Genomic DNA, 56,136 nt, shown 5'->3' with positions numbered 1-56,136 from the left:
CGTGGAAGAAAACAGTATCGAATCTCTGCTTCACGCTCCGCATCACTTTTACACAAAAAAACTGTTTAACGCCATTCCTTCTTTACAGAAAACGCCTGATCGATTGTTAGATACGCAGAAAAAAGTGTTGATATAGGAGTAAAATATGAAAGAAAAAAGTATATTACGCGTCACGCAGCTTGTGAAACAGTATAAAGACGTCACAGCACTGAATAATGTTTCTCTGCATATCGATAAAGGGGAATGTGTAGGGATTGTCGGAGAAAGTGGAAGCGGAAAAAGTACGCTTGTAAAAAGCGTGCTAAGGTTAGCAGAAATTCAGCAGGGAGAAGTATGGTTTGCAGAGAAACCTCTTCACCGGTTAAAAGGGAAAAAACTGCAGCAAGCTCGTCTAGGCATGCAAGTGGTATTTCAAAACCCCGCGGCTTCTTTTAATCCGAAAGTGAAAATCATCGATTCTTTGCTCGAGCCTTTGCGGCAGCAGCGAACCGTTCCTTCATTTTTATCTCATGTGAGCAGAAATGAAAAAGAAATCGCTTTTTATTTGTTAGAAAAAGTCGGGATTAGCGCAGAATATGCGTTGAACTATCCTCATGAACTCAGCGGAGGACAGCTTCAGCGTGTAGCGATTGCGCGTGCCATTAGCGTAGGTCCGTCTCTGGTACTGTTAGACGAACCAACAGCGAGCCTTGATGTTACGGTACAGGCAAAGATTTTAAATTTATTAAGAGATTTGCAGGAGACGTTTCAGCTGTCTTATCTTTTTATTTCACATGATTTAGCAGCAGTAAAATTTATGAGCAGTCGCATGATGGTTATGCAGCAAGGCGAGGTTATCGATCAATTTGACCGTGCACAGCTATTTGATAAAAACAGGCATCCCTATACAAAAAAGCTTGTGCGTTTATTTGAATAGAAAATAAACGCACAAGCTTTCTTATAAATGAGAATGAGACAAAGTCACGGACGCGGCGGTGGAGTATGCATATGGATAAAGTGATAGCCTGCTTGGCAAAGCATGATAAAACTAATGGTGAGTACAACGAGAGGAATTAGCTTGTTTCTTCCTCGTTCTTCATATAGTCCGGCTGCGCTTAACAGGAAGCCAATAGTAGCTAAAGGAGGAGAGGCGCGAAAGAATAGATCTGCAGCGGTAAACCCTTGGTTTGTATATTTATAATAAAAAAATAGACCCGTAATCAATAACAATAGTCCAATCCAAAACAGCGTAAGTTTTCCAAAAAGGGTTTTAGGCACTGTGTTTTCACTCCTTCTGTCAGTCAAGTACCATAAAATACTAGCATAAAACGTTCTGGTTTGCATTAGAGAAAAAGAACTTGAATGATACAATATATGTAAAAAAATAGGCTTGAAGTAGGGGGCATGAAGTATGCAAAACGCTCCATGTAAAAAAATACATAGCGTTGGATCTGTTGAAAGTGGAAAAACAGTTCTTGCCCGGTTATTGTCCCATAAATTAAAAGTTCCTCACTACGAACTTGATAATATTATGTGGGAACGAACACATGAAGGAGATAAAAGAAGAAGTGAAGAAGATAGAAAGAAGTGTTTATATCACATTGCATCTTCAAAGGAATGGATCATAGAAGGTGTATACTATACATGGGTAAATGAAAGTTTTAATGGAGCGGACCTTATTATTTTTCTTGATACCCATTATCTGAAAAGAATATGGTTTATTATCAAAAGGTATGTTCTGCAAAAAGCTAAAATAGAAAAAGCAAATTACGCACCGACGTTTTCTATTTTCATTAAAATGTTTCAGTGGAATGCGAATTTTGAAAAGCAAAGTAAACCTGAAATTTTGCATATCCTTCGTACTTCATATAACGATAAACTCATAATAGTGAAAAAGAGAGAAGAGATAGAGCACTTTATATGCTAAGAAAACGCCGCTCAGTTGATGAGCGGCGTTTGTTGTTTTTATTCTATCAGCATAGACGCGCATTTCTTTTCACAAGCTTTTGCAAGGTTTTTGAGAAGCAGATTAAGAAACTCTTTGTCCATTTTAAGCCACTCTTCTTTTTGCAGCCCTTCTACAATATAGGAAGAAAAAACCCACACGTCGTTTTTGATGGCAGAGCGATTTGTTTCAGCGATTACGGTTAATGCCTTAATGACAGCAGACATCACGGAAACATCTTCTTTTCCATAATGACGAATTTGATAGAACGCTTTGTACAAATAATCCATAAAAGAAGGTTTTTCTAGCAGCACTCGAATGCGTCCTTCTTCATCGCAATAATAAGGAGAAGAAGAATAGCTTTGTCCGAGTTTGATAAACACTTGCGTGAGCTGTTCAATGCAGTTAATAGCTGTTTCAGGATCATTAATAGCTGGTGAAATAGCTCTTAATGCAATTTCACTTATTTTCTGAATACCTAATTTTACGTCTTGAATCGATTCTTGATCATTTGTAATAAACAAGCAATGAAGAAATTTTTCACGTTCTAACGTTTGGTTATGATTGATCACCGTTAACAGCGGCATGTCTGCTTCTACATACTCACCGGGTGCTTTTTCGAGTTTAACAATGACATTTAGTTTAGATGCTAGTGCTGTTAAGTGATTGAGTTCGATATATTGAATATATCCTTGTCTGTTACTTTTAATTTGCAGTGTGTTTTCACTATCAAAATCAAGCTGTTTGTCATTCTTTGAATGGGGGTGGCTTTGTTGTTCTAGCCGTCTCTCTTCAATGGTAAGCATCGTTTTTTTGGCAATGTTTGAAATTAAATTCCCGACTTTAATCCAGTTGATGACGTGGTGAATCAAAAACACAAACATCCCTAAGCAAATGAATGCTACCATGATGGCTAAGGAAGGAACAATAAAGGTATTGCTGACTTGGTTGCTGCGAACTTGAATGAGCAGTACAAGCACGTATACGTATCCACCGATAAAAGTTCCAAGCACGCGCTGAGTTTTTGCATCTGTATTAAAATTCTGAATCGTTCTAGGAGAAAACTGACCTACAAACGTAGTCAGTACCACTAAAACAGAAGAAAAGGTAATCGTCGTCATCGTTAATAAGGAATTTGATACTGAACTCAAAATAGTATGAGCAAGCTCTTTATCCGTTAGAAACACAGAAGGAACTAACTTTAACCACTGTTTGTGAGCTGTTAAATATCGATCTGAAAATGTACTAATAGTGGCTAAAACAAAAGCAACAATTCCGTATATAGAAGGAGTAATCCAAAAATTGGCTTTTATTCGATTTTGCTGTAGCTTTATTGACATAACGAAATCTCCCGTATCATGATTTAATAAGTTCGGACTTCTTTTAGCATGGAGAAAAAAGTTAGTCATACTTATCCACCTATTATTACCCGCATCTGCATGTGAAAAACTTCTTTAAGAAAAGTTTTATCATTCATTTGTAAAGGGTAGAGATCAAAAAGGAGGGGAGAGCCGTGGCATTTGATTACTCACTTGACTTTGAACATATCGATTTTAGAAAATATCCTGAAAAGTATAGAGTAGGAAAAGGAGAACAAGGAGTTCTCCTTGTTGAGCCATATAAAAGTGAAATTCTTCCTCATTGGCGTTTTCGAACACCTGACATTGCTGAGGAATCCGCGGAGGCCATCTATCAGCTTTTTTTAACCTACAAAGAAAAAAGCGATTTTGTTGGAATGGATATGGCCCGGAAATTTCTCCAAATGGGATACACGCGATCCAGGCGCTACGCGAACTACAAAGGCGGAAAGAAATACAGCAAAGACGGAGAGCGTAACGAACGGCAAATTGATGAACAAAAAGCAGAATCGGCGGCTATTTTTATGGAAAAATGGAAGGAGGTACGAGAGAATAAAGAGTACTTGCAATTGAAAAAAGAGCATCAAAAAAAGTACGGATAATCAGCTGGAATCCGTACTTTTTTCCTTTGTTATTTCGATTCGTTTAATATGGTGATGTTCAATATCAATGACTTTAAATGAAAAACTTTCGTTTGTGATGCTATCACCTTTAGCGAGATCAAACTTTTCGGTCAGCATCCAGCCGCCAATGGTATCAACATCTTCTTGTTCAATATTTGTTCCGAGTAAATCATTTACTTCTTCAATCAACACCTTCGCATCTAGTACGTAGTGATTTTCATCAATTTTGTGTACGTCGGGTATTTCATCATCATCAAATTCATCACGAATTTCACCAACAATTTCTTCTAAAATGTCTTCTACTGTTACAAGCCCTGTTGTTCCTCCGTACTCATCTATTAAGATGGCCATGTGAATTCTGTCCCTTTGAATCTTAAGCAATAAGTCGTAAATGGCGATGGAATCAATGACTTGAATGATGGGTTTCATATACGTTTGTACGGTGCGTGATTTAATATCATCTTCTTTTATGTAATCCGCTAATATTTCTTTAATATTAACTAATCCCACCACTTGATCTTTGTTTCCATCTACAACTACCGGATAGCGAGTATATTGCTCTACTCTAGCCATTTTTAAGAATTCTTCTATCGTTTCATCTGCTGATACGCTCACAACTTCTGTACGAGGCACCATGATTTCTTTAGCCGTACGATTATCAAATTCAAAAATATTATTCATGAACTTAAATTCCGATTGATTAATTTCACCGCTCTCATAGCTTTCAGATAAAATAATTCTAAGTTCTTCTTCACTATGAGCTACTTCATTTTCAGAAGCTGGCTTCAGGCCGAATAATCCGACAACGCCTCTTGCTGAGTGGTTTAAAAGCCAAATAAATGGATAAAGTAACTTAGAAAAAAGAATAAGAGGACGGGAAAATAACAGCGTCACTTGTTCGGCTTTTTGAATCGCCACTGTTTTGGGCGCAAGTTCTCCAGCTACCACATTTAAAAATGTGACAATCGAAAAAGCAAGAACAAAAGATATGACATGCGAAAGTGATGTAGCAAAAGGAAGCATGTCAATAAGAGGCTCTAATAAATGACCTACCGTAGGTTCACCTATCCAGCCTAGACCGAGTGCAGTAACCGTAATTCCCAGCTGTGTGGCTGAAAGATAACCATCTAAATTTGATACTACTTTTTTTGCTGCTAAAGCGTTCCGGTTTCCTTCTTCAATTAACTGGTCGATTCTAGTCGACCGTACCCTAATGACGGCAAATTCCGTTGCAACAAAAAAGGCTGTTAATATGATTAATACGATGAATAAAATGACATTTACTGTTTCCAAATTTATCTCCTTACCCCGTTGAAACGGATAAGGGAACACCTCCCTTTTAAAAGTTTGATGAGCTGATTTATATGGTAAATAAAGAATATCATGTATACTGTTCCCTTAATATCAGCAGAAATAAACTTACTGAAAAGAAAGAACACTTTTTAATAACCCACAACATTTTTTGGCAGAAAAAGCGTAAACTAAACACTATAAAATGAATGAAAAGAGATAGCGTGATACCTTTAAAACGATGTAAATAGAAGTAGGAGTCGATTGTTTTTATGGAATTTTTTCTGACGATATTAGTCTTATTGGCTTTGATTGGTCTATCTAATATCATTAATCATTTTGTACCATTTATTCCTGTTCCCTTAGTTCAAATAGCTTTGGGAGCAGGGCTTGCTATCTTGCCATTTGGTGGAGATGTACATTTGGAGCCTGAGTTATTTTTTATTTTATTTATTGCCCCGCTATTATTTAATGATGGGAAAAACGTGTCAAGAGCTGCTCTTTGGAAGCTTCGTACACCTATTTTATTGCTAGCGCTGGGACTGGTTTTTGTAACGGTGGCAGTAGGAGGGTATCTAATCAATTGGCTCATCCCTTCCATTCCATTACCGGCGGCATTTGCACTAGCCGCTATTTTGTCCCCAACAGATGTAGTGGCTGTTGGAGCTATGGCGAGCCGAGTAAAGCTGCCTAAGCGAATTATGCATTTGCTTGAAGGCGAAGGGCTGATGAATGATGCTTCTGGTCTTGTAGCGTTTCAAGTAGCAGTAGCTGCTACCGTAACGGGCGTCTTTTCGATAGTAGATGCTACATTTCAGTTCCTTTGGGTAGCACTGGGCGGTTTGTTTGTAGGAGCATTTATCGCTTTTCTGATTATTAGACTGCGTGTACTTGTTCGACGTTTAGGAATGGAAGATATTACGATTCATATGTTAATACAAATTTTAACTCCATTTGTTGTCTTCTACATTGCTGAACACTTTCATTTATCAGGAATCTTGGCAGTTGTAGCAGGCGGCATTGTGCATGCGATTGAGCGCGATCGAGAGGAATCACCTAACCAGCAGCTTAAAGTAGTATCAAAAAGTACTTGGACGGTTATTTTATATTTGTTAAATGGCTTGGTGTTTGTACTGCTTGGTCTGCAAATACCAAAAGTAGCGAAAGCAATTATTCAAGATCCAAACTTTAATAATGGACAAGTGCTTCTTTATATTTTGATTATTACTGTCTTTTTGCTTGTACTACGATTTATTTGGGTGATGGTGTCATGGTCAGTAGGCTGGTATTACAAAAATAACAAGCACCTCAAACCTGAGCCCCGGTCTATTGGAATTATTACGGTTTCAGGTGTACGAGGAGCTGTTACGTTAGCCGGAGCGTTTTCGATTCCTTATACGCTTGATAACGGCAGTGATTTTCCAGAACGCTCTTTGATTATTTTTCTAGCAGCAGGTGTTATATTGTTAACCTTAGTTGCGGCAAGTATTCTTTTACCCGTCATTGCGAAAACAGAAAAGGCGCAGAAGAAGCCTGAGCGCAATACAAAAGAGGTCAAAGCCCGCATTAAAGTGCACAAAGCTGCTATTCAGCGGTTAAAAAGAGAAATGACCGAGGAAAATCGTGGAGCAGCTCTTTCATTAATTTCAACGTATAATACAACAATCAATAACATCATTGTTAAAACTCATCCTTTAGAAGCCTCTGAAAACAAACAGTATGAAGAAGAAATTCGATTGCTGGCTCTTCAGGCCAAGGGAAAATTGGTGGAAAAGCTATTAAAAGAGGAAAAAATAGACCGTGAGACAGCGTATATTTGTTTGGAACATACGCACAAGCTTGAAATGGCTGTAACCAATCGTGTAAGGTACAAATTATTGGTAAGCTGGATGAGGTTTAAAAAAGTTTTATTATTACTAGTCCGAATTTTTTCACCGAATAAGCAGGCGTTAAGAAAACAAAGCCTGCGCAGAAGAAGCAAAGTGAACAAAGTACGTATTCAAATGATTGAAGAAGCGATAAAGGTCATTAAAGAAAATATGAACGAAGAAAATCGAATGATTTCACTTGCTATTATTAGTGAATACCATAGATCTATGGCGAGACTTAGAAAAGAGAGTACCGAGTATAATTCACGCAAACGTAAAAAAACAACGAGAGATTTATGTTATAAAGCGTTTCATACCGAGCGGGAAACGGTGCAAGAGCTTTATGAAAAAGGAGAAATCACACGTGAAATCGCTCATAATATTCGAAAAGATATCGCTTTGCGTGAAGCATTAACAATTGAAGAAAATGGTTATTAAAAAGTCGCTGAGACTGATCTCTGCGACTTTTTAATGTGCTTATAAATATGATCTTTTATCTTAATTAAAGCTTGTACAAAAAATGTGTGCTTGTCCGCTGTCATCAGTCTATACGAATTGTTTTAAATTACATATATTGTTAACAGGTGAGCAACTTCACCTCACAATCTTTCTAACAGGAGTGGATATTTATATGAGCAATTTACGCAAAGTAATCGCTTCAGCTTTTAACAGTGATCAGACAAGCCGTGTTGCTGATGCTTTAATCTCTGATGTACTAAAAAAGTATGGTGTTTCAGAAGATTCTCTAAGAAATTTATCCCCTGAGCAAAAACAAAAAATTAAGCAAATTGTTGCTGAGCTTCAGTCGAAAGTCAATAATACACTCAAGTAAAAACGTTAGTGATCAGAAGGGTATAAAGTGGTTTTTATTAAGAAAATCATGTGGATTTGCAAAAAACAAAAACTTTTAGAAGGGTGATTGATATGAGTAAATACTACAGTTATTACAATCCTGAAGATGATGCGTATTATATGAAAAAAGACGATGCAGGAGCAGAAGGTTATTTTAAAGGTAAAAAGAAAAGAAAAGAAACAAAATGCGGAGGATCTGGATGGAGTGCATTGGAAGGCTCTAGCCATCCGGCGTTCAACGCTGTTAGAGAAAATCAAGTAGCGAAACAAAAAGAAGAAACTGTTCAATATTCTGAAGAAACTATTTTTGTCTGTGATTCTGCAGATGTTGAAGTAAATACAACAAGTATCAAAGCAGCTTTATCTGTCCAAGCGGCACTGCAAGCAGCAATTGTTCTTGTTTTAACAATTGCGATTGGAAGCAGCGCAGAAGCAGAGTCAATTGCACAAGAGTTATTCCAAAAATCTTCTATCAAACAAATTAATAGACAGCGCACAGTCATTAAAAATTCACGAAATGTAAAGGTAACTGTATCAGACACTGAAATTGCAATCAACATTCAAGTATTAATTGAGCTATTACTTGCTCTGTTAGTAGAGTTAGAAATCCAGCTATAAGCATAAGCCTTTTATCTTTTGTGTAGAGAAGCGTAGACAAGCCTATGGGCTGTCTACGCTTTTTTCTTTTTTTAAAATTGGCTGTTAAATGAAACGGTTCGAAATGATGAAAAATTTTATTTCTTCTCAAATAAATAAAGCTTTCCGTTAACAGCAATATCAAACCGAGGTCCTTTAAAGCCGCGTTTTATAAGTTCTTTACGCATAAACTTCATAATGCCTCCGTGGCTGACAATCAGCAAATCATCTTCTGACTCGGAAATAGCGCGATCTAGCACTGCTGCTACTTTTCTCTTAGTCTCAGTCATATCTTTACGAACTTGCTTGTTGATGAGTCCGGACATGCGAAACAGTAATGCCCAGAGGATAAAAGGAAGTTTGAATTTTAATGGAATAATAGGCATAGGTATTTCTCTAAGTTCCGGAAGAAGAGTGATCTCCTGTTTATAAATATGCTTTGCCGTTTTGTGTGCTCGCGGCATATCGCTTGAAAAACAGCGTTTCCATTCGATATTATTCAAATCAGTCTCTCCATACGTAATATCTGATTCATCATATTCCTGAAACCAAGCCACTAGTTCATCCGTAGATAAGCGGTGGTTTTCTGGAAGCCCTTTGTTTACTTTGTAATGACGTACTAATGCTACTTTCATTGTGAAATCTCCTTAAAATTTAAGCGCCAAAAACACTTACTCGGCGCAGCTTGATTTTCTTATTTAACGTTATTTTCATCATGCTGCACCTCCTTTCAAATATTTGTAAAATAAGTATAAAATGGATTGAGAAAATTGTAAATACGGTATAGAGGAAGATTTTGAGATAGAATAATTGGAAAATGAAACCTTTTTATAAAATAAAACGTATTACTTATAGATAATTCAAACAAATTGAAATACATATAAAAGGGTGGATTAAAATGATGGATACAGAGAGAAAAGTGAATATCAGAGAAGAGTTTGGAACTTTATTTTCAGAAGGGGATTTTCAGAAGCTTTATGATTGTGTAAGCGAAGAATTTAAACGTCAAGTTTCGCTTCAGCAATTTTTGGAGCAGAGCAAATTGGTTAATCAAGGAGAACAGTTCTACAGACTAGAAACAAATCTTTATTTAACCCCTCAAATTGAGCAGTTTATTTGGATAAATTCTACGCAGACAAAAGCCATCAGCGTTATGTTTGATGAACATACCATTATACAAGCACTTGTGATTGCTCCTATAGAATCATTTCCAAAGAGAGAGCGATGGAGTACAAACAAATATACGATGCCGATTCAAAGTGAATGGTTTGTCTATTGGGGAGGAAAGCATGAGGTGCTGAACTATCACCATCCAGTCGAAAACCAAAGGTATGCGTATGATTTAGTCGTGCGAAAAGGAAAGCAAAGCTATAAAAATGATGGAATGAAAAACGAAGATTACTATGCATATGGAAAAAAGGTTGTAGCTCCGCTTGAAGGAGTCGTTATCGCAGCAGCTGATGGGCAAGAAGATAATGAAATTGGACACACGAATAGAAAAAATCCTTTAGGGAATCACGTTATCATTGAGCATGAAGGAAAAGAATACAGTGTGCTTGCACATTTGAAGAAAGGGTCGGTTTCTGTAAAAAAAGGAGACGTGGTTCGTAAAGGAACGCTGCTCGGAAGGTGTGGAAATTCTGGGAATTCATCCGAACCTCACATTCATTTTCACGTTATGGATGCCGCTGACATCGAAACGTCAAAAAGTTTGCGAATTCAGTTTCATGCGGCTATTGAACCGATTCGCGGAGATACAGTTATTCCATTTTTCTATTGATTAAAAGCCATAGCGTTTGCTGTGGCTTTTTATGCAGGGCTTTCCTCAAATATAAAGTCAAGCAGCCGTTGAAACAAGTAAAGGATAATAGCTACCGTAGTCATGACAAGGAAAAGCCCAAAATGACTGATATCATACAAATTATAAAGCCCGATTTTAGCGAGAAAAGGAACAATAACATAACCATGAATCAAATCCAAAATAATGTTAACAAGTATGTACAAGATAAACCCGGGATACGTAAGGTAAAAGACAAAGATCGTAATCACAATATGAAGGCAATAAATCGTTGCTCCCATGCTAGTAAGAAAAAATACGTTTTCTTGAACCGTCCACCAGTGCATTTTTTCCGCTACTTGATAGGCGATTGTCATCATTAATGCAGCAAATAATCCTACAGTAAAAAATCGTTTAACACGCTGTTTATCGAGCAGCAGCAGTAAAAACCATGGAATAACAAGAATCCCCCATAATATCATTTGATTCATTCATCTTCCCACCTTTTATTTATCAGTATTTCTTAGTGTAAGAAAGAATTGTAAAAATATACATTTTAAAAAGAAAACGTTTACAATTAGGTTTCTTATCTATATACTAAATCTTGAATACTTGTATACAAGTTGGCTAAGGAAGTGATGACACATTAAAAAGGTAACCTACCCGGAAAGATGGCTTCGCGGAGCGTCGCTGGGAGAACAAGTTGTAAGCCAATTAAGAATTCAAATTATGAGCGGCGAGCTGAAGAAAGGAACCATCCTATCGGAAAATCAGCTCTCGGCAGAGTTTGGAATGAGTCGATCTCCTATAAGAGAAGCACTGCGGGTCCTTTCAAACGAAGGGCTCATTGAATTGCAGCGAATGGGAGCAGTTGTTATTGGTTTAACAACTAGGGATTTAAACGAACTGTACGATGTTCGTCTGCTTTTAGAACATTTTGTTTTAGAACGTTTATCTGAAGTTGACCATGATTCGCTTATTAAAAAGCTTGAGCAAAGCATTGATCAAATGAACATGGCAGCTAAATACGATGACTATGTAGAATTTGCTTATCAAGATTTGCGGTTTCATGAGCTCGTGATTATTGAAGCAGACCACAAGCGGATATTAAAATTGTGGGAAAGCATCCGTGAAATTATTTTAGCTGCTCTTTTAATTACTACTGAAAAAAGATTTCGAGATGATAAAGCAGCTGTGCTCCCACTGATAAAGCAGCATCATGAAATGATTAAAGCATTAAAGTCTCAAAATACAGAACGTATTCAAGATGAAGTGAAGCGTCACTTTGAAGACACGCGAAATACGATAACAGCTTCACTTTTGAATGAAGCATAAAAAAGGGATAAAGGATTCAAAATGTTTTTGGACCTTTTTATTTTTATCTTGTCGACAAGTATACAAAGGGGATGGAGAAATGAAAGCAGGTGTCTATGTTTCAGAAACAAAAGCCGTTATGCAGGAAAAAGCGAAACCGGTTATAAAAGAAGGAGAAGCGCTGGTAAAAGTATCTCATGCTGGAATTTGCGGAACGGATATGATGATTTATTTTGGAAAACACCCTAGAGCACAAGCACCACTCACTATGGGACATGAATTCAGCGGAGTTATAGAAGAGATTCAAGGGGAAACGAAATTTTCTTTAGGTGACCGCGTAGCAGTTGAACCTACGCTTAGCTGCAGAATTTGCGAAGCCTGTGTAAGAGGACAGTTTCATGTTTGTAAGAAGTTAAAATTAATTGGCATTGATCAAGATGGAGGGTTCGCGCAGCACGTGGCTGTTCCAATTCATCGCCTTCACCTCTTACCAGAGAAACTGTCTAGCGCGCATGCTGCTCTTGCAGAACCTGTAGCGGTTGCCGTACATACAGTGCGACGCTCGCGGTTGAAAGTAGGAGACCAAGCTGTCATTTTAGGGGCAGGACCTATTGGACTGCTGATCGGAATGATTGCGAAACGAGCAGGAGCAAAAAAAGTAATGATTTCAGATATTAGTTCTTATCGCTTAACTAAGGCGAAAGAACTTGGCTTTATACCAATTGATGCAGCGAAAAGAGACGTCGTAAAAGAAGTGCGTTTGCTTACGAATAGCGTCGGTGCAGACGTTGTATTTGAAGTAGCCGGAAATCAAATTACAGCAAAACAAATGGTTGAAACAAGCCGTATTCAAGGAGAGATTGTGGTGGTGAGCGTATACAAAAGCGCTCCAGAAGTAGATTTAGCAGCGATGCACTTTAAGGAAATTTCATTAACTACAACGAGATGTTATACAAAGGAAGATTTTCAGACGGCTATTGATTTACTGGCAAACGGTGAAATAGCAGCAGATTCTTTAATTTCTCATAAACTGCAGCTTGAAGATATTCAAGCGGGGTTTGAGCTTATGCAGCGGCCTGATGAATCACTTAAGGTTTTATTTGCACCAAACGGAGAGGAGAATGAACAATGACAGTAGATTTGTTTTCTTTAGATGGTAAAGTAGCAGCAATTACAGGAGCAACAAGAGGAATTGGAAGATCAATGGCGATTGCTTTGGCAGAAGCAGGTTCGGACATTGCTCTGCTGCAGCGATCAAAGGAATTTCTTGGAGTAAAAGAAGAAATTGAACGTCTCGGAAGAAAATGTTTTATTATTAATTGTGATCTAGAAAATGCTTCTGAAGTAAGCGAAGCGATCTCATCGGTTGTTGCTTATTTTGGCAAGCTCGATATTTTAGTGAACAACGCGGGCATTCAAAGACGTTCGCCCGCTGTAGACTTTGCAGAAGAAGATTGGGACGCTGTTATGAACGTTAATTTAAAAACCGTATGGTTGTTATGTCAGCAGGCGGGCCGCCAAATGCTTAAACAAGGAAGCGGAAAAATCATTAATATGGCATCTTTGCTTTCTTACCAAGGAGGCATTACCGTTCCAGCTTATGCCGCAGCAAAAGGCGGCGTTGCTCAGCTTACAAAGGCTTTGTCTAATGAATGGGCAGCAAAAGGCGTAAACGTTAATGGAATTGTACCAGGGTACATTGCCACTGATATGAATGAAGCACTTATTAACGATGAAACGCGCAGCAGACAAATCATTGAACGTATTCCTGCAGGCAGATGGGGACAGGCAGATGATTTTAAAGGAGCGGTTGTCTTTTTAGCATCTGATGCGTCTGCTTATATTCATGGACACTTGCTTGCCGTAGACGGAGGATGGTTAGGAAGATAACGCATGAACCAATAAATCTTTTCATATCATGAACAAACTCGATTAAAAGGAGCGTTCATGATATGAAAGTGTGGATATTGAATGTTGGGATTGCGGTCACAGTGCTGACAACTGCTTGGGCGGTGTATACAAAGCCTGAAGAGGAAGAGATTTCGCTATTTTCTTACGATCAGCCTTCTATAGTTGTTCAAAAAGAAAGCACAGGCTTTGAAAAAGCGTTAAAAGCTTTTTTGACGCAGCATGGTTTTCAAGAAGTTAGAGTGCTGAATGACTATGCGGAAGCTCAAGTTCTGGTTCTTCTGCCCGCCGAACAACTTTCTTCCTATAAGAAGAAGGAGATTCAGAAAGTCGTAAATCAACTTGCCAAGCAGTATCACGTTAATCCTAATGTAGTTAATGTTCAGTTATATGAAAAAAAGTAAAAGCCTTTTAGAAAGGGGAATCCCCCTCTATAAAAGGCTTTTTTTACTCTTTTTTCTTCTCTTGTTCAGCGAGCTCTTCTTGTCTTTTAAAATGTGATTTTCCTAACGCATACACAAAACTAAAAAACAAAGGGAGTAAAATAGTCAACAGCACAAGGCGAGTAAGCATATCGCCCAAGTCATTTCTCGTTAAGTAAATATTAATAGCTGCAATGACAATATAAATAAAAATCCCGAGGTTTCGTAAAAATCTCTTTAGCATAGATGCATTCATTTTTTTCACCTTACTTTTATATACTCACATTTAAGGTAAAGGAAACGATTAATAAAAGCAACCTATTTACTATAAAGCAAGAAGGAATACAGAAATTTATGATGAATGTTTATATGTTATCTGAAAACTACGGAAATAAAGATGCTAACATGAAGCTGCTTTATACAGCAGTCCGTTTTGATTACACCGAGTCAGCTACAAACAGTTGCCTTCTCTTCAATTAGCTTTAGTTTTTAAAAAGGTAAGGTGATGAGATGAAAAGAGTGCTGGTAATGGGCGTTTCTCCAGGAGTAGGAAAGTCCACATTTGCCAAAAAATTAGGGGAAAAGCTTGATTTAGAAGTACATCATTTAGACAGCCTGTATTGGCAGCCGGGCTGGAAGGAAAGAGACAATGATAGTTTTAGAGAATTGCAGGAGCACATTGTAAAAAAAGACAGCTGGATTATCGACGGGAACTACAGCAATTCGTATGACCTGCGAGTGAAGCGTGCAGATACCATCATTTATTTAGAGCTGCCGCTAATCGTTTGTGTGTACCGAGTAATAAAGCGGAGGATTGTATATGCAAGAAAAACGCGTGAAGATATGGCAAAAGGATGCCCTGAAAAAGTAGATTGGTCATTTTTTACGTTTATTCTTACTACGTACCGAGAACGGCAAAAAAAGATGAGAAACCGGTTTAAAAAACTTAAAAAAGATGAGGAATGCAAGGTTTTTATGCTGATGAACAGAAAGGACATCGAGAGCTATATACAAAACCTATAGGTGGAGTACGAGCTGAATTTTGAACAAAAACAGCCACGTAACAAGTTCGCTTGTTACGTGGCTTTATTGAAAAAACAATCATTCTTGCGTAATATTCAACATTCCTTCTTCGTCGAGCGCAAGCGTTAGAGAATGATTAACCTTCACCGTTAATGGATGAACTTCAGAGTCTCGGTCCGAAAAAAACCACCGTCTTTTAGGCGCCCCTACAAGAAAAAATGCACTGCCGCTTCCTAAAAAGTTAAAGGTTTCGTTTAACGGTCTGCTGTTGCGCACGGTGATACGGGAGTTAATAAGCTGTGTCCCTACAGAGCGGACATGAGGCGTTGTCAAGTTGATTTCTCCTATGCTTAAAAGCGACTTAGAAGAAAAGGGGTCGTTGGATGGCGGGCAGTCTGAATGTCTTGAAATGTATTCAACAATATTATGAGCAGGATCTTCAAAATAAAACGAATGAGCATCAAATGCTTCAAAATAAATCTCATCTTTCTTCTCTTCTGTATTGAGGAAGACTCTTTGAGTAGCCCATTGTTTCGCTTCCATAAAGCGGTTTGCTGGAACATTAAAAGCAAAATGGTAAAAGGGCTTTGTATGTAGAGCACTTTCTTTAAAAGTGAGCTCACTTTCACCAACTTTAATGGAAAAAGAACGCGGTGAAGCGGTGGTTAATGGGAAATCGAGAAAATCTACATAAAAATCCTTCATTTCGTCCAGTAGGTGAGTGTACAGGACAGCCTGATTAATAATCATAAACCATTCCTCCTCGTTTAAACGTTGTCTAAAACGGTATTACACAAATCTTTCGCTCTCTTTTTGATTACTGCTTTTCCAGTAAAGCTGAAAAGAGCCTTTATGCTCAGAGCCTACAAAATTAATACGATATCTCCTCGTTTTTTCAGGTGTTAAATAAAGAGAGTTATTAGTCATTTCAAAAAAACGTGTCTGTTTTGGATCTTCTACGTACAGGGACAGGTCTCCGCTTTTGGTGTTTTTAGATAGCGTAAAAGCGTAGGTTACGCCTTTTTTGAGTTTAATACTCCTGGAGTAGCGGCCCGTAAAGCTGTCGTATTCGCCAAAGAAAACCTCACTTCGTTCCTTTTTTATTTTGCCTCCTACAATTTGATTTTCCTGACCGTTAAAGTTAATAAGTAAAAAAGCGATAAGAACAATAAGAAAACTATATTTAAACATAAAAACCTCCATCTACTAAATTATAGATAGTTTTGGATTTCGTCAAATAGTGTTATAGTTTAAAAAGGGAAAAATTAACAAAAAAGTATTATCCCTTTACATGTTACGTCTAACAGAAAGGAGAAAAAATTGACTCAGCGTTTTTATTTTTTAGCAGCAAGTCAAGTAACCACAAATGTAGGTTTTGTTCTTTATACAATGGCCCTCACTTCCTATATAAATCACAACACTGGTTCAACAGCTCTTGCATCAATGATTACAATGACGAGCTTACTTGCTCGCTTCCTTAGTGGCCTTAGCGTACCTTTACTAGCCGATACATATAAATCTATTCATATTATGCGGGCTGTACAGGTTATACAAATAGGAATGCTCGCTGGATTGTATATGCTATTCACACAAGAATTTACAGTCACAGTACTAGCGATGTGTTTTGTCATTGTTGGGATCATTTCTTTTTTTAACGGCTTTTTTTTCATTTTCAAAACGTCGGTTGTCCGCAGCTTAGTAAGTGATAGCCAAAGAATGCAGGCGAACAGTTTGCTTTCAACAATTGACCAAACCTTTCTATTTGCAGGGTGGTCCCTTGGTGGTTTCGTTTTGTCTTTAACGGGGGTCACTTATTCTCTATTTATAACGGCAGGTCTTTTATTGTTCTCGTTTGTTTGCTTATTGTTTATAAAAGAAGCCCATACGCACAAGCAACCAGAAAAGCGAAGCGTGGTAAAGCTGATGGAAGGATGGCGTTTTTTATGGATACATAAACGCATCAGAGCACTCGTTATAATGGACATAATTGAATCACTCGTTGGAACCATTTGGATTGGAGCTATTACTCTTTCTTTTGTGAAAGAAGTGCTTGGAAAAGGAGAAGCATGGTGGGGATATATAAACGGTGCATATTATGTCGGAAGCATAGTCGGAGGAATTATCGTGTATCGAATGTCTTCTATAGTAAAAGGAAGGCTTTTGCTTCTTATGTTCGCAGGCTCAATTGGTTATGCTGTTTTAACCGGTTTTTATGGTCTAGTAACGAACCCGTATCTAGCTTTAATACTTTTGATAATGATGGGTCCTGCCTATCAGCTTCGAGATGTAGCTCAGGAAACCATTTATCAAAATATCTGCAGCAATGGGATGCTTCCTAAAGTAATAGCGGCAAAATCAACTCTTGTACAGGGTGCGTTTATTCTTTCTATCGCGTTTGTAGGTACAGTAGCCGACTTCTTTGGGGTGAGGTTTGTATATCTATTTGCAAGCTTCCTATTGCTGGTAACGTCTCTCATAGGTATTGCAGTATTAGTTCATAACAAGCAGTCTGTCGAAACAAAATCACCTGTTGAACGGAGAGAGAATATATGAAGATCATCAGGCTAACGTACCTTGGGGAGCATGATATAAAAGAGTTGTTAAATGAAGCTAACAATCGTTTTATTCAATTAGATCAGTAAAATTTCATAAGAATAACGCTCAGGAAAAGCCTGAGCGTTATTCGCTGTCATCTATAGTGTGGATTTACTATTAAAATAGCTTTTAGCAATTTCTCCGCATCCGCTACTAATTTTAGTTTGCTTTTTTAAGTTTGAGAGCTGTTTTAGGAGCAGGGCTTTTTTTAACAATATACAAACCGCTAAAAATAATAAGTCCTCCAAGCAGCTGCATGGAATTGATGGTTTCTCCAATGGCTACAGCAGCAAAAACAACGGCGAACAAAGGAATGACATACATGTAAACCATTACTTTTGTAGATCCAATTTTTCCAATTCCTACATACCACATTACCAGCCCGTACACCGTCACGAACAGAACAGAGTATGCCAGAGAGCTCCAGCTGCCTATATCTGTTGGCCAGATAAGCGTTTGATAGGTGAAAAGACAGTAGACAGTAAGCGGAATAGCTCCGATTAAAGCAGACCAGGCAGTCACGCGTAAAGCAGAATATTTTACGACTAAAGGTTTTGCTAAAATTGGATACCAGCCCCACGCAATGGCCGCTACAATCCCCATGATGTTTCCAAACCATGCAAGCTGCGACAGCGCATGACTAGAGTGACCAAACAGCAGTACAAACGCAGCCCCGAAAAAAGCAAGCACAGAGCCTAGCTGCGTTTTTAATGAAAAAGCTTCATGCTTATATAATATAGCTAAGATTCCTGTGAAAATAGGAGACATCGAAATAAGTAAAGAAGCATTAGTAGCTGTCGTATACTTAACGGATACCATAAACAGCGTTTGATAGAGCGTAACCCCTACTATACTGACCGCTATTAAACGTCCCCAGTCTTTTTTTTCGATACGAATGCCTCGCTCTATGATTCCTGTAATAAGTAAAAGAATAGGAGCAACCATTATAAAACGCAGCGCGCTAAATTGGATGGAAGACATATGAGCAACTCCAAATTTTCCGATTGTATAATTGGCTCCCCAAATTAACGCAACGGATAATAATATCCATTCCAGCCAGCCTTTTTTCATGTCATCACCTCAGGTAAATATATAAATTAAATAAGTGCGGATATCCTTAGTTACAAAGTATACAGGAAGAAATTGTGTAAAAGGCCAGCCAATTCAGCTATTTTTATCTCATCCACTTGTTTATAATACAAACAAAAACGCAGCTGCATTGGCTGCGTTCACCGCGGTTATCCGCATTCTTCTACCTCATCTAACCGTACAAGTTCCACTTTAAAAGAATGATTAACCGGTCGAATTTCACAGTATCCTGAATCATATACGTGAATCAGTACAAAGCGTTTTCCTTTATAGAGCACTTCTTTATAATCTATCACAACATACACCCTTTCTTTTTATAGTTTTTTTAAATTCTATGAACAAAAAACGGTGTAATTGCCTGAAATAAAAAGAATCTTTAGGGACTATAAAATTGCTTGGCAAAACGAGTTCGCTTATACTGTACTTTGATTCTATTTACGTATAGGTTCTGATTAAGAACAGCTTTAGCATATGGATAACGAAACAAAACAGCAGCACATAAGGAGCAGCATATGGATATTAACTATTTATATACATTCAAAGAAGTAGCGAAGTGGGGGAGCTATACACGAACGGGTGAGGAATTAGGGTATGCTCAGTCAAGCGTTACCACTCATATAAAAAAATTAGAGGGTCATTACGGTCAAAAACTATTTGAACGAACAGGACAAAAAATGAAGCTGACTCAGCCTGGTGAAGAATTGCTTTATTATGTGAATCAAGTAACTGAGTTATTAAATGAAGCAAAAGAGCGTCTTACTACGAACGAAGATGCAAGAGGCACGGTTTCGATAGGGACCGTGGAGTCGTTGGCCGCTTATTTTATTACACCGTATATTAGGGAATTAAAAAAGCAGCACCCTTCTCTAAAGATTATGCTAGAAGCGGGTTTATGTCCAAATTTAACACAAGGAATTATTGACGGAAAGTATGACGTAGCCGTTTTGCTTGATCGCCTTCAAACCTCTTCAAATTTAGAAGTGATTCCTATTCGAAAAGAAAACATGGTTATGATTGCTTCGCCTTCTCATTCTTTTAGTGAAAAAAACAACGTTGTAATGGAAGAGTTTGAAGGGGAAACCATCATTTTAACGGAGAGAGGCTGCCCTTATCGTACGCTTTTAGAAGAGATGATGCGCAGCAGAGGTATTCATATGCAATCGGTGATTTCATTTAGCAGTCTTGAAGCGATTAAACAGTGCGTAGCGGATAATTTAGGTATTGCTCTTGTACCAGAAATAGCGGTAAAACAAGAGATTGAAAGCGGAAAATTGATTAAAATCCCGGTTGATCATGAAGAATTTTATCTTTATTCACAGCTCATATTTAAAAAGAAAAAATGGCTGACAGCACCTATTCAACAATTTATTTCACTTATACAAGAAGGTTATCAAAAATATTGATAATAGATATAGAGAATCTTCAATAATGATGAAGCTGCTTTCGTGCTACACTTTTTATAAGAAATGAAAACTAGAGGTGTAGAACATGAATATATTTTTGCAGCACAATCCTACAAAATTATACTTTGGAAAAAATCAAATTACGAAACTATCGCAAGAGCTTGCTTCTTATCAAAAACAAGTAAACGTTCTGTTAGTATACGGTGGAGGAAGTATCAAACGAAATGGGGTATACGACGAAGTGAAAGCTGAACTTCAGTCTATTAACGCAGTTGTTCACGAGCTGTCTGGTGTAGAACCGAACCCTCGTTTGACTACGGTTGCTAAAGGCGTTGACATATGTAAAAAAGAAAACATTGATTTTCTCTTAGCCGTTGGGGGAGGAAGCGTGATCGATTGTACAAAAGCTATCGCAGCTGGAGCCGTGTATGAAGGGAATACATGGGACTTAATTACACGTAAAAAAGAGATTACAGGTGCTCTTCCTTTTGGAACGGTCTTAACACTTGCGGCAACAGGATCTGAAATGAATTCAACTTCTGTCATTACAAATTGGGAAACAAAAGAAAAGCTAGGATGGACGTCTTCTCACGTATTTCCCGTCTTTTCTATCTTAGATCCGGCGTACACGTTTTCAGTGCCGCGCGACCAAACCGTCTATGGAATTGTCGACAGTATGTCGCATGCGCTTGAACACTATTTTCATCGCACAGGAAATACGCCGATGATCGATGGCTTTATTGAATCATTGCTAAGAACGGCTGTACAAGAAGGTCCTAAGCTTCTTGAAGACCTTAGTTCTTATCAGTATCGTGAAACAATGATGTATATCAGCACGACGGCGTTTAACGGAAGCTTAGCAAACGGAGCGGATGGAGGAGACTGGGCTACTCATCGTATTGAACATGCTCTGTCGGCCGTGTATGATATTCCCCACGGAGGCGGCCTTGCTATCTTGTTCCCTAATTGGCTAGAGCATGTGTTAAAAGAAGATCCTTCTCGTGTAAAACAACTGGCTGTAAACGTATTTGGCATCAATCCAGAAGGAAAAAGCGATGAAGAAACAGCAATGGAAGGTGCAAAAGCGCTCCGTACTTTCTGGAATGACTTAGGAGCCCCGAACTGTTTGCGTGACTATGATATTGATGATTCTGAATTTGATGCTATTGTTGAAAAGACGTTTGTAAAACCAGGTGTTGGTATTTATAAAGAGCTTGATTATGCAAGCGTTCGAGATATTCTAGAAAGATCCAAATAAAAAGACGAGCTGCCTGCTCGTCTTTTTTATATGTACTTAATAATCCATTAGAAAATAAAGAAAGAGAAAAAAGCACAGCAAGATGCAGCCTGCTCCTACCGTTATTTCGGAAAAGCCTTGAATAAACGTATTTTTGGGAATGCCTCCTTCATTTTGCAGCTGAAATACGCGTTTTCTTTTGCGCTCATGAACGATTACCAACGAACCAAAAGCAACCGATAATAATGTAAAGAGCGGCACCACGATTAAAAACAGCTTGATAGAATACGCCCAGTACGATATATACAGCATATAATACATTACTCCGGTACTTAAGGCGAAGAGTGTTAAAGACAATAGAAACCACTTAGTAAAACGGTTTTTGCTCATGAATCATTCACTTCCTTATAGCAAGTTCTTCGTATAATCTAGACAATAAAAGCCGTCTATCATTTTACCAAAACTTTTTGATGCATTCTATTTTAAAGGGAAAATAGGGTTTGCAAATTTCTTAAAAGTGGTATAGTTCCTAGAACTATACATGTATACATACAAAAACCTGATGATAAATGAGGGAGAAGATGAGCTATGGGCTGCGACGCGTGTCTGCCAATTAGGACAGGATATACGGTTTCTTTTCAGAAATCAAACGATGTAAAGGAATTGGAAAAATACTTTAAAGATATTTCTCAAAATCAATGGAAGAGTCTTGGAGAAGATATGTTCTGGATGAGAGAAGATACCTTTTGGAGTTTTATGGATTATGTTCATCAGCATTTAGACCCTCGGCATGTGCGGGCTGTAGAAGCCAAGCAGCGGACCCCGTTTGAAAACCTGCCGCGCATGGAGCCAATCATCGCTTTCCAAAAAATGAAAGATGCCTTGTGGATTGATGAGCTGATTGAAGACAAGCGAATTTGCTCGTATTATCAGCCGATTGTATCGGTTGATCATGAACGCGTGCATATCGTTGGCCACGAAATTTTATCAAGAGGATTAGAAGAAGACGGAAGTATTATACCTCCTTTTAAAATGTTTGAAGCTGCTCAAATAAGAAATAAAACCTTCGCTCTTGACCGAGCCTGCCGCTTAGAAGCTGTAAAAAATGCTAGTATTATTGATCATCAGCTGATTTTTATCAACTTTATTCCTACAGCAATATATAACCCTGAGCATTGCTTAGCATCTACATTTACATTAATTAAAGAATTGAATATAAAGCCCGAGCAAATTGTATTTGAAGTGATTGAAACGGAGGATGTTCAAGATATTGAGCATTTGAAAAACATTTTGAATTATTATCGCTCCCACGGATTTAAATATGCTTTAGATGACGTAGGAGTTGGCTATAATACGCTGAATCGGCTTTTAGAAGTGGAGCCTGACGTCGTGAAATTAGCATTTGAATTCACAAACGGAGTCAGTAAGAATGAGAAACAGAAAAAAAGTGGCTCAAGAGATGTTAGCTATCACCCATAGAATGGGGGCGCAGGCTCTTGCAGAAGGGGTAGAAACAGAAGAAGATTTAAAATGCCTGATAGAGATGGGGTATGATTTGTTTCAAGGGTATTATTTTGCAAAGCCTAATCCTAAACCGTTAAAAGAGATTCATTCTATTTACGTTTAGCAGCGAAAAGCAGAAGAACAGAAACTTCTGCTTTTTGTATGAATGAAAGTAAGAATACTCAAAAAATAAACAATTCACTTTCATTTTGCTAAATAGTTTACAGAGAAAGGGAAGTGCTATAAGATGATAAATATTAATTCTTAGTATTTCTATCAGAAAAGGAGTGGATGATGTGGCACAAACGTTGCACTCATCATATAAATCAAAGCCAACTACTGTTGTAACAGAATTAAGCCCTATGCAAAAGCCGTTATTTGCAGGAGGGGTTATAGCAGCGGTTATTTTACTTCTAGCGATTGTGCTAACGACTGATTGGACGCAAGGTGTGTTATTTACTATCGGTCTAGCACTGGGAATGACGCTTCTGTACGCACGTTTTGGCTTTACATCAGCATTTCGCCGACTCGTATCTGTCGGCAACGTTCAAGGCTTGCAAGCGCATATGCTTATGCTAGCGATTGCGTCAACGCTGTTTGCTATTATTTTAAGTACAGGCTTTAGCTTTACAGGGGTAACGCCAAAAGGATATGTTTCACCTGTAGGAGTCAGCGTGATAGTTGGTTCGTTTATGTTTGGAATTGGCATGCAGCTAGGAAATGGATGTGCCTCAGGAACGCTGTATTCGTTAGGCGGTGGCTCTTCTTCCATGATTTTAACGCTTTTAGCTTTTATTGTAGGCTCTATGTTCGGGGCGTATCATTTGCCATTTTGGCAAAAACAACCTTCGCTTCCTCCTATTTCATTAGCTGAATCGACAGGCCTTGGTTATTTTGGTGCTTGGATTGTACAGCTTATCGCGTTTGCAGCGATTTACTGGATTACGATTCAAATTGCCAAAAAGAAAAATCCGCCTATGATGAAGCAGCTTCCTACGACAAAAGGGTGGAAAAAGATCATTCGCGGCTCTTGGCCTCTATTCACCGCAGCGGCTGTGCTGGCTGTATTAAATGCATTTACGCTTGCTGTAAGAGGAAATCCTTGGGGTATTACTTCTGCCTTTGCTTTATGGGGCGGAAAAGCAATGATGGCAGCTGGGATAGATGTATCAAGCTGGGGATTTTTCCAAGGAGCAAATGGAGAAGCGCTAACGCAAAGTGTGCTAGCAGACTCTACTAGCGTGTTGAATTTTGGGATCATCCTAGGCGCTTTCATTTCAGCGACGGCGCAAGGAACGTTCAAACCAGGAAAGATTAAACCCGGCGTTGCAGGAGCAGCTGTTGTTGGGGGCCTTTTAATGGGATATGGTGCTCGACTTGCCTTTGGCTGTAACATCGGCGCTTACTTTGGCGGCATTGCTTCATTTAGTCTTCACGGATGGGTATGGATGGTTATGGCGATGCTTGGCACAGGCTTAGCACTATTTATCCGCCCGTTATTTGGACTCAAAAACCCTAAATCTAATGATTCGATTTGTTAAGTTTAGATAAAACCTTCTTTGCATGAGCAAAGGAGGTTTTTATTTTAGTTGATGTTTGGAATCGCTCTGCTATTTTGTGAATCACTTGAAGTTTAGTACAGTTCATCAGTTTTCTCCGCAGCGTTTGCGCTACTTTTCTTTTAGTCAAAAACTCTTGTTCTAACCCAAAAAGAATATAAAAATTTCCTTTTTTTATAAAAATTTCACTTATTTTGCCGATATAACAGGAGAATTGTATGTATTTGGCGAAATAAGCAGTAAACACCAAGTCCAGACACAGTTATCAAAACGTAAAAAGGGGTTTTAACGTTACATGAACAAGTATTTAAAAAAAGCTGTTATTTATGGAAGTTTGTGTTTTTTATTGGGAGCGTGCGGAGGAGCGGGAGAACAAACCTCTTCTGAGCCGCAGAAAAAAGAAGAAACAGTAAAGTCTAAAGAAGAAGCGAGTAAAAAAGAGAAAAAAGACGCAATCAATACAACCATTAAAGTTAGCGCAGCGGGAGATTTTACCTTAGGAAACGATGAAAGCTTTGGGTACGATTCTACCTTTAACGACGTAGCGGCAAGAAATGGCCTGCCGTATTTTACGCAAAATGTAAAATCGATCTTTGAGCAAGATGACTTAACAACGGTTAATTTAGAAACAACGCTGACAACAGCGACCGAAAAAGCAAGTAAAACATTTCGTTTTAAAGGCGATCCTTCTTTTGTGAATATTTTAAAACAAGGAAGTATTGAAACCGTTAACTTAGCTAATAATCATACGCATGATTATTTACAGCAAGGATATGATGATACACGAGAAAACTTAAAGAAAAGCGGAATAGGCTATTTTGGCTATGAAGATACATATATCACAACGGTAAAAGGAGTCAAAGTAGGATTGCTTGGATATCCGGGCTGGGATGATACAAAAGAAATAAGAAGTCAGATTAAAGACGGAATTAAGTCTTTAAAAGAGAAAGGTGCCAAAATTATCATTGTGCATTTCCACTGGGGATCTGAGCGACACTATGTTCCTGATACAGCGCAGCAAGCATTGGCGAAGTATACAATTGATAACGGAGCAGATTTGATTTTAGGTCATCACCCTCACGTTGTTCAAGGAATTGAAGAATACAAAAATAAATTTATTGTCTATAGCTTAGGAAACTTTATGTTTGGCGGAAACAAAAATCCAAGTGATAAGGACACATTTGTATTTCAGCAGACGTTTACGATTAAAGATGGAAAGCTAACGACGAATAAAGACATCAACGTCATTCCATTCCGTATTTCTTCCACAACGGCGCGAAACGACTACCGACCTACGCCTTTAACAGGAGCAGAGAAGAACCGGGTGAAAAATAAACTGATTGATGTTTCCAATCAAATCAAACAGGAAAAGTGGACGGTTTATGATGAAGATAGTAAATGAAGCTCTCAGCACTGAGAGCTTTTTTTATAAAATAAAGCGATATACATCCAAATAAATGATATAATGTAAAAAAATAGATTAAAGGTGGAACTATGGTTAATATAGGTGATATTATTTTTCAAATTCTTATGCTGCTGATCCTTATAGGAGGAGCAGGAGTTATTATCGCATTTATTATAGGCTTAAAAAGATTGATTCAAAAGCAGGGAGTAAATGAAAAAAGGCTTCAGAGAATGGAACAAAAATTAGATGATATGCTGAAAAATAAAGAGTCATGACTATACAGAAGTACTGTTAACACATCAGTGCTTCTGCACTTGACAATTTATAAAAAAGCAGTAAGATATGTATACATCGTTTATATAGGGAGGAACGTTACATGGCAAAGTCAAAAGCAAAAAAAATGCGTGATAAAATGACGCGTGAAGGAAAGCGAAATCCAGAATTAAACCGCAGTCTGTTTGTATTTGCAGACATGGAAACGCGCAAAACCAAAACAAAGCAGGAAAAACTTCAGCACCAGCACACAAAACATAAAAAACGATTATCAGACGGAGTGTACAGTACCGGAGATGATCGTTTTTTTATTGCGTTTCATACATCTACAAGATGAAAAAAGAGCCTTTTGACTATCCATCTTCACTTTGCCTCAAACATTTTTACTGTAAACTTTCAGAAAAAACCCTTATGATAGGAAAAGAAGGAGATGAACTAAGAATGCTTACGATTGAAAAAGTACCTAAAAGCCAAGCGGGCGTTTTGCAAAATTTGTATTCTCTTTATCTCCACGATTTATCTGCGTATACGCCTTCTTTAGATATTCGCGAAGATGGAGCTTTCCACTTTGAAGAGCTGCCGCTGTTTTGGAAAGTAGAAGGCCTCTCGCCATACTTTATTAAAGTAGATGATAAGCTGACGGGCTTTTTTTTACTTCTTGAACAGCCCGCACTTCAGCAAGAAGCAGATTACTGCATCAATGATTTTTTTATTTTAAACAAATACCGAGGGCAGGGCATTGCTTCCAAAACGGTAAAAGACATTTTCTCTCATCGAAAAGGAACGTATATGATTATTGAGCTTGCAGGCAATAAGCGAGCTATTTCATTTTGGAAACATATTTATGAAAGCTTACATATTTCCTTTCAAGAAAAGAAAATTGAACTTGACGGAGAGCCAACTCTTATTCAAACCTTTAGTGTGTAAAACCTTTCTGAAAAACAGAAGGGTTTTTTATTTAAACTAAATATTAACAATTTTCAACAAATTATGTATAATTAAAGATGCTTGTCGACATTTATTCACAGGAGTATTCCTGTAAAGGAGGAGTAAAATGAAAGCGTTATCTAATTTCTTTACGGCGCTTGTGCAGCGCTTTTTACCTGATCCGTTTGTATTTGCTTTAATCTTGACGCTGATTTTATTTGTATCAGGTATTGTTTTTACTCCTCACGGGCCGATTGAGATGGTTCAGTTTTGGGGAAGCGGTTTTTGGAATCTCCTAGCATTTGCGATGCAAATGAGCTTAGTGCTTGTCACAGGGCATGCGCTTGCCAGCTCGCCGCTTGTAAAAAAGTGGCTTGTGAACATAGCACTGTTAGCCAAAACTCCGGCGCAAGGGGTAATTCTGGTCACGCTCGGCGCAGCTATGGCCTGTATGATTAACTGGGGGTTTGGCTTAATTGTAGGTGCGCTGTTTGCGAAAGAAGTAGCGAAACGCGTGCCGGGATCTGATTATCGGTTTTTAATTGCCTGTGCTTACATAGGGTTTTTAACATGGCACGGAGGCTTGTCAGGTTCGATTCCTCTTGTCGCTGCTACACCTGGAAACCCAATGGAAAAAACGGCTGGACTTATTCCGCTGTCAGACACGATTTTTACAGGGTACAACTTATTTATTACTCTCGGATTATTAATTGTCCTTCCTATTATGACAAGACTGATGATGCCGACGGGAAAAGAAGTGGTAGAAATTGATCCAAGACTATTGGCAGAAGATGAAATGGCTCCGGCTACAGTTGTTGAGACAACTTCTTCTAAGCCAACATTTGCTGTACGCATGGAGAACAGCAGGTTTTTAAGTCTAACAATTGCGCTTCTTGGGTATTCATATTTAATTTATTATTTTGCTGCAAACGGTTTTAAAATGGATATTAACACAGTGAATTTATTGTTTTTTACGACGGGTATTTTGCTTCACCGCACGCCTTTATCCTATATGAATGCCGTTTCTAATGCCGCGAAAGGAACCGCTGGGATTGTGATTCAATTTCCATTCTACGCAGGTATTCAAGGCATGATGGAGCTATCAGGCCTAGGCGGTAAGCTAACAAATGCCTTTATCTCGATTTCAAATGAAACGACATTTCCATTTCTCGCGTTTTTAAGTTCCGGCGTTGTGAACTTTTTTGTTCCGTCGGGAGGAGGACACTGGGTTGTCCAAGGACCTTTTATTATGCCGGCAGCTGAACAGCTCGGCGTAGATCCGGGAGTCGCCGCAATGGCCATTGCTTACGGAGAAGCCTGGATGAATATGGCTCAGCCGTTTTGGGCACTGCCTGCACTAGCTATCGCAGGGCTCGGAGCACGCGATATAATGGGCTACTGCGTGACGACCTTAATTGTATCAGGCTTTATTTTTGCTATAGGACTAACGTTTTTCTAATACGAAAAGGTCAGCTGAAAAGCTGACCTTTTTCATTACTTTCTTCTTTCCTAAGCGTATCTATCTACTTTCTAAGCCAACTTCGCGTGCACTCCAGTTCCAGAATTCTTCTGCAAGCCGTTCATTTTTTGCTCTTGAAGAAGGGGGTGTAACGCGTTTTTTATAAAAGTAAGCGCCGCTAATATGCGTCACTTCAGGACTGTCTGCTAAATAAATAGCTGTTTCGGCACCTTCAAGAGGTGTTAAAAAGAAAGGGCGAAGCAAGGCGTGAACGCTTTTTCCAAAACCCGTTTGACGATTAACGCCGATAGCGGTAGAGACTGCACCGGGGTGTAGGCAATTTACGGTTACAGAAGTATCTTTTAGCTTTTTACTTAAATGGACCGTAAATAAATTATTCGCTAATTTAGACTGAGAGTATCCTCGCCATATTCCGAATCCTGTTGTTAAGTGAGGGTTGCTGAAGTCTATTTTTCCAGCTTTATGAGCACCGGACCCAACGTTTATAATGCGTCCTTGCTGAGATTTTTTCAGCGGATCTAAAAGTAAATTAGTTAATAAAAAGTGACCCAAATGATTGACACCAAGCATCATTTCAAATCCATCTTGTGTTGTTTCCCGCTTAATTGTTACCACGCCTGCGTTATTAATCAGCACATCAAGTACACTGTAGCGAGACGTAAAGTCTTCACTGAAAGCCCGGATACTGTCAAGAGAACCTAGGTCACATGTCATAAGAGATATAGAATCCGATCCGCTTTGACGCTTCGCTTCTTCTAAAGCCGTATTTCCTCTTTCTTCATTTCGGCATACCATAATGACTTCGAATCCTTTTTTAGCTAGTTCAATCGTTGTGGCCAGGCCCATTCCAGAATTGGCACCCGTAATTAACGCTCGTTTGGCTGTCATGCGTATGTTCCTCCCAACTACATCTTTTTTCTAGTGTATAAGATAAGAAGATACGTCGTCCACTTCTAGCTTTTCTTTCATGCATAATTTTAAAAAATGCGTGAAATGTGCACAGGGGAGAAAATGTTGCACAAAGGTCAATATTTTACACCCTACTCGTCAATTAAAGCGGTTTCATAAATAACGGATTTCGTTAAAATAAGACATAGGGAGGTGCTAGTAAGATGAATAGCCAAAGTAAATTACAGGAGACAGAATATGTTCCTTTAGAGCAAGAACTTAAAAGAGAACCATCCATTAATACGAAAAAACGTAAAAATTTGAAAAATGTAGGTTTATTTGCTCTATTTGTAGGGCCCGCACTTTTAGCGTTTTGTGTGATTGTACTTATACCATTTTTTACAGGGATTTATTACTCATTTACAGACTGGAACGGAGTAAACGGCACGATTAACTGGGTGGGACTTGATAACTTTAAGTACTTGTTCACCGAAGATAAGCAGTTTCAGCAGTCGTTTTGGATCACAACAAAATATACGGTCGTTGCGATTATCTTAACGAACGTGGTCGGATTCGTGTTAGCGATCCTTGTTACTCAAATGTTAAAAACACGAAACATTTTACGTACGGTTTTCTTTATGCCGAATTTAATTGGCGGACTTTTACTAGGATTTGTATGGCAGTTCATTTTTGTAAAGGGATTTGCATCTATCGGACAAATCACGGGGATTTCTCTTTTTGAACTTCCTTGGTTGGGAGACGCAAAAACAGCATTTTGGGGCATCGTGATTGTAAGTGTATGGCAAGGAGCAGGCTATATCATGCTTATTTACACAGCAGCACTGCAAAACGTACCGCAAGAGCTAATTGAAGCAGCAAAAATTGACGGAGCAAGCAGATGGCAAATTCTTCGTCACATCACAATTCCAATGGTAGCACCGGCAGTAACGGTTTGTTTATTCTTAACGATTTCATGGTCATTCAAAGTATTTGATGTCAACTTATCATTAACAAACGGTGGTCCATTCAAATCAACAGAAATGTTAGCGCTTAACATTTATACAGAAGCATTCGTGAATAACAGATACGGTCTAGGTGAAGCAAAAGCCTTAATTTTCTTCATCGTCGTAGCAGCGATTACAATTATTCAAGTAACATACACCAAGAAGAAGGAGGTTGAATCGTAATGGGAAACAAATATACGAGCAAAACCTTTATTGTTGAAATTTTAGCGGTCCTGCTTGGACTGGTGTTCTTGGTTCCATTTTATTACGTGCTTTCAAACTCACTGAAGTCATTTGCAGAAATTTTATCAAACACATCGGCGCTGCCGACAACGATTCAGTTTCAAAACTTTGTCAATGCATTCAACCAAATGAATTACTTAAAAGTGCTTAGCAACTCGTTAATCATTACGGTTATCAGTAACGCAGTTCTAGTAATCTTCTGTTCAATGGCAGCTTACATGCTGGTTCGAACAAAGAAAAAAATCAGCAGCATTATCTTTATGGCATTCGTAGCAGCAATGGTTATTCCGTTTCAATCTATTATGATTCCTCTTGTAAAAGTAGCAGGAAACTTAAATCTGTTAAACAGTATTTGGGGTATTGTGATCATGTACTTAGGTTTCGGTTCGGGTATGACGATCTTCTTATACCACGGATTTATTAAAGGAATTCCAGTCGAGCTAGAAGAAGCGGCAATCATCGACGGATGCTCACGTCTAGGCGTATTTTGGAGAATTGTATTCCCGTTATTAAAGCCAATTACAGTAACCGTCGTTATCTTAAACAGCCTGTGGATTTGGAATGACTTCTTACTTCCGTCTCTTGTTCTGCAAGATCCTGAGCTAAGAACGATTCCGCTTGCGACATTCTTCTTCTTTGGTCAGTATACAAAGCAGTGGGATTTAGCACTAGCAGCACTTGTAATCAGTATTATCCCGCTATTAATCTTCTTCTTTGCAATGCAAAAACACATTGTTAAAGGAATTACAAGCGGTTCAATTAAATAATAGAAGCGGCAACAGGGCTGGTTTTGAGGCTGAGGCGTCAAAACCGGCAGCAAATAGGGAGGAACAGAAAATGGCATTCAAAATGAAAAAGTGGCCTTTAGCAGTAGGTGTTTTATCGGCTACGCTTTTATTTTCAACCGCATGTTCAAACGAAAGCGCATCTGGTAATAAAAAAAGCGGCGGAGATCAAGTAGTAGTAGATGTATTTCAAGGAAAAGTAGAAATTGCAGACCAGCTAAAAGCTCTAACTGATCAATATACGAAAGAACATCCAAACGTAAAGTTTAATATCCAAACGGTTGGTGGAGGAGCTGACGGTGCAGCAGCTTTAAAAGCGCAGTTTGCGTCGGGAAATGCACCTGACCTTTTCACAAACGGCGGATATCAAGAGGCGAAAACGTGGAAAAATAAATTAGAAGATTTATCGGATCAGCCTTGGATTGATGACGCATACGAAAACACACTTACACCAATTACGATGGACGGTAAAGTATATGGACAGCCGATCAGTCTCGAAGGCTATGGATTTACATATAACAAAAAACTGTTCAAAAAAGCAGGCATTAAAGAACTTCCAAAAACATATTCAGAATTAGAAGCAGCGGCTAAAAAGCTAAAAGCTGCCGGCATTACGCCATTTTCTATCGGCTACGGCGAGTGGTGGGTGCTTGGAAACCACGGCTTAAACATTCCATTTGCCAGTCAAAAAGATCCGGATGCATTTATTAAAGGATTAAATGACGGCAGTACGAAAATTGCAGGAAACGAGCAGTTCAAACAGTATGTAAAGCTGCTTGATTTAACAGTGAAATATGGAAACAAAAATCCGTTAACGACGGACTACAACACGCAAGTAACGAAATTTGCGACCGGTGAAGCAGCGATGATTCAGCAAGGAAACTGGATTCAGCCAATGCTTGATAAAATTACGCCGAACATGGATGTAGGTATTCTACCTATGCCGTTAAGCGATGATGCAGCTGTATCTGACAAGCTTGCAATCGACGTTCCAAGCAACTGGGTTATTCACAAACAAGCACCAGCGGCAGATAAAAAAGCGGCAAAAGACTTCTTAAACTGGATGGTTACATCTAAAGAAGGTCAAAAAGCGCTAGTAGAAGACTTCAAGTACATTCCAGCCTTTAAGTCAATTGAAGCAAAAGACATCGGACCTTTAGGTGAAGAGCTTCTTAAATATTCAAAGGATCAAAAAACGCTTCCTTGGGAGTGGACAAAATTCCCTGAAGGCGTAACGCAAAAATTTGGAGCGGATGTACAAGAATACATCGGCGGCCAAACATCTGAAGATGAGCTGTTAAAATCACTAGATAAAAGATGGGCTGAGTTGAAGTAATTGAAAAGACAACATAACTGTATCTATATAAAAAATAAAAGGCGGCAGAATCTATGGGTTCTGCCGCTTTCTGTGTTATCACTTAACTTCTTGGCCAAAGCATAACCGCTACGCCAATCAGACACACAAGTCCGCCAATCCAATCGTATGTATCGGGCATTTTTTTATCAACCCACCACGCCCAAAACAGGCTTAAAACAATAAAAATACCGCCGTAAGCTGCATATACACGTCCAAAGTCGGGGAACGACTGCCACGTAGCAATAACGCCGTACAGCACCAAAGCAATACCGCCCAGAAGCCCTAACCAGCTCGAAGCTCCTTCGCGCAGCCACTGCCAAATCAGATAGCCTCCGCCAATTTCAGCAAGGCCCGCTAAGATAAAAAGAAAAATTGCTTTAATCATAACCTATACTCCTTATATCATCATTTCGTCTCTTTATTCTATCTTACTTTTTTCATTTGATGAACTTTTCGTTTGCTTTAAATAAGTACACTGGAAAGCATTCCTTTATCAATTTGTCTTCAAACCTGCTAAACTATTAATAGTATGAGTTTATATAAAATGTTTGTACGAGTACAAAGAGCTATGTAATGACTGCTGCTCAGCGTACTTTTACAAGTAGAAGTTAGCAGGAAATAGACTATCTAAAAGAATAAGACGTTTAACAGTATAAAAAAGTAAAAAGAATGCAGATATAGGGGTTTGGTAAAATGAGTTTAGATCATAAAGTGATACGCATTGAGCTGCCTACACCATTTCCAATTGGACCAGTGAATGTGTTTTTATTAAAAGCAGACAAGTTAACGTTAATTGATGCAGGTATGAAAACAAAAGAAGCGTGGGACGTTTTTGAAGAGGCACTACGTAAAGAAGGATATAAAGTAACAGATATTGAACAAGTTATTCTGACTCATCAGCATCCGGATCACACTGGATTTTTAGAATGGCTGCCGAGTGATATACCTGTTTACGGTCATAAGCTTGTGGAGCCTTGGATTTACCAAGATGAAGAGTTTGTTCAGCAGCATAATGAGTTATATCGTAATTTTCTTATGGAGTTTGGAGTTAGTGATGATGTAATGGGAAAATGGCTTCGTAAAGCAACGGCTGCAATTCAAGTATATTCACCTAAAGGTCAGAAGCTAACGGGTTATTTAAAAGAAGGAGATACACTTCCGTATGCGAGTGAGTGGGAAGTGATTGAAGCACCGGGACATTCTTTGAGTCAGCTAATGTTTTACAATCGCAAAGAAAAGGTCGCGTTTGGCGGAGATCATATTTTGCCAAAAGTCCCGTCAAACCCGTATTTAGAACCAACCATTCAAAACCCTAAGCCAACGCCGCTATTGGACTACTTGGCGTCTCTTGAAAAAACGTTGAACTACGACATTGATTTGATTTATAGCGGACATGGTGAACCGCTTAGTGACATTCATTCTTTAATTATGGAACGTATTCAAAAGCAGCATAAATGGGCGCTGCGCGTGTTACAAGCGATGGGGAAAGGAAAGAAAACAACGCTTGAAGTCAGCGCTGCTTTTTTTCCGGATATGTATCAAAAAGCACCTGACTTTATTTTCTCAGAAGTGTACGGCCAGCTTACGTATTTAAAGAAAGAAGGCTACGTTGAATTAACAAAAAATGAAGAAGGCGTCTTGCTGTGGGAAGCTACACGCGTGCTTGCTCATCAGTCATAACATAACAAAACCAGCTTCTTTACAGAAGCTGGTTTCCTTTTGCTTATAGTGAATGCAAGCGCTCAATGCGTTTTTCAAGCGGCGGGTGAGTAGAAAATAAGCGTGAGAATTTTTCTTTACCGCTAATTTTAAAAGCGGCAATTGATTTTTGACGGTCATCTACTAATGAAGTAGTATGACGAAGCGATTCTAACGCATAAATCATTTTTTCCTTGCCGCCGAGTTTAGCAGCAAGCTCATCGGCTTTGAATTCCCGTCTTCTTGAATGCCAGAAAATAATTGGGCTGCTTAAGATACTAAAGAGAATCTCAAATACAATCGATGTAAGGAAATAGACAACCATCGCAAACTCTTCTCGCACAAAGTTTGACACCGCTTTGGCTACTAAACGAGAGAAGAAAATAACGAATGTGTTTAATACTCCTTGCAGTAGCGTAGTTGTGACCATATCACCGCTTTTAATATGCGCTATTTCATGAGCGATAACGCCGCTGATGGCATCGCGGTCCATTCGTTCAAGCATTCCGCTTGAAACGGCAACAAGCGAGCGTCTTTTACTTGGCCCCGTTGCAAACGCGTTAACTTCCGCTGAATGATAAATTCCGACCTGAGGCATTTTTCTTAATCCTGCCACAGATGCAAGTCGGTGAGTTTCTTCTAAAACAAATCGTTCATATTCACCTTGAGGGGAACGTTCATCAATAACTTGAACACCCATCATCCACTTTGCCATTAAGCGTGACATCATAAGAGAAATAATCGCGCCGCTGAAGCCGGCAATGACGCTAAATGCCAGCAGGCCGCCGTAACCGCTGCTTCCCATATAGCTTTGAACACCTAATAAAGATGTAATCGTTGTGATTGTGATTAATACTAAAATATTAACGAAAATAAACAGTGAAATTCGTTTTAGCACAAGTCTTCCTCCTTTAACTAATACGTGCATGATAGGTATACGGTTAGTAGAGAGGAAAGGTTTCATTTATTTATTCAAATTTACTAAAAAGATTACTATGGTTAAGTGGTTTAATAAAAAAAGTAAATAAATGGTTGAATACTTACCATAAATAGGTTATTATGAGTGATGTAAAGCTATCTTGTCTTGCAAGGTAGCTTTACTTTAAAAATGTATCTTGTATAACAAGATAGTGAAAAGGAAGAAATCGATATGTCTTTGAGAAGTCAATTGTTAAAAGGAATTTTAGAAGGGTGTATCTTATCAATCATTCAAAAAGAAACGGTTTATGGCTATGAGCTATCCCAGAAGCTTCAACAATATGGATTAAATGATGTGAGTGAAGGTTCGATTTACCCAATTTTACTACGTCTTCAAAAGGAGGGATTAATAAAGGGAGAAATGAAAGCATCGCCTTCGGGTCCTAAACGAAAGTACTATCATCTTACGGCATCTGGTGAGAGCGCATTATGTGAAATCCAAGAGGAATGGATCAACATTCAAAACCCTGTAAATAAATTGTTGAATAGGAGTTTTTACGATGAACGCTAAGGAATTAATTAAATTAAATAATAAGAAGCGAAAAGAGCTGACCAAGGAAAATGAAGAGTACTATGATAATATGCTTGTTTACATTCGAACGAGTGTGTCAGTTTCTGAACAGCAGGCTGAAGAGTTATTGATGGAGCTTTTAGATCACCTTATTGATGCACAAGCGGAAGGGAAGCGTGCTGAAGAGGTGTTTGGAGAGAACCTTAAGACGTACTGTGATGAAATGATTAAACAGTTACCTAAAGAACCCTTAAAAAGCACTGCTTTTTTTATAAGCTTTTTATTGTTACAGCTAGCAAGCTTGATGGCTATAGTAAGCGGGATAGGAAATATCGTTGTACATTATGTTAAGGATAGCAGCCAGACTGTTTATATCGGAACAGCAATCGTCACTTTTGTTATTGTTGCAGCTATTATTTCTCTTGATGTTTTTCTGCTTTTAAAATGGATACAAAAATCTGTTTACAAAATTACGAATAAGATTAAGGACTTTTTTCTACTCTTTGTCTTAATTTTTATTTCTCTTGCAGGGATGGTTTTTTTACCAAAGCTTATTCCACCTTTTGGCTATGTAATAGAAGGTGGAGGCTTCTTATATTTAGCTGCTGGTGCCGTAACACTCATCGTTTTAAGGTGGTTAAATAGTAAATATCAAATTACAAAATGAGATATAGGAAGCGGCAAAATGTATTGTTTAGTCTATAATCAAGAGCATTTTTTAAGAAATTTCATAATTTACGTCTATCTTGGGACAAGGCGTACTAAAATAATAAAAAAAGGTGTTCAACTCATGAACACCTTTTTGGTAAACATATTTAAAGATTACTAGTCAATAACTTCATGACGTTTAAAAATTAACCTTAGGCTCTGTACCTAACTTAATGCGTTTAAAGTTCTTTATGTGCTTCCACGTAATGAAAATAAAAATAATAGCTGCAAATACCATTAATATTACATCACCTACATAGATTGATGCTAAAAAGGCAACCAATGCGCCAATAGGTGAAGATAAGGATACGTATTTAGAAATTTTGAGAGAAATTAAAAAAGCAAGAATCCCTAGAATGAAAGCTAATGGTGAAAATGCAAGGAATACACCAGCGGCAGTCGCTACAGATTTTCCTCCTTTAAACTTTGCAAAAATCGGATAACTATGTCCGAGAATAGCGATAAACCCAGGGACAAGCATATGCAAGTGACTATTCATCATAAGCGGTAAACAGACAGCTAGCGAGCCTTTTGCTATATCGCCGATCAATACTATAATACCTGCTTTCTTTCCTAAAGTACGAAAGGTGTTAGTGGCTCCTAAGTTACCGCTTCCGTGCTTGCGAACATCGGTTTTGTAAAAGCCCTTTCCAATCACTAAAGCAAAAGGAATTGACCCAATTAAATAAGCTAATAAGATAATTATAGCGTTTGTTAATACGTTCATTATTGGCACCTCAAATTGTGTTGTTAGTATTCATTAAAATATACATGCGGTAAAAGCAGTCTTTTGTATGGCTAAAGGCTTCTAGTTTTTTCGGTGGAGTTTTTGTAAATTCGATTGACTTTCTAGTGGGACAACCCAATGCTTTTTAGTATGTTAAGATATTTTTGAACTTTTAAACCTTAATACGTATTAGTATAGATTGATATGTCTATTATAAATATGTAAAAAGAAGAACAGAGGAGAAACGAAAAGGCAAAAACAAAAAACTTGTAATACAATTTTAAAAATATAACATAAATATTTAAAGGTTAAAAGATATTTTGGGTATATTGTAGTAGAAAAAAGCGTTTTGATCATTTTTTTATGAAAAACAAGACAAAAAAATTAACAAATCAAAAAAAATATAATAAAATGTAAAACAGTGTTTCGAAATATTAACTTCTTAAAGTTGAAAGGGGTTCTGCACTTGTTGTGGACAGATATCAAAGAACGAGAAGTAGTTATGTACAAAAACTGCCAGGCGAAAATTTTAGAAAAAAAGGTGCCGAATAAAATAGTCGTTCGAAATCTAGAATTCCCGGAAAAAGGCGATTGGATATCAGCCGAGCTTGATTTTGAGGCTGTTGAAAAATTTGAGAAGAGTCGAGAACACTAATACTAAAAACATTTTATAATACTTTTATTTGGTATAGAAGAAAAAGCCGAGCTTACATTTTGAGTTCGGCTTTTTTGTTGATGTTTACTTCGTTCTCTTTACGAAGACCTCCTCGTTATTACATGTAAAACGACCCTTTTCTTCTCATTCATTTTTCACTATTAAACTATTTCTACATAAAAACTTATTTTCATTCGGGACTATAAGCTTATTTTTAACGCGCGTATTTTTGCCACTTTTTTCATATACAAACGTTCAGAAACAAAACTTCTGTGCATACATTGAAGACAAAGGGGGAGGATACAATGGGAAAAGCAAGTCGTATATTGAAATGGGTCAGCGGAGGATTGGAGGCCCTTTGGGGGATTCCACTTCTAGGTGGCACCTTGGTTATAAGCCTAGCCTATACGCCGCTTATTCTAATGCTTGCATTGCATATCGTAGGTTTAGTATTTGCGATTAAAACAAACAAAGTTCGGACAGGGCATATCATGGGAATTGTCTGTTCAGCTATCGCGTGGATTCCGGTTGTCGGCATGATCATGCATATTTTAACGGCTATTTTTTTACTGATAGAAGCAGCCAAAGATAACGAGCCGTCTGAAGACGCAGCATAAAAGAAGAGCCGCCTGATTTTTAGGTGGTTTTTTGTATTTATTAACAAAGACCTGTATGCTCTCTTGTTTTGGAAAATCCTTTTTATGTTAGAATATTAGAAGTATTTTCCAAAAAAAGGGGGTAAACACAATAGATAAAGCAAATCAAAAGAAGAACAGATTTCTTGCCGCAGGAGTTATATTAGCCGCTCTTGTAAGCTTTATATTTTTACTATGGAGTATAGGCTGGGTAATTCCAAATGCAATGAGTGTCAGCGGCTATAAAGGTAAAGAAACGTTTATTGATTTAAATGTGTTTAACGGAAATCAAGCAGAATTTGAAAGATACTAGTTTACTAGAAAGGTAAGAGATGGAGGAAAAAATAATGCCTACTTATAACAAGCTAGTGCGAGATAAAATTCCTACGATTATTGAACAAAGCGGAAAAACCTTCAAATCACGCGTGCTGCAGCGAGAGGAATATCAAAATGAGCTGATAAAAAAAGCAAAAGAAGAGCTTCGAGAATACATAGAAGCCCCAACGCATCAAGAGGCCATTGAAGAACTCGCAGATTTACTGGAAGTGATGCACGCGCTAGCAGCTGTGCACGGAGCAACGCCAGAGCAGCTGGAGAAAGTGCGTGAGGAGAAGGCCAAGGAGCGCGGGAAGTTTGATGATCGGATTTATTTAGTGGAAACAGAGGAAGCGTAGTTTGGTGGTCCAATAGTGGAGGGAGTGAGCGTTGGAAGGTGAGTTTTAATTTAAAAGTAGGAGAAATAAAAAAAGCTTATTTAACAGAACAAGAAATTTGGAAGGTCATTAATCAATTTTTCGCTAATGGTCACTTTACCACAACCTATAAATACGGTTTACTGAAGGCTTTAATTGAAAACCTATATAACGTTGACAATCAGTTAGTCCTCACGTTTGATCAAGTGTATTTTTCATTTGCTAAAATATATTGGAATTTGGTTATTCATCATGATTTAAATCAATTAAATACGTCCAATAGACAAGCTGGAATTCAAAAAGAGTTAAAGGAATTTCAGTTAATGCATGGTGTCCCCAATAAAGTAGTATTTGATCGTTTGCCAAGTAATCTTCAATTGCAGTTAGTAGAAAGAACTAAAAAAGTGGGGGCAAGGTATGTAGTAGGGGCGTTATACGGAGATATGGAAGGTTCTATTTATGAGTTTGATAAAAGAACAGAATACATAAAGTTTAATAGCAGTATGTATATTTTTTTACAAAAATATAGACAAATTGTTACTCATTTAACCAATTATCATTTGGCAAAATTTTTAGAAAAGCATAATGACAAAAATAAGTTGGAAGATGTCTTGTTGAAAGTGGAAAATATATCAAAACGCGAATCGCTGCATGCATTCTATAATATACTTTGGAAATATGAAACAAAAGAATGTTTTTATTGTGGGAAAGTTCTTTCTGCTAAACGCATCGCTACGCATGTAGATCATTTTATTCCATGGAGTTATATCCAATCAGATAATATGTGGAATTTGGTGTTAAGCTGTCAAAGTTGCAACACAAAAAAGAGCAATAAACTTGCTAAGAGCTTATACCTTGAGAAGATGTTTGTTCGTAATGAGAATCTTAAATTAACAGCAGTTCACAATGATTTTAACTATTATTCGGAGCGTAAGTTAGAATCTCTTTATAAGTATGCTGGAATGAATGGATACGTAGAAAACTGGTCTCCTTAAACCCGAGTATTTCTCTTTTCATCTCAGTTACAAAATCCCCTCTTGAAATTTTGTTCACCAAACAAGTAAACTAAAGACATAAGTTTGGTAAAATTGGGATAAGAAATTCACGAGGTAAGGGAGAACAAGTCGATGGAGATGGATCAAGAGAAATTTAATAAGGTGATTGAAGCGGCAAGGATGTATTATATTCTTGATTATAATCAAAGTGAAATTGCAAAAAAGCTTGGTGTATCAAGGCCTACGGTTTCTCGATTGCTGCAGACAGCAAAAGAAGAAGGCATTGTTCAAATTAAAATTGTGGATTCATCTATCAATAGTGAAAAATTGTCTTCTCAGCTTGAACATAAATTCAATCTAAAAAAAGCAATCGTCACACCGGTGCCTCAATATGAAAATCACATTATTAAAAGTCATCTAGGCGTGGCAGCGGCTGACTATCTCTATGACATCGTAAAAGATGGAGATATTATTGGGGTGACGTGGGGAACAACTCTTTATCAAGTGGCCATCGATTTAAAACAAAAGTATGTGAATGACGTGCAGGTTGTGCAGTTAAAAGGCGGAGTAAGCCATTCGGAAACGAGCACATATGCTTCTGAAATTATGTACTTATTTGGAAAGGCATACAACACGCCTCCTATGCATCTTCCTCTGCCTGTGATTGTCGATCATGTGGTAGTCAAAAAAGCAATGGAAACGGACCGTCATATTAAGCGCATTTTAGATTTAGGCAAGCAAGCCAACATTGCCGTCTTTACTACGGGACCCATTAAAACCGATTCGCTGCTTTTTCAGCTTGGCTACTTTTCCGAACAAGATGTAGAGATGATTTCCTCCCGAGCAGTAGGAGACATTTGTTCACGTTTTTTTGATAAAGATGGACAAATTTGCAATGAAAGCCTGGACGAACGGACGCTTGGACTTGATTTGGAAGAGCTGAAGAAGAAAGAGTACGCCATTTTAGTAGCCGGCGGAGATCAGAAAATCGACAGCATTTACGGAGCGCTGCAAGGGAAATTTGCAAATGTGCTCGTTACGGATCAGTTCACGGCGCGCTTTTTATTAGATAAACAAGAGTAAAGGAGATGAAGACGCTGTTTTTTCAAGAGCAAAAGCTTCATCGGGTTGAAATAGTAGAAGATATTGTATCTTATTCTGCGTCATCTCTGCAGGCACAGCGAAACCGGTATCCTTTTCAAGGGGACGTTTCAAAAGACGGAGTGATTGCCAAAGGAACCACGGGCTATATCATTAAGGAATTGAACGATTTACGCCGCCTGATCAGCCATACGTATTAATTCCTTATAAAAAGGTAAAGAATAAGTACCGAATCATGTTGTCATTTGTGATAAAAGCTGAAAAATAAGGGAAGACTTCCGAGTGCGGAAGTCTTTTTTTATTCACTAAAACAGCAGCTATAAATATTTTTGAACAAATGTAAATATATCTGTTTACAATTGTTCAAAGCTATTATATAGTAAGGGTGTAAGTTGTTGAAAACGTTTTAGTGGATGCACAATATGCAGATACTTTTAGGGGGAAAACGTCATGAGAATGGTTGACTTAATTGAAAAAAAACGTAATGGACATGAATTAAATAAAGCAGAAATCGATTTTATTATCGAAGGTTATACAAAAGGGGATTTACCTGATTATCAGCTATCGGCATTTGCGATGGCGATTTACTTTCAAGGAATGACGCAGGAAGAACGCGTAAATTTAACGCAAGCAATGGTTGAATCAGGAGATCAAATCGACTTATCAAAAATTGAAGGTATTAAAGTAGACAAACACAGCACAGGCGGCGTAGGTGATACAACAACACTTGTATTAGGACCTTTAGTAGCTGCGGTTGATGTACCGGTTGCTAAAATGTCTGGCCGCGGCTTAGGACATACTGGCGGTACGATTGATAAACTTGAAGCAGTGCCTGGCTTCCACGTTGAAATTACAAACGAAGAATTTATTCGTTTAGTAAATACAAATAAAATTGCCGTTATCGGTCAAAGCGGAGACTTAACGCCAGCGGATAAAAAGCTTTATGCGCTTCGTGATGTAACAGCAACAGTTGATTCGATTCCGTTAATTGCAAGCTCAATTATGAGTAAGAAAATTGCAGCTGGAGCAGATGCTATTTGCTTGGATGTAAAAACGGGGAACGGCGCATTTATGAAAAAGCTTGAAGACGCTGAAGAATTAGCAAAAGCAATGGTTGAAATCGGAAAAGGCGTAGGCCGAAACACAAAAGCAATCATCTCAGATATGAGCCAGCCTCTAGGATTTGCGGTTGGTAATGCGCTTGAAGTGAAAGAAGCTATCGACACGTTAAAAGGCGAAGGTCCTGAAGATTTAACAGAGCTTTGCTTAACATTAGGAAGTCACATGGTTGTACTTGCTGAAAAAGCAAGCAGCTTAGATGAAGCGCGTGCAATGCTTCAAGAAGTAATTAAAAACGGAAAAGCATTAGAATCGTTCAAAACATTCTTAAGCGCACAAGGCGGAGACGCTTCTGTGGCAGACGATCCTTCTAAATTACCGGATGCAGCGCACAAAATTGAAGTGCCAGCAAAAGAAGATGGCTACATTTCAGAAATCGTTGCAGAAAAAATCGGCGTAGCGGCAATGAAGCTAGGTGCAGGACGTGCAACAAAAGAATCTGAAATCGACTTAGCAGTTGGTATTATGTTAAATAAAAAAGTTGGCGACCAAGTGAAAAAAGGCGACTCTCTTGTTACCATCCACAGCAATAGTGAAGATGTACAGGAAGTAATGGATATCGTTTATGATTCTTACAGCACGGTCGCTGAAAAAGTGGAAGCTCCAACGTTAATTTATAAAGAAATTCATTAAGAGACAGAGAGGAAGAACAAAATGAGTCAAAACATTACGGGTATTATTGATCATACATTATTAAAAGCAGATGCAACAGAAGAGCAAGTTACGGTTTTAGCACAAGAAGCAAAAGAATATTCATTCGCTTCAGTTTGCGTAAATCCAACGTGGGTAAAAAAAGCAGCTGAATTATTAAAAGATGCTCCAGAAGTAAAAGTGTGTACGGTAATTGGCTTTCCTCTTGGAGCTACGACTTCAGCAGTAAAAGCATTTGAAACAACAAATGCAATCGAAAATGGTGCAGATGAAGTAGATATGGTAATCAATATCGGCGCGTTAAAAGATAAAAATTATGACTTAGTGCAAAGCGACATTCAAGCAGTAGTCGATGCTGCAAAAGGCAAAGCGCTAGTAAAAGTAATTATTGAAACGGCTCTTTTAACAGACGAAGAAAAAGCAACAGTTTCTGAGCTAGCTGTAAAAGCTGGAGCTGATTTTGTTAAAACGTCAACAGGCTTCTCTACAGGAGGCGCAACGGTAGAAGACGTAGCGCTTATGAGAAAAACGGTTGGACCAGATGTAGGTGTAAAAGCTTCTGGCGGCGTTCGCGGCTTAGAAGATGCAAAAGCAATGATTGAAGCTGGTGCAACACGTATTGGTGCAAGCTCTGGCGTATCAATTGCAAAAGGTCAATTAAGCAACTCTGATTATTAATAAATGACAGCAGGTTAGTACTAGCTAACCTGCTGTAAACTAAGCAAAGGATGATGACGGTGGAGCCAAAACAATTAATAGATGAAGCAATTGCAGCAAGCAAACAAGCACATGTACCGTATTCTCATTTTCATGTTGGTGCAGCTCTTTTAACAACTGATGGGAAGATTTATCGTGGATGTAATATTGAAAACGCTTCCTATGGATTGACGAACTGCGCTGAGCGAACGGCTATTTTTAAAGCTGTTTCAGAAGGGGACAAGCAGTTTTCAGCTATCGCAGTTGTAGGAGATACGGACGGCCCAATTTCTCCTTGCGGCGCATGCAGACAAGTATTAGCTGAGTTCTGTGATGATCACACACAAATTATCTTAGCAAACTTAAAAGGAGATTTTGTGATTACCAACATCAACGAAATCTTACCGGGCTATTTTTCATCAAAAGACTTACAAAAATAAGTAAGCAGTGGAGGATACTATGAAATATTTAATTGGCATCTTAGGATTACTCGTTGTCTTTGGATTAGCATATCTTGCAAGTAATAACCGTAAAGAAATCAAATACAAACCAATCGTTATTATGGTTGTGATTCAAGTTCTTTTATCAGCTTTACTTCTAAACACGAAGTTTGGCTTGATTATTATCAATGCGATTGCCAGCGTTTTCGGAAAGCTGCTTTCATACGCAAATGAAGGAGTAGAGTTCGTATTTGGCGGAATCGCGAATAAAGGATCAATGCCGTTTTTCTTAAACGTGCTGCTTCCTATCGTTTTTATCTCTGTCTTGATTGGGATTTTACAGCACTTTAAAATTCTTCCGTTCATTATGAAATGGATTGGCTTAGTTCTCAGCAAGATTAACGGAATGGGAAAATTAGAGTCTTATAACGCAGTAGCTTCTGCGATTGTAGGTCAGTCAGAAGTATTTATTACTGTTAAAAAGCAACTAGACAAACTGCCGCCAAACCGTTTATATACGCTTTGTGCATCAGCTATGTCGACTGTTTCAATGTCAATTGTCGGTGCTTATATGACAATGATTGAACCAAAATATGTAGTAACAGCAATTGTGATTAACTTATTTGGTGGATTTATTATTTCTTCTATCATTAACCCTTACACAGTAACGGATCAAGAAGATATTTTAGAAGTACAAACTGGTCATAAACAAACGTTCTTCGAAATGCTTGGCGAATACATTATGGATGGATTTAAAGTAGCGATTATCGTAGGTGCGATGTTGATTGGTTTCGTTGCGCTGATGGCTGCGATTGATAACGTGTTTGAAATGTTATTTGGTCTATCGTTCCAGCATCTGCTTGGCTATGTGTTTGCACCGTTTGCATTCATCATGGGTGTTCCTGCTTCAGAAGTTGTGGCAGCGGGTGGAATTATGGCAACAAAACTTGTAACAAATGAATTTGTGGCAATGATGAGCCTGTCGGATATGGCTTCAACATTCAGTGCTAAAACGCTTGGAATTGTATCTGTATTCTTAGTATCATTTGCTAACTTCTCATCAATTGGAATCGTGTCAGGAGCTGTTAAAGGCTTAAGCGAAAAGCAAGGAAATACAGTAGCGCGCTTTGGTCTTCGTTTACTGTACGGAGCTACGCTTGTAAGCGTACTGTCAGCGATTGTTGTCAGCTTCATTTTATAAGTGTAATAGAAAAAGAAAGAAAAGCAGTTTCCTTTTTAAAAGGAAGTGCTTTTTCTTTTTTACATGTAAACCATAGCTCCGCGCATCCTAAAGAAAAACATCGACACAGAGGAGGACAAGAAAAGCTGGGGGCTTTTCTTACTGAAAAATGGATCAAATTGGACTGTTGCTGTCAGGTGCAGCTTTATTTTTAAATGGACTGATGCTGCTTGGAAAAGCAGATGAAAAAAATGTAGGCGTATTTAACTTATTTGTTGGAGCTTTTCAAGTTATTGTTCCGTTTTATTTAATTATTACGTCAGATCAAAGCAACTGGATTTTATATGAAAGAACGGCAATCTTTTTATTTGGCCTTACGTATTTATATGTAGGCGTGACAGTATTAAAAGGAATGCAGGGAACAGGGCTTGGCTATTATTCACTTTGGGTATCGATTATCGCTTTAGTATACGTTACGGTTTCTCTTGTTCACTATCATGACGTCGTAAACGCTATTACATGGATTCTTTGGTCGTTTTTATGGTTTTTATTTTACGTGCTTAACACGAGCAAAAAAGATGTATCTGCATATGTGGGGAAAGTGGCGATTGTCCAGTCGTGGGTGACCTTAACAATTCCAGCGCTGTTTTCACTAACAGGTGTATGGGGAAATAAGGATATGTACAATATGTGGGGAATCGTGCTGGTAGCTTCCATCATTTATTTTGTATATCTAGGATACCGACTATTCTTTTCTCAGCCGCAAAAAATGATTTTAAAATAAGTATTTACAAAAAATAGATAATAATGGTAAGATGTTAGAAATTAAATGCCGTGAAGAGAAAAGTAGACAGCATGTATTCTTAGCAGAGAGCTCCGGAAGCTGAAAAGGAGCAAGAAAAACGTTGTTGAAGCAAGCCTCTGAGCAGCGCATTGGATCTAACGTGATAGTGCGACGGCTGCTTCCGTTACAAAGCTAGAGTATAAGCGAAAGCCGTACTCGATAAGGTTTATATGGCGACATATGAACAAACTAGGGTGGCACCGCGATTCAAAATCTCGCCCCTAAGACACATGTCTTGGGGGTGGGATTTTTTTATTGGCAAAAATCAATAATGGAGCGGAGGCCTTTCTTTTATGAAAAATAAGCTGTTGTCTTGGAAATACCCGTGTTTATTGCTGTTTGGAATTGGCACTAGTAATATTGGCGACTGGATTTATTTGATCGCTTTAAATGTAACGATGCTTGATATGACGAATTCGCCGCTTGCGGTTTCGGGGCTATACATGATAAAGCCGCTTGCTGCGCTGTGTACAAATATATGGTCTGGAAGCTTAATTGATCGGATGAACAAACGGAAGCTTATGATATTTTTGGATTGGATGCGTGCCGGGATTATTGCGTGCCTTCCGTTTTTCTCATCCATACTGATCATTTATGTGCTGGTATTTATCATTAGTATGGCAAGTTCGATATTTCGTCCGGCATCGATGGTCTATATCACAAAGCTTATTCCAACTGAAAAGCGAAAAAGATTTAATTCACTGCGCAGTTTGATTGACTCAGGAGGCTTTCTTCTTGGTCCGGCCGCAGCCGGTGCGTTATTTATGATTGGAACGCCTGCGTTTGCCATTTATGCCAATGCTGCAGCGCTGGTATTGTCAGGGGTGGTTACTTTGTTTATGCCGAACCTGGATACAAAAACAGAAGTTAAAGAAAATAAGCTCTCTGTAAATACCATTCGAGAAGATTGGAAAGTGGTGTTTCACTTCAGTAGAGCCAACAGATACATTATCACCATTTATGTATTATTCAGCTTCTTAATGGTCATGGCCACGGCAATTGATTCTCTTGAAGTTTCATTTGCAACAAATGTCATTCATTTGTCCGAAAGCGAATACGGATTTTTATTAAGCGTAGCAGGCGCTGGCATTATGATTGGCGCAGTTGTGAATACACTGTTTGCTAAGAAGCTGGCGACGAACTTTCTAATAGGCGCCGGCAGTGTAGGAGTGTCGCTTGGCTATTTGCTGTATGCGAGTTCTTCTTCTTTTCAAACCATGGGCACAGGATTTTTTAGCTTATCCTTTGCGTTAGCTTTTGCAAGTGCAGGTTTTCAAACCTTTTATCAAAACAGCATTCCCGTTGACATGATGGGGCGAGTAGGAAGCATATATGGCCTGCTTGAGTCACTGCTGATCATTATCATGACTTTTTTATGCGGCATGGCTGCGCACATCTTTTCGATTCAAGGAGCTGTAATTGGTGGAAGTCTGATCATGCTTTTAAGTACGGTTGTATTGTTGTTGTGCACGTTAAAGCCGGCGTTTTATAAAATAAGTTTAGTCAAAAAACAAGGAATCTAACGCATAGGTACTAATGGACAAATAAGTTAAGAAGCCGATAACAAGAAATGAATACAGAATAAAGGATGGAAAAGCCTAGTGAAAATGAAAAATGCGTTAAAGAAAAAAGGAATGTTTGTTAAAAAATTATCGAATCAAGGTGACCTCTTCCGGAAGCGGTGGGAAAATGAATTTGCAGATGCTTTAAGCGCATCGCAAAAAAGGACAATTTATATGGATGAATTTTTGTGGCATGTGTTTAGCTATGAAAAGCTCCCTTGCTTGCAAGGGGAACAAGCGGTTCAAGCGTTTGAGCACCAAGTTAAGAACGACTGTTATTTGTTGTTTGAATATGATGAACGAGTGCTGCAGCTATCTAAATGTAAGCATTTAACAAGCACTGATTTAAGTGGGAATACAAACATGTATTTAGAAGATTTATATGTGGTTGATAAAGATTTTACGTGGACTTATGTGATTACCCATGAAAGCTCATGTGGACCTTACTTTTACCGAACATAATAAAGATAGAGCCTGCCGTGTTTATTAATACGGCATTTTTTGTTATAAAAAAACATCTTATTAATTAAAAGTAATTATAGTAATTAAATGGTTTTTTTGTCTGAAATTATTGGGTATTTATTACTAACTATTATCCATCTCTCTCCTATATCTATATTACCATTTGGGTTTTTTTCAAAAAATAGGATATGAAATTAATTTTTTGTATGCTAAGGTAATTACTGCTAGTAAGCTTGTCTTACAAAATTTGTTTTGAAAAAGGAGGTTTTTATATGAAGTGGTATTTACATGTACTAAAAAATTATGCAACGTTTCAAGGAAGAGCAACACGTAAAGAGTATTGGATGTTTGTCTTATTTAATTTTATTATATGGTGTGTGCTTTCAGCTATTGAACTTATAACAGATATGCCTCCGTTTTTGCGTATAGTTTATCTTGTTGCAGTCTTTATTCCATCTCTTGCTGTGACGGCACGCCGACTGCATGACATAGGAAGAAGCGGTTGGTGGCAGCTCATTAGTATTATTCCGATTGCCGGAGCTATTTGTCTATTAATTCTTCTTTGTCTACGAAGTGAGTCGCAGTTAAACCGATTTGATGTACCTAATAAAGTTGCGTAGGACTTAAACGGTTAGGTAGTTTAATTTAATAAACAAAGAGAGGGTTTAAAAATGTACTGGTATATAAAAGCGTTAAAAAATTACGCGACGTTTCAAGGAAGAGCAACGCGTACGGAATATTGGATGTTTACATTATTTGCTTATATCTTTATGATTATTTCATATATCTTGGTTTTTATCGATTCACTTTCGGTATTTGGAGTTATTTTAGTATTACTTTACGGAGCAGCAATGATTCTGCCTTCACTTGCAGTCACTGTTCGCCGACTGCATGATACAGGAAGAAGCGGCTGGTGGTATTTAATTAACTTTGTTCCAGTTATCGGAGGCATTTGGCTGCTCATCTTACTTTGTCAAAGAAGCGAAGTAATAGCCAATATTTACGACACAGACACGCAGGCGTCTTAATCAGAGTAGTTTATTAGTTTAAAAAGTGAGTAAACTATACGTGCGAATTGTATCTAAATTAAAAAGAGGTTGGGACAAAAGTAATTTAGTTGAAGGGAAATCCGAACTAATTGAGATTCTTGATGGAGAATCCAATTAGTTCGGATTTTTTCATAGTGTGATGGTGAACGTAAATTTTATGTGTATAGGTTCTTCTAGCAGTTGATTGGAGCGCAAGCGACGAGGAGGCTCATCGGACGCCCGCGGAAAGCGAAGCCTTGCACGGAAATCAACGGCGGTGTCATAAGCGGTTCAGCTCATGTATCTCATTTGTTCGTCTTTAGGTTGGATTCATTTCGTTATGTCCTGGCCTCTTTTTTCATTTTCCCACACGCTGCTGGGAATTTCTTTTCGAAGAACAGGTGCAATATCACGTGCAAAACGCTCTAGCTGTTCGCGCTGCTCTGCTTCGCTTAGACCGTCTACGCTGATGCTCAGCACTTCGTTTCCATAAGCATGGTGATAGTCTATTATTTTTTCAATGATTTGCTCTGGGCTTCCTACTAAAGCAGGGCCGTGTTGAACGATGTCTTCTAGTGACGTGAATGGCGATTGATTATGCTTCGCTGCTTCTGTATTGCTAAATGCGTTATAGTATGGACGATAGCGGCGAATCGCTTCTTCCGTTGTATCAGAAATATATAGGCTGCTAGCCCCCGAACCGATGATGGCCTTGCGTGGGTCATGGCCATAATAAGCAAAACGTTCCCGGTAGTGGTCAATCAGCGCTTTATATTTAGCCTGAGGGTGAAAGGAATTGGATGAAAATAGCGGCTCTCCATATTTAGCTGCCAGTTCTGTAGACAGCGTGCTTGACGCGCTTCCATGCCAAACGGGAATAGAAGGCTGAAACGGCCGAGGCTGAGTCGTAACGTTAGTTAAAGGCGGACGATAACGGCCGCTCCACGTGACATTTTCTTCTGTCCAAAGCTGTTTTAAAAGAGCGTATCTTTCAGCAAGAGACTCCCATTGTTCTTCTTCTGTAATGCCAAAAAGCGGATAATGACGGGGATCATTGCCTTTTCCAATAATCAGTTCAAGACGTCCACCCGACAGGTGATCAAGCGTTGCGTAATCTTCAGCTACTCGTACAGGATCTAAAATGCTTAGAACGGTAACGGTAGTAAGAAGACGAATGTGCGACGTTTTAGCAGCGATTGCACTTAAAACAACGGGAGGAGAAGAAGACAAAAAAGGAGCTCCGTGTCTTTCGCCGACTCCGTAAGCATCAAAACCTAATTTTTCTGCCAGCACTGCTTGATTTAACACATGCTGAAACTTTTCTTGAGCAGTTAATGTTTCTCCAGTAACCGGGTTCTGGATATTTTGAATAAGACTAAATAAAGCAAATTTCATACGTTTTACCTCCAAAAGATAAAATGCTGGACGACAATAAAAAAAGCAAACGTACACATATTGTCGTGTCCATTTGCCTCCAGTTGACTGGTAGATATGTAGTTTTATTGTTTTATTAGTTGTATCTTAAGCGGTAAACACTGAGCTGTCAAGATAATCTTTTTTCTAAAACCTACTTGATTTATCGGTTAACTAGTATTATGATGTGAATAATCTTACACGAATAAGCCCACTGGTTAACCAGAGGCTCTTGATGAAGCAGATACTTTATCAAGAGCCTCTTTTTATTACATAATAGAGGGATTCAGGGGAGGAACGCATGAAAAAATATTGGCTGTTTTTACTTTCAATTGTAGTAGCTGTGAGCGTGGCAGGATGCGGAACAAACGCATCTTCAAGTGCAGGAGAAAAGAAAGAAAAAGATGTTCAAACGATTGTTGTTGGAACGGGCACTCAGTTTCCTAACATTTGCTTTATTGATGATAAAGGCAAACTGACCGGCTATGATGTAGAAGTAGTAAGAGCGATCGACAAAGAGTTAAAGGATTATAAATTTGAATTTAAAACAATGGAATTTTCAAATCTGCTTCTTAGCTTAGAAAGCAATAAGATTGATATGATTGCTCATAACATGGCTCAGAACGCTGAGCGAAAGAAAAAGTTTTTATTTAATGATGAAACATATAATTATTCTCCGCTTTATGTAACAGTTCCTAAAACTCGAAATGATATTCATTCATTAAAGGATTTAGAAGGGAAAAAAATGATTGTAGGAGCTACAAGCAATGCGGCTGTCTATCTAGACAAATACAATAAAAAACACGGTAATAAAATCGATGTAGTTTACGCCGGTCAAGGTGCGGATGATGCTACCACTCAATTAAAAACAGGCCGAGCAGATGCTACGCTTGCGACGCCATTTTCTATCGACTTTAGCAATCAAGCGCTGAAATTTCAGCAAAAAACGGTTGGAGATATTGTGATTAATTCAAAAGTGTATTTTATGTTTAACAAAAAAGACGAAAAGTTAAAGTCGGAAGTTGATCAGGCGATTAAAAAGCTGAAAAAAGACGGTACGTTAAAAAAACTCAGCACAAAATGGCTAGGAAAAGACTATACCGTGCAAAATTGACTATAGCAAAAAAGCAGCTGCCCATACAGCTGCTTTTTTGTATGATATAAATCCAATAGATAGAAGAAACGATCTGCAAAGAAAACAAAAAGTAGTGTATAGTAGAGCTATAAGTACTATAAAAGCAGGACCGCAGTAGGAGGCAATTCATTGATTACGGATTTACAGCGCGGAGATTTCTTTCAAAAAGGACATCGTTATCGCAGAAAACAAATTCATAAGCTTTATAAAGGACAGGAACAAAGCGAAATATCAACGCCAAAAGCGCATCCATATATTTTTATTTTCACAAAAGAAAGCGGAAGTGAATACGGAACGGGACACGGATGGAATAAAGATAAAACCGCTTTTTTCTATACGGGAGAAGGCCAAAGAGGATCCATGCAGCTCATTAAAGGCAATAAAGCGCTTCGTGAACATTTTTTATCAGAAAAAGCCGTTTATTTGTTTCACTACGTGGAGCCGGGAGTGGTCGAGTTTGTTGATGAAGTGACGTATATCAATCATCAACTAGAAATTATGTGGGACTCAGACGGAGAGCTTCGTGAAGCGATTATTTTTGAACTTGAGCGAAATCCCGTGATTGAGGAAAAAGCAGCAAAGTTGGATGTTTCACTTTATTCGACTGAACAGCTTCGTCATATGGCGTTAGGGAAAGAAAAAAAGACAAGTGTTTATGAGCAAACGGCAGCTCTTAAACAATATGTTCACAAACGCGCAGCTGGTATTTGTGAAGCCTGCGGAGAAAACGCGCCGTTTATCGCAAAAGATGGAAGCTCCTTTTTGCAAATGTACTATCTTTCAAAGCTATCAGAGAGCGGACTCGCTAAGCCAATGGACGCTGCAGCACTATGTCCCAACTGTCATAGCCGTCTACGCTACGGGAAAGATAGGGAAGTATATAAAGAAGAGCTGATTACTAAAATTAATGAAAAAGAAGCAGGAAAGAAAAATGAGTAATATCGTCTTTTTTCATTTTATAAAAAACCGTCTCTAGGCAGGGCAGCTGCCGAGGCGGTTTTTTGTATGTAGAATGACTTCAAAAAATAAAGACAATAAAGCGTATAAAAATAATAAAAAAACAGATAATGAAAAACTGAAGCTTTCGTTTAGAAAATAGTAAAAGCTGGGGTGATGTGCTGTGGGAGACAAGTATGACTGCGTCATTATAGGTGGAGGAATTGCAGGACTTCAAGCCGCAATTCAGCTGGGAAGATATAAACGCAGTGTATTGGTTATTGATTCAAACGACGGACGTTCCAATCTCTGCAAAAATTATCAAAATATATTGGGATGGCCTGAGGGAATAAGCGGGCAAACTCTAAGAGAAACGGGAAGGCAGCAAGCAAAAAGCTACGGCATTCAATTTGCAGAAGAGCGTGTCCTTCAGTGTGAAAAAGAAATAGATGGGTTTAATGTCATCACAAACTCTGCGAACTACGAAGCAGCTACTTTACTGTTTGCGACCGGAGTCGTAGACCGGATTCCTTCTGAACTTCAGCAAGAGCTATATCCTTGTATGGGAACAACCGTATATGTATGTCCCGACTGCGATGGATATGAAGTAAATAATAGAAGGGTATTAGTACTAGGGTCAGGAAAAACAGGAGCCAGTTTATCTCTTACGTTAACATATTGGACAAATAACATTATGTACATTAATCACGACAAAAAAGAAATTGGACCTTTAGCAGATACCTTGATGCAAAAGGGAATTACCTATAAAGAAGCGGCAATAAAAAAAGTCATAGCTGAAGCAGAAATGTTAAAAGGCGTCATCCTCGAAAACAATGAATTTATTTATGGAGAGAGAGGTTTTTTAGCGTTCGGAGGAAATAAAGTTCGAACAGAGTTAGCGCATGAGCTCGGAGCAGAGCTTCTAGAAAATCAGCACATTATCGTAAATCCGCGTACAAAAGAAACAAATGTTTCAAACGTGTGGGCAGCAGGAGACATTGTGGCTCATTCTGAACAAGTTACGGTAGCGATGGGAGAAGGTTTACAAGCCGCTATTTGGATACACAAACGCTTGTTAGAGCTTTATGAAAAATAATTGTTTTTTTTATAAAAAAAGTTAAGATTGCATGTTTTGTTTCCTTTTTGTTAGGGAACTGGAAATAAAAGAGAGATAAAAAATGATTAAAAATGAGGAGAAGGAGTGGCAAAAAAGTGGTATATAGTCAAGCAGTAAGAAAACCTGAGTTTCAACAAGCGGAATCGGAAGGGTTAAATGAAGCCATTCACGAGTACATAACTCGTCGTACACGTCACAATGCACCGGTTGTGGATGCGCTTCGATATATTATGACCATTGAACATAAACATGAACGCATGCAGGTAGCAGCAGAACTGTTTGGAACAGCTATCCAGCGTGTAAAAGATCAAGATATTATTCAATATCTAAAAAAGTGCGGAAGCTACAAAAGAATTTCTGATACGACGGAATAAAACCGTTTTCTTTGAAAAAGCGCCTTGAATGGAAAGGGGCTTTTTTTGTTTGCTCCATTTAAAAGCAAGGAGAAATACATAGAATTCTTCCAGTTTGTGCATAGTAAATGAAGCAGAATTAATTGAGGAAGAGACAGAGTTTTGTATCTGATTACGTGAATGAACGTTAAAGTAGAATACAACCTTCACTTGTACAGATGCCGACTTTTGAATAAATAGAGCTCTATGTATCTCTAGCAGGAGGTTTAGTTTATGAGTCAAGAAATACCCTTAAGTTCAAGTGAAATTGCTACTCTTTGGATGACCTATCAGCAAAAGACAATGATTCGAAGGATTTTAGAATATTTTATTGTTCAGGCAGAAGATGACAAGGCGAAAGAAATTATGCAAGATACGCATATGCAAGTGGTGAACTATATTGAAGATATCAAAACGATTCTAAAAAATGAAGGGGCAGCCATACCGGTAGGATACACGGAAAAAGACGTAAATGTCGGTGTTCCTAAGCTTTATGATAAAATGTTTGATATTATGTTTCTTCGCCTTTTAAAAGAAATTAGCATGGGGCTACATACGCTTCATTTAACCATGTCCTACAGAAAAGACATGATCTCTCTATATAAAGAGCTTACCGCTTTCACGCAAAGTGGCTATGACAAATGTGTAGATTATCTTCAGGAAAAAAACGTGCTTCCAAGGCCTCCAGCTGTTTCAGTACCTAAAACAGTGAAGTTTGCTGAAGGCACAGATTACATGAATGGAATCCATTTATTTTCGAGTAAACGGGCATTAAATACTGTAGAGGTAGCACATATTTATTATGCAATTGAAAGCAACATTTTTGGTATGCAAATGATCACGGGGTTTGCTCAAGTAGCAAATGAACCTGAAGTGAAGAAGTATTTTGTAAAAGGAAAAGAGCTGGCTAAAAAAGTTGTAAGTGATTATAGTAAAATTCTTCTGGAGAGTGATATTCAGACGCCTGCGACGTGGGGTGCGAAAGCGACCGAGTCAAAAGTAGCACCTTTTTCGGATAAACTAATGATGTACTGCGTGAGTTTATTTTGCAGTTTTGGACTAGGAAGCAACGCTTTAGGCACTGCGTTTAGTTTGCGTGGAGATCTTCCTCTTACACTTGTCAGTACGGCCAAAGACATTTTAACATACGGGCAAGACGGGGGGAAAATCATGGCCAAAAACGGATGGCTTGAGGAACCGCCAAGTATGGAAGACCGAAATGATTTGATTAAATAGAAAAAGCATAATGCATGAAGAAAACTTCTTTTTTTAAAGAAGTTTTTTCTTTTGGATAAAAAAATGCCGTTATTTGTTCATTTAACGGTTTGTTTTTTGAATAAAAAGGATACATAAACTATAAATTTACAATTATATGATAAAAAAGGAGGATGTTGCAGATGAAATGGTACATAAAGGTGTTAAAAAATTACGGGGTATTTTCTGGTCGAGCAAGCCGAACTGAATACTGGATGTTTGTGTTAGTTAACTTTGTTATTTCATTTATTTTGTCTTTGATACAGTTCATTATTGATAAGCCTCTTTTTCTGCCTGTAATCTACTCGTTATTGATTGCAGTCCCTTCGTTAGCGGTAGGAGCAAGAAGGCTCCACGATACGGGAAAAAGCGGATGGTGGCAGCTCATTACATTGGTTCCACTCATTGGAGGTATTTGGCTAATTGTTTTATTCTGCCAGCCTAGCGATCCAAAAGAGAATCGT

67 protein-coding genes and 1 other annotated feature (2 of these 68 running past the window's edge) are annotated in these 56,136 nt (G+C 38.3%); of the genes, 51 read left to right on the top strand and 16 right to left on the bottom strand.

What is annotated here, in order from left to right:
- On the top strand, positions 1–136 hold the 3' portion of the coding sequence (locus N178_RS11670) for an ABC transporter ATP-binding protein (RefSeq protein WP_045292322.1). The gene continues 662 nt to the left of window position 1, outside the view; the window shows 136 of its 798 coding nt (coding positions 663–798); its start codon lies beyond the left edge, outside the window; its stop codon occupies positions 134–136.
- A gap of 9 nt (positions 137–145) precedes the next feature.
- Positions 146–916, top strand: coding sequence for an ABC transporter ATP-binding protein (locus N178_RS11665; protein ID WP_045292320.1), 771 nt, complete (start codon positions 146–148; stop codon positions 914–916).
- Between the two features lie 44 nt (positions 917–960).
- On the opposite strand, the gene N178_RS11660 is transcribed toward N178_RS11665, so the two are convergent.
- A complete protein-coding gene (locus N178_RS11660; protein ID WP_045292318.1) occupies positions 961–1,257 on the bottom strand; it encodes a hypothetical protein in 297 nt (98 codons plus the stop codon).
- A gap of 133 nt (positions 1,258–1,390) precedes the next feature.
- Between N178_RS11660 and N178_RS11655 the strand changes: the two genes are divergently transcribed.
- A complete protein-coding gene (locus N178_RS11655) occupies positions 1,391–1,906 on the top strand; it encodes a P-loop NTPase family protein (RefSeq protein WP_045292316.1) in 516 nt (171 codons plus the stop codon).
- Positions 1,907–1,944: 38 nt separating this feature from the next.
- On the opposite strand, the gene N178_RS11650 is transcribed toward N178_RS11655, so the two are convergent.
- The gene (locus N178_RS11650) at positions 1,945–3,264 is read right to left on the bottom strand and encodes a DUF2254 domain-containing protein (protein ID WP_237758453.1); all 1,320 of its coding nucleotides are present in this window, start codon (positions 3,262–3,264) and stop codon (positions 1,945–1,947) included.
- A 173-nt stretch (positions 3,265–3,437) separates the two neighbouring features.
- On the opposite strand from N178_RS11650, the gene N178_RS11645 reads away from it, so the two are divergent.
- Complete coding sequence (locus tag N178_RS11645) at positions 3,438–3,884, top strand: DUF4385 domain-containing protein (RefSeq protein WP_045292313.1); 447 nt, start codon at positions 3,438–3,440, stop codon at positions 3,882–3,884.
- Here the strand turns inward: N178_RS11645 and N178_RS11640 are convergent, their stop codons facing one another.
- On the bottom strand, positions 3,885–5,198 hold the full coding sequence (locus tag N178_RS11640) for a hemolysin family protein (protein ID WP_045292312.1): 1,314 nt from the start codon (positions 5,196–5,198) through the stop codon (positions 3,885–3,887).
- A gap of 269 nt (positions 5,199–5,467) precedes the next feature.
- Between N178_RS11640 and N178_RS11635 the strand changes: the two genes are divergently transcribed.
- From N178_RS11635 to N178_RS11625, 3 genes are all read left to right on the top strand, one after another.
- The gene (locus N178_RS11635; RefSeq protein ID WP_045292311.1) at positions 5,468–7,501 is read left to right on the top strand and encodes a Na+/H+ antiporter; all 2,034 of its coding nucleotides are present in this window, start codon (positions 5,468–5,470) and stop codon (positions 7,499–7,501) included.
- Between the two features lie 193 nt (positions 7,502–7,694).
- Entirely contained in the window at positions 7,695–7,895 is a 201-nt protein-coding gene (locus N178_RS11630; RefSeq protein ID WP_045292309.1) for a hypothetical protein, read from the top strand.
- Positions 7,896–7,987: 92 nt separating this feature from the next.
- A complete protein-coding gene (locus tag N178_RS11625; protein WP_237758452.1) occupies positions 7,988–8,533 on the top strand; it encodes a spore coat protein in 546 nt (181 codons plus the stop codon).
- Positions 8,534–8,649: 116 nt separating this feature from the next.
- Here the strand turns inward: N178_RS11625 and N178_RS11620 are convergent, their stop codons facing one another.
- Positions 8,650–9,186, bottom strand: coding sequence for a histidine phosphatase family protein (locus N178_RS11620; RefSeq protein WP_045292307.1), 537 nt, complete (start codon positions 9,184–9,186; stop codon positions 8,650–8,652).
- 263 nt (positions 9,187–9,449) lie between these two features.
- Here N178_RS11620 and N178_RS11615 point away from each other — a divergent pair, with 263 nt between their 5' ends.
- Complete coding sequence (locus N178_RS11615) at positions 9,450–10,331, top strand: M23 family metallopeptidase (protein WP_045292305.1); 882 nt, start codon at positions 9,450–9,452, stop codon at positions 10,329–10,331.
- 29 nt (positions 10,332–10,360) lie between these two features.
- Here N178_RS11615 and N178_RS11610 read toward each other — a convergent pair whose 3' ends face one another.
- Positions 10,361–10,819: a hypothetical protein gene (locus tag N178_RS11610; protein WP_045292303.1), complete on the bottom strand. Its 459-nt coding sequence runs from the start codon at positions 10,817–10,819 to the stop codon at positions 10,361–10,363.
- 199 nt (positions 10,820–11,018) lie between these two features.
- On the opposite strand from N178_RS11610, the gene N178_RS11605 reads away from it, so the two are divergent.
- From N178_RS11605 to N178_RS11590, 4 genes are all read left to right on the top strand, one after another.
- Positions 11,019–11,663: a GntR family transcriptional regulator gene (locus N178_RS11605; protein WP_272946327.1), complete on the top strand. Its 645-nt coding sequence runs from the start codon at positions 11,019–11,021 to the stop codon at positions 11,661–11,663.
- Positions 11,664–11,742: 79 nt separating this feature from the next.
- Positions 11,743–12,774 carry a zinc-dependent alcohol dehydrogenase gene (locus N178_RS11600; protein ID WP_045292299.1) on the top strand — a complete coding sequence of 344 codons (1,032 nt, stop codon included), beginning with the start codon at positions 11,743–11,745 and terminating at the stop codon, positions 12,772–12,774.
- Positions 12,771–13,532: a glucose 1-dehydrogenase gene (locus N178_RS11595; protein WP_045292296.1), complete on the top strand. Its 762-nt coding sequence runs from the start codon at positions 12,771–12,773 to the stop codon at positions 13,530–13,532. Before N178_RS11600 ends, N178_RS11595 begins: the two co-directional genes overlap by 4 nt.
- 62 nt (positions 13,533–13,594) lie before the next feature.
- The gene (locus N178_RS11590) at positions 13,595–13,954 is read left to right on the top strand and encodes a hypothetical protein (protein ID WP_045292294.1); all 360 of its coding nucleotides are present in this window, start codon (positions 13,595–13,597) and stop codon (positions 13,952–13,954) included.
- A gap of 43 nt (positions 13,955–13,997) precedes the next feature.
- On the opposite strand, the gene N178_RS11585 is transcribed toward N178_RS11590, so the two are convergent.
- Positions 13,998–14,228, bottom strand: a complete 231-nt coding sequence (locus N178_RS11585; RefSeq protein WP_013057513.1) for a hypothetical protein — start codon at positions 14,226–14,228, stop codon at positions 13,998–14,000.
- A gap of 254 nt (positions 14,229–14,482) precedes the next feature.
- Between N178_RS11585 and N178_RS11580 the strand changes: the two genes are divergently transcribed.
- Positions 14,483–14,995: a P-loop NTPase family protein gene (locus N178_RS11580; protein WP_045292292.1), complete on the top strand. Its 513-nt coding sequence runs from the start codon at positions 14,483–14,485 to the stop codon at positions 14,993–14,995.
- 78 nt (positions 14,996–15,073) lie between these two features.
- On the opposite strand, the gene N178_RS11575 is transcribed toward N178_RS11580, so the two are convergent.
- Together N178_RS11575 and N178_RS11570 are read right to left on the bottom strand one after the other, a co-directional pair.
- Positions 15,074–15,745 (bottom strand): VOC family protein, encoded by a 672-nt coding sequence (locus N178_RS11575; RefSeq protein ID WP_045292290.1) that lies wholly within the window; start codon positions 15,743–15,745, stop codon positions 15,074–15,076.
- Between the two features lie 39 nt (positions 15,746–15,784).
- Positions 15,785–16,186 carry a hypothetical protein gene (locus N178_RS11570; protein WP_045292288.1) on the bottom strand — a complete coding sequence of 134 codons (402 nt, stop codon included), beginning with the start codon at positions 16,184–16,186 and terminating at the stop codon, positions 15,785–15,787.
- Positions 16,187–16,315: 129 nt separating this feature from the next.
- Between N178_RS11570 and N178_RS11565 the strand changes: the two genes are divergently transcribed.
- On the top strand, positions 16,316–17,548 hold the full coding sequence (locus tag N178_RS11565) for an MFS transporter (RefSeq protein ID WP_045292286.1): 1,233 nt from the start codon (positions 16,316–16,318) through the stop codon (positions 17,546–17,548).
- 201 nt (positions 17,549–17,749) lie between these two features.
- On the opposite strand, the gene N178_RS11560 is transcribed toward N178_RS11565, so the two are convergent.
- Together N178_RS11560 and N178_RS27015 are read right to left on the bottom strand one after the other, a co-directional pair.
- Positions 17,750–18,661 carry a DMT family transporter gene (locus N178_RS11560; protein WP_045292285.1) on the bottom strand — a complete coding sequence of 304 codons (912 nt, stop codon included), beginning with the start codon at positions 18,659–18,661 and terminating at the stop codon, positions 17,750–17,752.
- A 167-nt stretch (positions 18,662–18,828) separates the two neighbouring features.
- Positions 18,829–18,975 carry a hypothetical protein gene (locus N178_RS27015; protein ID WP_169746664.1) on the bottom strand — a complete coding sequence of 49 codons (147 nt, stop codon included), beginning with the start codon at positions 18,973–18,975 and terminating at the stop codon, positions 18,829–18,831.
- Between the two features lie 216 nt (positions 18,976–19,191).
- Between N178_RS27015 and N178_RS11555 the strand changes: the two genes are divergently transcribed.
- Positions 19,192–20,082, top strand: coding sequence for a LysR family transcriptional regulator (locus N178_RS11555; protein WP_045292284.1), 891 nt, complete (start codon positions 19,192–19,194; stop codon positions 20,080–20,082).
- Between the two features lie 85 nt (positions 20,083–20,167).
- Positions 20,168–21,340, top strand: coding sequence for an iron-containing alcohol dehydrogenase (locus N178_RS11550; protein ID WP_045292283.1), 1,173 nt, complete (start codon positions 20,168–20,170; stop codon positions 21,338–21,340).
- 36 nt (positions 21,341–21,376) lie between these two features.
- On the opposite strand, the gene N178_RS11545 is transcribed toward N178_RS11550, so the two are convergent.
- Positions 21,377–21,709: a hypothetical protein gene (locus tag N178_RS11545; protein ID WP_045292281.1), complete on the bottom strand. Its 333-nt coding sequence runs from the start codon at positions 21,707–21,709 to the stop codon at positions 21,377–21,379.
- 198 nt (positions 21,710–21,907) lie between these two features.
- On the opposite strand from N178_RS11545, the gene N178_RS11540 reads away from it, so the two are divergent.
- The 8 genes from N178_RS11540 to N178_RS11510 all read left to right on the top strand — a co-directional run bounded on the left by N178_RS11540 (position 21,908) and on the right by N178_RS11510 (position 28,445).
- The gene (locus tag N178_RS11540; RefSeq protein ID WP_237758451.1) at positions 21,908–22,798 is read left to right on the top strand and encodes an EAL domain-containing protein; all 891 of its coding nucleotides are present in this window, start codon (positions 21,908–21,910) and stop codon (positions 22,796–22,798) included.
- Complete coding sequence (locus tag N178_RS27540) at positions 22,749–22,946, top strand: EAL domain-containing protein (RefSeq protein ID WP_237758450.1); 198 nt, start codon at positions 22,749–22,751, stop codon at positions 22,944–22,946. Before N178_RS11540 ends, N178_RS27540 begins: the two co-directional genes overlap by 50 nt.
- 172 nt (positions 22,947–23,118) lie before the next feature.
- The gene (locus N178_RS11535) at positions 23,119–24,363 is read left to right on the top strand and encodes a YeeE/YedE family protein (RefSeq protein ID WP_045292280.1); all 1,245 of its coding nucleotides are present in this window, start codon (positions 23,119–23,121) and stop codon (positions 24,361–24,363) included.
- A 313-nt stretch (positions 24,364–24,676) separates the two neighbouring features.
- The gene (locus N178_RS11530; RefSeq protein WP_045292279.1) at positions 24,677–25,783 is read left to right on the top strand and encodes a CapA family protein; all 1,107 of its coding nucleotides are present in this window, start codon (positions 24,677–24,679) and stop codon (positions 25,781–25,783) included.
- A gap of 92 nt (positions 25,784–25,875) precedes the next feature.
- Positions 25,876–26,061 (top strand): DUF4083 family protein, encoded by a 186-nt coding sequence (locus N178_RS11525; RefSeq protein WP_045292278.1) that lies wholly within the window; start codon positions 25,876–25,878, stop codon positions 26,059–26,061.
- A 101-nt stretch (positions 26,062–26,162) separates the two neighbouring features.
- Positions 26,163–26,396 carry a hypothetical protein gene (locus tag N178_RS11520; protein ID WP_045292277.1) on the top strand — a complete coding sequence of 78 codons (234 nt, stop codon included), beginning with the start codon at positions 26,163–26,165 and terminating at the stop codon, positions 26,394–26,396.
- A 104-nt stretch (positions 26,397–26,500) separates the two neighbouring features.
- Positions 26,501–26,986 (top strand): GNAT family N-acetyltransferase, encoded by a 486-nt coding sequence (locus tag N178_RS11515; RefSeq protein ID WP_034651113.1) that lies wholly within the window; start codon positions 26,501–26,503, stop codon positions 26,984–26,986.
- A gap of 127 nt (positions 26,987–27,113) precedes the next feature.
- Positions 27,114–28,445: a TIGR00366 family protein gene (locus N178_RS11510; protein WP_045292275.1), complete on the top strand. Its 1,332-nt coding sequence runs from the start codon at positions 27,114–27,116 to the stop codon at positions 28,443–28,445.
- A gap of 60 nt (positions 28,446–28,505) precedes the next feature.
- Here N178_RS11510 and N178_RS11505 read toward each other — a convergent pair whose 3' ends face one another.
- Positions 28,506–29,354, bottom strand: coding sequence for an SDR family oxidoreductase (locus N178_RS11505; protein ID WP_045292273.1), 849 nt, complete (start codon positions 29,352–29,354; stop codon positions 28,506–28,508).
- A gap of 224 nt (positions 29,355–29,578) precedes the next feature.
- On the opposite strand from N178_RS11505, the gene N178_RS11500 reads away from it, so the two are divergent.
- The 3 genes from N178_RS11500 (at position 29,579) to N178_RS11490 (ending at position 32,722) form a co-directional block, all read left to right on the top strand.
- A complete protein-coding gene (locus N178_RS11500; protein WP_013057494.1) occupies positions 29,579–30,541 on the top strand; it encodes a carbohydrate ABC transporter permease in 963 nt (320 codons plus the stop codon).
- Complete coding sequence (locus tag N178_RS11495) at positions 30,541–31,368, top strand: carbohydrate ABC transporter permease (protein WP_013057493.1); 828 nt, start codon at positions 30,541–30,543, stop codon at positions 31,366–31,368. The genes N178_RS11500 and N178_RS11495 overlap by 1 nt, the downstream gene beginning before the upstream one ends.
- A 70-nt stretch (positions 31,369–31,438) precedes the next feature.
- Positions 31,439–32,722 (top strand): ABC transporter substrate-binding protein, encoded by a 1,284-nt coding sequence (locus N178_RS11490; protein ID WP_045292271.1) that lies wholly within the window; start codon positions 31,439–31,441, stop codon positions 32,720–32,722.
- A gap of 82 nt (positions 32,723–32,804) precedes the next feature.
- Here N178_RS11490 and N178_RS11485 read toward each other — a convergent pair whose 3' ends face one another.
- Positions 32,805–33,128, bottom strand: coding sequence for a YnfA family protein (locus tag N178_RS11485; RefSeq protein ID WP_014459650.1), 324 nt, complete (start codon positions 33,126–33,128; stop codon positions 32,805–32,807).
- Positions 33,129–33,436: 308 nt separating this feature from the next.
- On the opposite strand from N178_RS11485, the gene N178_RS11480 reads away from it, so the two are divergent.
- On the top strand, positions 33,437–34,423 hold the full coding sequence (locus N178_RS11480; protein ID WP_045292269.1) for an MBL fold metallo-hydrolase: 987 nt from the start codon (positions 33,437–33,439) through the stop codon (positions 34,421–34,423).
- Positions 34,424–34,466: 43 nt separating this feature from the next.
- On the opposite strand, the gene htpX is transcribed toward N178_RS11480, so the two are convergent.
- Positions 34,467–35,339, bottom strand: a complete 873-nt coding sequence (gene htpX / locus N178_RS11475) for a protease HtpX (protein WP_045292267.1) — start codon at positions 35,337–35,339, stop codon at positions 34,467–34,469.
- A gap of 252 nt (positions 35,340–35,591) precedes the next feature.
- Between htpX and N178_RS11470 the strand changes: the two genes are divergently transcribed.
- Positions 35,592–35,930 (top strand): PadR family transcriptional regulator, encoded by a 339-nt coding sequence (locus N178_RS11470; RefSeq protein WP_028408974.1) that lies wholly within the window; start codon positions 35,592–35,594, stop codon positions 35,928–35,930.
- The gene (locus N178_RS11465; protein WP_045292264.1) at positions 35,920–36,597 is read left to right on the top strand and encodes a DUF1129 family protein; all 678 of its coding nucleotides are present in this window, start codon (positions 35,920–35,922) and stop codon (positions 36,595–36,597) included. The genes N178_RS11470 and N178_RS11465 overlap by 11 nt, the downstream gene beginning before the upstream one ends.
- A 180-nt stretch (positions 36,598–36,777) precedes the next feature.
- On the opposite strand, the gene plsY is transcribed toward N178_RS11465, so the two are convergent.
- A complete protein-coding gene (gene plsY / locus N178_RS11460) occupies positions 36,778–37,365 on the bottom strand; it encodes a glycerol-3-phosphate 1-O-acyltransferase PlsY (protein ID WP_045292261.1) in 588 nt (195 codons plus the stop codon).
- Between the two features lie 466 nt (positions 37,366–37,831).
- Here plsY and N178_RS11455 point away from each other — a divergent pair, with 466 nt between their 5' ends.
- The 15 genes from N178_RS11455 (at position 37,832) to N178_RS11385 (ending at position 49,425) form a co-directional block, all read left to right on the top strand.
- Positions 37,832–38,020 (top strand): hypothetical protein, encoded by a 189-nt coding sequence (locus tag N178_RS11455; protein ID WP_225049418.1) that lies wholly within the window; start codon positions 37,832–37,834, stop codon positions 38,018–38,020.
- Between the two features lie 305 nt (positions 38,021–38,325).
- Positions 38,326–38,637, top strand: coding sequence for a hypothetical protein (locus N178_RS11450; protein WP_013057484.1), 312 nt, complete (start codon positions 38,326–38,328; stop codon positions 38,635–38,637).
- Positions 38,638–39,002: 365 nt separating this feature from the next.
- The gene (locus N178_RS11445; RefSeq protein WP_045292260.1) at positions 39,003–39,329 is read left to right on the top strand and encodes a nucleoside triphosphate pyrophosphohydrolase; all 327 of its coding nucleotides are present in this window, start codon (positions 39,003–39,005) and stop codon (positions 39,327–39,329) included.
- A 38-nt stretch (positions 39,330–39,367) separates the two neighbouring features.
- The gene (locus N178_RS11440; RefSeq protein WP_045292259.1) at positions 39,368–40,342 is read left to right on the top strand and encodes an HNH endonuclease; all 975 of its coding nucleotides are present in this window, start codon (positions 39,368–39,370) and stop codon (positions 40,340–40,342) included.
- A 132-nt stretch (positions 40,343–40,474) separates the two neighbouring features.
- Positions 40,475–41,425: a sugar-binding transcriptional regulator gene (locus N178_RS11435; protein WP_045292257.1), complete on the top strand. Its 951-nt coding sequence runs from the start codon at positions 40,475–40,477 to the stop codon at positions 41,423–41,425.
- A gap of 5 nt (positions 41,426–41,430) precedes the next feature.
- Complete coding sequence (locus tag N178_RS11430; protein WP_237758449.1) at positions 41,431–41,643, top strand: hypothetical protein; 213 nt, start codon at positions 41,431–41,433, stop codon at positions 41,641–41,643.
- A 250-nt stretch (positions 41,644–41,893) separates the two neighbouring features.
- Positions 41,894–43,195, top strand: coding sequence for a pyrimidine-nucleoside phosphorylase (locus tag N178_RS11425; protein ID WP_016764541.1), 1,302 nt, complete (start codon positions 41,894–41,896; stop codon positions 43,193–43,195).
- Between the two features lie 21 nt (positions 43,196–43,216).
- On the top strand, positions 43,217–43,891 hold the full coding sequence (deoC, locus tag N178_RS11420; RefSeq protein WP_045292255.1) for a deoxyribose-phosphate aldolase: 675 nt from the start codon (positions 43,217–43,219) through the stop codon (positions 43,889–43,891).
- A gap of 59 nt (positions 43,892–43,950) precedes the next feature.
- Positions 43,951–44,349, top strand: a complete 399-nt coding sequence (locus N178_RS11415; RefSeq protein WP_013057475.1) for a cytidine deaminase — start codon at positions 43,951–43,953, stop codon at positions 44,347–44,349.
- 19 nt (positions 44,350–44,368) lie between these two features.
- Positions 44,369–45,550: a NupC/NupG family nucleoside CNT transporter gene (locus N178_RS11410; protein WP_028408959.1), complete on the top strand. Its 1,182-nt coding sequence runs from the start codon at positions 44,369–44,371 to the stop codon at positions 45,548–45,550.
- A gap of 148 nt (positions 45,551–45,698) precedes the next feature.
- Positions 45,699–46,313 carry an AmiS/UreI family transporter gene (locus tag N178_RS11405; RefSeq protein ID WP_025751370.1) on the top strand — a complete coding sequence of 205 codons (615 nt, stop codon included), beginning with the start codon at positions 45,699–45,701 and terminating at the stop codon, positions 46,311–46,313.
- A 41-nt stretch (positions 46,314–46,354) separates the two neighbouring features.
- Positions 46,355–46,599, top strand: a binding site (T-box leader).
- 67 nt (positions 46,600–46,666) lie between these two features.
- A complete protein-coding gene (locus tag N178_RS11400; protein WP_045292252.1) occupies positions 46,667–47,896 on the top strand; it encodes an MFS transporter in 1,230 nt (409 codons plus the stop codon).
- Positions 47,897–47,980: 84 nt separating this feature from the next.
- Entirely contained in the window at positions 47,981–48,397 is a 417-nt protein-coding gene (locus tag N178_RS11395; protein WP_237758456.1) for a DUF4275 family protein, read from the top strand.
- A 272-nt stretch (positions 48,398–48,669) separates the two neighbouring features.
- Entirely contained in the window at positions 48,670–49,017 is a 348-nt protein-coding gene (locus N178_RS11390; protein ID WP_028408956.1) for a DUF805 domain-containing protein, read from the top strand.
- A 51-nt stretch (positions 49,018–49,068) separates the two neighbouring features.
- On the top strand, positions 49,069–49,425 hold the full coding sequence (locus N178_RS11385; RefSeq protein WP_045292248.1) for a DUF805 domain-containing protein: 357 nt from the start codon (positions 49,069–49,071) through the stop codon (positions 49,423–49,425).
- A gap of 330 nt (positions 49,426–49,755) precedes the next feature.
- On the opposite strand, the gene N178_RS11380 is transcribed toward N178_RS11385, so the two are convergent.
- Positions 49,756–50,820 carry an LLM class flavin-dependent oxidoreductase gene (locus N178_RS11380; protein ID WP_045292246.1) on the bottom strand — a complete coding sequence of 355 codons (1,065 nt, stop codon included), beginning with the start codon at positions 50,818–50,820 and terminating at the stop codon, positions 49,756–49,758.
- A gap of 319 nt (positions 50,821–51,139) precedes the next feature.
- Between N178_RS11380 and N178_RS11375 the strand changes: the two genes are divergently transcribed.
- The 6 genes from N178_RS11375 to N178_RS11350 form a co-directional block, all read left to right on the top strand.
- Entirely contained in the window at positions 51,140–51,952 is an 813-nt protein-coding gene (locus N178_RS11375; RefSeq protein ID WP_045292244.1) for an amino acid ABC transporter substrate-binding protein, read from the top strand.
- A gap of 150 nt (positions 51,953–52,102) precedes the next feature.
- A complete protein-coding gene (locus tag N178_RS11370; RefSeq protein WP_045292243.1) occupies positions 52,103–52,912 on the top strand; it encodes an SRA domain-containing endonuclease in 810 nt (269 codons plus the stop codon).
- 181 nt (positions 52,913–53,093) lie between these two features.
- Complete coding sequence (locus N178_RS11365; protein WP_045292241.1) at positions 53,094–54,005, top strand: NAD(P)/FAD-dependent oxidoreductase; 912 nt, start codon at positions 53,094–53,096, stop codon at positions 54,003–54,005.
- Between the two features lie 116 nt (positions 54,006–54,121).
- A complete protein-coding gene (locus N178_RS11360) occupies positions 54,122–54,400 on the top strand; it encodes a hypothetical protein (protein WP_028412968.1) in 279 nt (92 codons plus the stop codon).
- Positions 54,401–54,652: 252 nt separating this feature from the next.
- The gene (locus tag N178_RS11355) at positions 54,653–55,654 is read left to right on the top strand and encodes a DUF3231 family protein (protein WP_045292238.1); all 1,002 of its coding nucleotides are present in this window, start codon (positions 54,653–54,655) and stop codon (positions 55,652–55,654) included.
- A 161-nt stretch (positions 55,655–55,815) separates the two neighbouring features.
- Positions 55,816–56,136, top strand: partial view of a DUF805 domain-containing protein gene (locus N178_RS11350; RefSeq protein WP_045292237.1) — the 5' portion only. The gene runs 27 nt beyond the window's last position; only the first 321 of its 348 coding nucleotides appear in the window; it begins with the start codon at positions 55,816–55,818; the stop codon falls past the right edge of the window.

This window comes from Priestia aryabhattai B8W22 (assembly GCF_000956595.1).
Classification (GTDB): domain Bacteria; phylum Bacillota; class Bacilli; order Bacillales; family Bacillaceae_H; genus Priestia; species Priestia aryabhattai.
The sequence above is the reverse complement of the archived record's forward strand: the minus strand, read 5'-3'. Positions and strand labels throughout refer to the sequence as shown.

What these genes read in the sequence shown, in the direction of transcription:
- N178_RS11665 (WP_045292320.1), top strand. Translation starts at nt 146, where the DNA reads ATGAAAGAAAAAAGTATATTACGCGTCACGCAGCTTGTGAAACAGTAT.
- N178_RS11655 (WP_045292316.1), top strand. Translation starts at nt 1,391, where the DNA reads ATGCAAAACGCTCCATGTAAAAAAATACATAGCGTTGGATCTGTTGAA.
- N178_RS11650 (WP_237758453.1), bottom strand. Translation starts at nt 3,264, where the DNA reads ATGTCAATAAAGCTACAGCAAAATCGAATAAAAGCCAATTTTTGGATT.
- N178_RS11635 (WP_045292311.1), top strand. Translation starts at nt 5,468, where the DNA reads ATGGAATTTTTTCTGACGATATTAGTCTTATTGGCTTTGATTGGTCTA.
- N178_RS11630 (WP_045292309.1), top strand. Translation starts at nt 7,695, where the DNA reads ATGAGCAATTTACGCAAAGTAATCGCTTCAGCTTTTAACAGTGATCAG.
- N178_RS11625 (WP_237758452.1), top strand. Translation starts at nt 7,988, where the DNA reads ATGAGTAAATACTACAGTTATTACAATCCTGAAGATGATGCGTATTAT.
- N178_RS11620 (WP_045292307.1), bottom strand. Translation starts at nt 9,186, where the DNA reads ATGAAAGTAGCATTAGTACGTCATTACAAAGTAAACAAAGGGCTTCCA.
- N178_RS11615 (WP_045292305.1), top strand. Translation starts at nt 9,450, where the DNA reads ATGATGGATACAGAGAGAAAAGTGAATATCAGAGAAGAGTTTGGAACT.
- N178_RS11610 (WP_045292303.1), bottom strand. Translation starts at nt 10,819, where the DNA reads ATGAATCAAATGATATTATGGGGGATTCTTGTTATTCCATGGTTTTTA.
- N178_RS11600 (WP_045292299.1), top strand. Translation starts at nt 11,743, where the DNA reads ATGAAAGCAGGTGTCTATGTTTCAGAAACAAAAGCCGTTATGCAGGAA.
- N178_RS11595 (WP_045292296.1), top strand. Translation starts at nt 12,771, where the DNA reads ATGACAGTAGATTTGTTTTCTTTAGATGGTAAAGTAGCAGCAATTACA.
- N178_RS11590 (WP_045292294.1), top strand. Translation starts at nt 13,595, where the DNA reads ATGAAAGTGTGGATATTGAATGTTGGGATTGCGGTCACAGTGCTGACA.
- N178_RS11585 (WP_013057513.1), bottom strand. Translation starts at nt 14,228, where the DNA reads ATGAATGCATCTATGCTAAAGAGATTTTTACGAAACCTCGGGATTTTT.
- N178_RS11580 (WP_045292292.1), top strand. Translation starts at nt 14,483, where the DNA reads ATGAAAAGAGTGCTGGTAATGGGCGTTTCTCCAGGAGTAGGAAAGTCC.
- N178_RS11575 (WP_045292290.1), bottom strand. Translation starts at nt 15,745, where the DNA reads ATGATTATTAATCAGGCTGTCCTGTACACTCACCTACTGGACGAAATG.
- N178_RS11570 (WP_045292288.1), bottom strand. Translation starts at nt 16,186, where the DNA reads ATGTTTAAATATAGTTTTCTTATTGTTCTTATCGCTTTTTTACTTATT.
- N178_RS11560 (WP_045292285.1), bottom strand. Translation starts at nt 18,661, where the DNA reads ATGAAAAAAGGCTGGCTGGAATGGATATTATTATCCGTTGCGTTAATT.
- N178_RS11555 (WP_045292284.1), top strand. Translation starts at nt 19,192, where the DNA reads ATGGATATTAACTATTTATATACATTCAAAGAAGTAGCGAAGTGGGGG.
- N178_RS11550 (WP_045292283.1), top strand. Translation starts at nt 20,168, where the DNA reads ATGAATATATTTTTGCAGCACAATCCTACAAAATTATACTTTGGAAAA.
- N178_RS11545 (WP_045292281.1), bottom strand. Translation starts at nt 21,709, where the DNA reads ATGAGCAAAAACCGTTTTACTAAGTGGTTTCTATTGTCTTTAACACTC.
- N178_RS11540 (WP_237758451.1), top strand. Translation starts at nt 21,908, where the DNA reads ATGGGCTGCGACGCGTGTCTGCCAATTAGGACAGGATATACGGTTTCT.
- N178_RS27540 (WP_237758450.1), top strand. Translation starts at nt 22,749, where the DNA reads ATGAGAAACAGAAAAAAAGTGGCTCAAGAGATGTTAGCTATCACCCAT.
- N178_RS11530 (WP_045292279.1), top strand. Translation starts at nt 24,677, where the DNA reads ATGAACAAGTATTTAAAAAAAGCTGTTATTTATGGAAGTTTGTGTTTT.
- N178_RS11525 (WP_045292278.1), top strand. Translation starts at nt 25,876, where the DNA reads ATGGTTAATATAGGTGATATTATTTTTCAAATTCTTATGCTGCTGATC.
- N178_RS11520 (WP_045292277.1), top strand. Translation starts at nt 26,163, where the DNA reads ATGGCAAAGTCAAAAGCAAAAAAAATGCGTGATAAAATGACGCGTGAA.
- N178_RS11515 (WP_034651113.1), top strand. Translation starts at nt 26,501, where the DNA reads ATGCTTACGATTGAAAAAGTACCTAAAAGCCAAGCGGGCGTTTTGCAA.
- N178_RS11510 (WP_045292275.1), top strand. Translation starts at nt 27,114, where the DNA reads ATGAAAGCGTTATCTAATTTCTTTACGGCGCTTGTGCAGCGCTTTTTA.
- N178_RS11505 (WP_045292273.1), bottom strand. Translation starts at nt 29,354, where the DNA reads ATGACAGCCAAACGAGCGTTAATTACGGGTGCCAATTCTGGAATGGGC.
- N178_RS11500 (WP_013057494.1), top strand. Translation starts at nt 29,579, where the DNA reads ATGAATAGCCAAAGTAAATTACAGGAGACAGAATATGTTCCTTTAGAG.
- N178_RS11495 (WP_013057493.1), top strand. Translation starts at nt 30,541, where the DNA reads ATGGGAAACAAATATACGAGCAAAACCTTTATTGTTGAAATTTTAGCG.
- N178_RS11490 (WP_045292271.1), top strand. Translation starts at nt 31,439, where the DNA reads ATGGCATTCAAAATGAAAAAGTGGCCTTTAGCAGTAGGTGTTTTATCG.
- N178_RS11485 (WP_014459650.1), bottom strand. Translation starts at nt 33,128, where the DNA reads ATGATTAAAGCAATTTTTCTTTTTATCTTAGCGGGCCTTGCTGAAATT.
- N178_RS11480 (WP_045292269.1), top strand. Translation starts at nt 33,437, where the DNA reads ATGAGTTTAGATCATAAAGTGATACGCATTGAGCTGCCTACACCATTT.
- N178_RS11470 (WP_028408974.1), top strand. Translation starts at nt 35,592, where the DNA reads ATGTCTTTGAGAAGTCAATTGTTAAAAGGAATTTTAGAAGGGTGTATC.
- N178_RS11465 (WP_045292264.1), top strand. Translation starts at nt 35,920, where the DNA reads ATGAACGCTAAGGAATTAATTAAATTAAATAATAAGAAGCGAAAAGAG.
- plsY (WP_045292261.1), bottom strand. Translation starts at nt 37,365, where the DNA reads ATGAACGTATTAACAAACGCTATAATTATCTTATTAGCTTATTTAATT.
- N178_RS11450 (WP_013057484.1), top strand. Translation starts at nt 38,326, where the DNA reads ATGGGAAAAGCAAGTCGTATATTGAAATGGGTCAGCGGAGGATTGGAG.
- N178_RS11445 (WP_045292260.1), top strand. Translation starts at nt 39,003, where the DNA reads ATGCCTACTTATAACAAGCTAGTGCGAGATAAAATTCCTACGATTATT.
- N178_RS11435 (WP_045292257.1), top strand. Translation starts at nt 40,475, where the DNA reads ATGGAGATGGATCAAGAGAAATTTAATAAGGTGATTGAAGCGGCAAGG.
- N178_RS11430 (WP_237758449.1), top strand. Translation starts at nt 41,431, where the DNA reads ATGAAGACGCTGTTTTTTCAAGAGCAAAAGCTTCATCGGGTTGAAATA.
- N178_RS11425 (WP_016764541.1), top strand. Translation starts at nt 41,894, where the DNA reads ATGAGAATGGTTGACTTAATTGAAAAAAAACGTAATGGACATGAATTA.
- deoC (WP_045292255.1), top strand. Translation starts at nt 43,217, where the DNA reads ATGAGTCAAAACATTACGGGTATTATTGATCATACATTATTAAAAGCA.
- N178_RS11410 (WP_028408959.1), top strand. Translation starts at nt 44,369, where the DNA reads ATGAAATATTTAATTGGCATCTTAGGATTACTCGTTGTCTTTGGATTA.
- N178_RS11405 (WP_025751370.1), top strand. Translation starts at nt 45,699, where the DNA reads ATGGATCAAATTGGACTGTTGCTGTCAGGTGCAGCTTTATTTTTAAAT.
- N178_RS11400 (WP_045292252.1), top strand. Translation starts at nt 46,667, where the DNA reads ATGAAAAATAAGCTGTTGTCTTGGAAATACCCGTGTTTATTGCTGTTT.
- N178_RS11395 (WP_237758456.1), top strand. Translation starts at nt 47,981, where the DNA reads ATGAAAAATGCGTTAAAGAAAAAAGGAATGTTTGTTAAAAAATTATCG.
- N178_RS11390 (WP_028408956.1), top strand. Translation starts at nt 48,670, where the DNA reads ATGAAGTGGTATTTACATGTACTAAAAAATTATGCAACGTTTCAAGGA.
- N178_RS11385 (WP_045292248.1), top strand. Translation starts at nt 49,069, where the DNA reads ATGTACTGGTATATAAAAGCGTTAAAAAATTACGCGACGTTTCAAGGA.
- N178_RS11380 (WP_045292246.1), bottom strand. Translation starts at nt 50,820, where the DNA reads ATGAAATTTGCTTTATTTAGTCTTATTCAAAATATCCAGAACCCGGTT.
- N178_RS11375 (WP_045292244.1), top strand. Translation starts at nt 51,140, where the DNA reads ATGAAAAAATATTGGCTGTTTTTACTTTCAATTGTAGTAGCTGTGAGC.
- N178_RS11355 (WP_045292238.1), top strand. Translation starts at nt 54,653, where the DNA reads ATGAGTCAAGAAATACCCTTAAGTTCAAGTGAAATTGCTACTCTTTGG.